Annotated in this window: 37 protein-coding genes and 1 pseudogene; 5 read left to right on the top strand and 33 right to left on the bottom strand. The window is 45.6% G+C overall.

The features are described 5' to 3' along the window. The 7 genes and pseudogenes from Q3O60_RS15755 to Q3O60_RS15785 form a co-directional block, all read right to left on the bottom strand. A pseudogene (locus Q3O60_RS15755) lies at positions 1 to 233 on the bottom strand (hypothetical protein); the annotation flags it as partial. Between the two features lie 145 nt (positions 234 to 378). After that, the gene (locus Q3O60_RS15760) at positions 379 to 717 is read right to left on the bottom strand and encodes an outer membrane lipoprotein-sorting protein (protein WP_305894928.1); all 339 of its coding nucleotides are present in this window, start codon (positions 715 to 717) and stop codon (positions 379 to 381) included. A gap of 564 nt (positions 718 to 1,281) precedes the next feature. After that, the gene (locus tag Q3O60_RS15765; RefSeq protein WP_305894892.1) at positions 1,282 to 1,728 is read right to left on the bottom strand and encodes a hypothetical protein; all 447 of its coding nucleotides are present in this window, start codon (positions 1,726 to 1,728) and stop codon (positions 1,282 to 1,284) included. A 462-nt stretch (positions 1,729 to 2,190) separates the two neighbouring features. Next, positions 2,191 to 2,853: a hypothetical protein gene (locus Q3O60_RS15770; RefSeq protein ID WP_305894893.1), complete on the bottom strand. Its 663-nt coding sequence runs from the start codon at positions 2,851 to 2,853 to the stop codon at positions 2,191 to 2,193. A 104-nt stretch (positions 2,854 to 2,957) separates the two neighbouring features. Continuing rightward, positions 2,958 to 3,686: a substrate-binding periplasmic protein gene (locus tag Q3O60_RS15775; RefSeq protein ID WP_305894894.1), complete on the bottom strand. Its 729-nt coding sequence runs from the start codon at positions 3,684 to 3,686 to the stop codon at positions 2,958 to 2,960. 286 nt (positions 3,687 to 3,972) lie between these two features. Continuing rightward, positions 3,973 to 4,629 carry a MarC family NAAT transporter gene (locus Q3O60_RS15780; protein WP_305894895.1) on the bottom strand — a complete coding sequence of 219 codons (657 nt, stop codon included), beginning with the start codon at positions 4,627 to 4,629 and terminating at the stop codon, positions 3,973 to 3,975. Positions 4,630 to 4,804: 175 nt separating this feature from the next. After that, entirely contained in the window at positions 4,805 to 6,112 is a 1,308-nt protein-coding gene (locus Q3O60_RS15785) for an ABC1 kinase family protein (protein ID WP_305894896.1), read from the bottom strand. A gap of 112 nt (positions 6,113 to 6,224) precedes the next feature. On the opposite strand from Q3O60_RS15785, the gene yghU reads away from it, so the two are divergent. The 4 genes from yghU to ggt all read left to right on the top strand — a co-directional run bounded on the left by yghU (position 6,225) and on the right by ggt (position 10,701). Beyond that, positions 6,225 to 7,082, top strand: coding sequence for a glutathione-dependent disulfide-bond oxidoreductase (gene yghU, locus Q3O60_RS15790; protein WP_305894897.1), 858 nt, complete (start codon positions 6,225 to 6,227; stop codon positions 7,080 to 7,082). A gap of 107 nt (positions 7,083 to 7,189) precedes the next feature. Next, a complete protein-coding gene (locus Q3O60_RS15795) occupies positions 7,190 to 7,801 on the top strand; it encodes a hypothetical protein (protein ID WP_305894898.1) in 612 nt (203 codons plus the stop codon). Positions 7,802 to 7,803: 2 nt separating this feature from the next. Continuing rightward, entirely contained in the window at positions 7,804 to 8,898 is a 1,095-nt protein-coding gene (locus Q3O60_RS15800) for a rhomboid family intramembrane serine protease (RefSeq protein WP_305894899.1), read from the top strand. A gap of 96 nt (positions 8,899 to 8,994) precedes the next feature. Continuing rightward, entirely contained in the window at positions 8,995 to 10,701 is a 1,707-nt protein-coding gene (ggt, locus tag Q3O60_RS15805) for a gamma-glutamyltransferase (protein WP_305894900.1), read from the top strand. Between the two features lie 96 nt (positions 10,702 to 10,797). Here the strand turns inward: ggt and Q3O60_RS15810 are convergent, their stop codons facing one another. The 26 genes from Q3O60_RS15810 to tagH form a co-directional block, all read right to left on the bottom strand. Continuing rightward, entirely contained in the window at positions 10,798 to 11,973 is a 1,176-nt protein-coding gene (locus tag Q3O60_RS15810; RefSeq protein ID WP_305894901.1) for a lipase family protein, read from the bottom strand. A gap of 15 nt (positions 11,974 to 11,988) precedes the next feature. Next, complete coding sequence (locus tag Q3O60_RS15815; RefSeq protein ID WP_305894902.1) at positions 11,989 to 12,537, bottom strand: DUF6795 domain-containing protein; 549 nt, start codon at positions 12,535 to 12,537, stop codon at positions 11,989 to 11,991. A 196-nt stretch (positions 12,538 to 12,733) separates the two neighbouring features. Further along, positions 12,734 to 13,048 (bottom strand): hypothetical protein, encoded by a 315-nt coding sequence (locus Q3O60_RS15820; protein ID WP_305894903.1) that lies wholly within the window; start codon positions 13,046 to 13,048, stop codon positions 12,734 to 12,736. A gap of 141 nt (positions 13,049 to 13,189) precedes the next feature. Next, on the bottom strand, positions 13,190 to 13,585 hold the full coding sequence (locus tag Q3O60_RS15825) for a VOC family protein (protein ID WP_305894904.1): 396 nt from the start codon (positions 13,583 to 13,585) through the stop codon (positions 13,190 to 13,192). A gap of 9 nt (positions 13,586 to 13,594) precedes the next feature. Then, a complete protein-coding gene (locus Q3O60_RS15830; protein ID WP_305894905.1) occupies positions 13,595 to 17,521 on the bottom strand; it encodes an RHS repeat-associated core domain-containing protein in 3,927 nt (1,308 codons plus the stop codon). An 18-nt stretch (positions 17,522 to 17,539) separates the two neighbouring features. Then, positions 17,540 to 18,427, bottom strand: a complete 888-nt coding sequence (locus tag Q3O60_RS15835) for a hypothetical protein (protein WP_305894906.1) — start codon at positions 18,425 to 18,427, stop codon at positions 17,540 to 17,542. A gap of 47 nt (positions 18,428 to 18,474) precedes the next feature. Continuing rightward, a complete protein-coding gene (locus Q3O60_RS15840; RefSeq protein ID WP_305894907.1) occupies positions 18,475 to 19,521 on the bottom strand; it encodes a hypothetical protein in 1,047 nt (348 codons plus the stop codon). Between the two features lie 9 nt (positions 19,522 to 19,530). Beyond that, entirely contained in the window at positions 19,531 to 19,821 is a 291-nt protein-coding gene (locus Q3O60_RS15845; protein ID WP_305894908.1) for a PAAR domain-containing protein, read from the bottom strand. A 34-nt stretch (positions 19,822 to 19,855) separates the two neighbouring features. Continuing rightward, a complete protein-coding gene (locus tag Q3O60_RS15850) occupies positions 19,856 to 21,694 on the bottom strand; it encodes a type VI secretion system Vgr family protein (RefSeq protein WP_305894909.1) in 1,839 nt (612 codons plus the stop codon). An 80-nt stretch (positions 21,695 to 21,774) separates the two neighbouring features. After that, positions 21,775 to 22,254: an Hcp family type VI secretion system effector gene (locus tag Q3O60_RS15855; RefSeq protein WP_305894910.1), complete on the bottom strand. Its 480-nt coding sequence runs from the start codon at positions 22,252 to 22,254 to the stop codon at positions 21,775 to 21,777. A gap of 229 nt (positions 22,255 to 22,483) precedes the next feature. After that, positions 22,484 to 25,093 carry a type VI secretion system ATPase TssH gene (gene tssH, locus Q3O60_RS15860; protein ID WP_305894911.1) on the bottom strand — a complete coding sequence of 870 codons (2,610 nt, stop codon included), beginning with the start codon at positions 25,091 to 25,093 and terminating at the stop codon, positions 22,484 to 22,486. Between the two features lie 11 nt (positions 25,094 to 25,104). Beyond that, on the bottom strand, positions 25,105 to 26,109 hold the full coding sequence (gene tssG / locus Q3O60_RS15865; RefSeq protein WP_305894912.1) for a type VI secretion system baseplate subunit TssG: 1,005 nt from the start codon (positions 26,107 to 26,109) through the stop codon (positions 25,105 to 25,107). Continuing rightward, the gene (gene tssF, locus Q3O60_RS15870) at positions 26,106 to 27,938 is read right to left on the bottom strand and encodes a type VI secretion system baseplate subunit TssF (protein ID WP_305894913.1); all 1,833 of its coding nucleotides are present in this window, start codon (positions 27,936 to 27,938) and stop codon (positions 26,106 to 26,108) included. The genes tssG and tssF overlap by 4 nt, the downstream gene beginning before the upstream one ends. Beyond that, positions 27,935 to 28,432, bottom strand: a complete 498-nt coding sequence (gene tssE, locus Q3O60_RS15875; RefSeq protein WP_305894914.1) for a type VI secretion system baseplate subunit TssE — start codon at positions 28,430 to 28,432, stop codon at positions 27,935 to 27,937. Before tssE ends, tssF begins: the two co-directional genes overlap by 4 nt. Before the next feature lie 8 nt (positions 28,433 to 28,440). Beyond that, complete coding sequence (locus Q3O60_RS15880; protein ID WP_305894915.1) at positions 28,441 to 29,241, bottom strand: type VI secretion system accessory protein TagJ; 801 nt, start codon at positions 29,239 to 29,241, stop codon at positions 28,441 to 28,443. Positions 29,242 to 29,250: 9 nt separating this feature from the next. After that, complete coding sequence (gene tssC, locus Q3O60_RS15885; protein ID WP_305894916.1) at positions 29,251 to 30,828, bottom strand: type VI secretion system contractile sheath large subunit; 1,578 nt, start codon at positions 30,826 to 30,828, stop codon at positions 29,251 to 29,253. A gap of 119 nt (positions 30,829 to 30,947) precedes the next feature. After that, the gene (tssC, locus tag Q3O60_RS15890; RefSeq protein WP_305894917.1) at positions 30,948 to 32,441 is read right to left on the bottom strand and encodes a type VI secretion system contractile sheath large subunit; all 1,494 of its coding nucleotides are present in this window, start codon (positions 32,439 to 32,441) and stop codon (positions 30,948 to 30,950) included. A 1-nt stretch (position 32,442) separates the two neighbouring features. After that, positions 32,443 to 32,946, bottom strand: a complete 504-nt coding sequence (gene tssB, locus Q3O60_RS15895) for a type VI secretion system contractile sheath small subunit (RefSeq protein WP_305894918.1) — start codon at positions 32,944 to 32,946, stop codon at positions 32,443 to 32,445. 49 nt (positions 32,947 to 32,995) lie between these two features. Next, a complete protein-coding gene (tssA, locus tag Q3O60_RS15900; protein ID WP_305894919.1) occupies positions 32,996 to 34,099 on the bottom strand; it encodes a type VI secretion system protein TssA in 1,104 nt (367 codons plus the stop codon). 72 nt (positions 34,100 to 34,171) lie between these two features. Next, on the bottom strand, positions 34,172 to 35,011 hold the full coding sequence (locus Q3O60_RS15905) for a PP2C family protein-serine/threonine phosphatase (protein ID WP_305894920.1): 840 nt from the start codon (positions 35,009 to 35,011) through the stop codon (positions 34,172 to 34,174). Further along, positions 34,966 to 35,700 (bottom strand): type VI secretion system-associated protein TagF, encoded by a 735-nt coding sequence (gene tagF / locus Q3O60_RS15910; protein WP_305894921.1) that lies wholly within the window; start codon positions 35,698 to 35,700, stop codon positions 34,966 to 34,968. The genes Q3O60_RS15905 and tagF overlap by 46 nt, the downstream gene beginning before the upstream one ends. Beyond that, positions 35,682 to 39,233, bottom strand: coding sequence for a type VI secretion system membrane subunit TssM (gene tssM, locus Q3O60_RS15915; protein WP_305894922.1), 3,552 nt, complete (start codon positions 39,231 to 39,233; stop codon positions 35,682 to 35,684). Before tssM ends, tagF begins: the two co-directional genes overlap by 19 nt. Before the next feature lie 20 nt (positions 39,234 to 39,253). Then, complete coding sequence (tssL, locus tag Q3O60_RS15920; protein WP_305894923.1) at positions 39,254 to 40,579, bottom strand: type VI secretion system protein TssL, long form; 1,326 nt, start codon at positions 40,577 to 40,579, stop codon at positions 39,254 to 39,256. A gap of 29 nt (positions 40,580 to 40,608) precedes the next feature. Continuing rightward, positions 40,609 to 41,937, bottom strand: coding sequence for a type VI secretion system baseplate subunit TssK (gene tssK / locus Q3O60_RS15925; RefSeq protein WP_305894924.1), 1,329 nt, complete (start codon positions 41,935 to 41,937; stop codon positions 40,609 to 40,611). A gap of 23 nt (positions 41,938 to 41,960) precedes the next feature. Beyond that, entirely contained in the window at positions 41,961 to 42,446 is a 486-nt protein-coding gene (gene tssJ, locus Q3O60_RS15930) for a type VI secretion system lipoprotein TssJ (RefSeq protein WP_305894925.1), read from the bottom strand. Between the two features lie 17 nt (positions 42,447 to 42,463). After that, positions 42,464 to 43,720 (bottom strand): type VI secretion system-associated FHA domain protein TagH, encoded by a 1,257-nt coding sequence (tagH, locus tag Q3O60_RS15935; protein WP_305894926.1) that lies wholly within the window; start codon positions 43,718 to 43,720, stop codon positions 42,464 to 42,466. Between the two features lie 724 nt (positions 43,721 to 44,444). Between tagH and Q3O60_RS15940 the strand changes: the two genes are divergently transcribed. Beyond that, the coding region (locus tag Q3O60_RS15940) for a serine/threonine-protein kinase (protein ID WP_305894927.1) at positions 44,445 to 46,492 on the top strand (2,048 nt) is incomplete at its 3' end.

Below are 46,492 nucleotides of genomic sequence, written 5' to 3' on the forward strand. Positions count from 1 at the left end.
GCTTCTCTGATGTTTATTCTTGTCTGTTCCAAGACACCATCAAAATATGCGTCTGATACAAAAGAAAACTGGGAGGCCTGAAGGTCATAATCAAACTGCACTTGTAGACGTAGATCACTGAGGGTTTTGTCTGTTCCAATAATAGGATCATTCGACAAGCGGACGCCTGAAGCCATTTCTAGAAATCCGCTCAGCTGATAAATGTCTTCACTTTCCTCTTCCCAATCAATCATTCCCCAATCATCTTCATATGGTTCAGGAAAAGGTTTGGAATATACCTCGCCATGAACACAAACAATGAATATGATTATACTCAGAACTCGCTGAAGCAAGCGCCTTTGCATGTCCTCTTTGTTAAACCGGCTCATTATCATAGCGTTAGTCTAGCCAACGTCTAGGGGGATTGCGTAAACTGCGCTCGCTGAATACGTCGTCATCAAGGCCAACGTTGTATTTTATGTTCCTAAACTCCATCAACGTATACCCACCGGTCTTGAGGTCTGAAACTTTGGAACGCACTACGGTAGGAAATCCTTGTACATCCTGAATTTCAACAGCCTCTACTCGTCGATAGTTGTCATCACTTTCCTTATAAAAGTTAATGAGAATGGGTAAAAAGCTTTTCTTATCAATCGTAACAGAATAGTAATCAAACTCTACAGTTGATTTGTCAAGAGGCACTCCTTTTAATACATAGTACTTTTTGTTTTCTTCGATTAATTGGCTGAACTACCGTTTAGGTCACTGATTTACGATATTATAATATAAGCCATTGATTAAAATGGCTAAATAAAACCTGCATCATAAACTCCCAGATGACGTTGACCATGATGATTGTTTATACGGGGCCATGCAGTAGTTAGACTTATTGGTTAACAGATAACTCGTACAGAAACGAAAAGCTATATGAACAGACATTCAGCTCGTGGAGTTGCTTAAAAGCTCATTTATACTAAATACATAGTATCCTATAATGTATATTATGTTAAATGAAGTATTTAAGTATTATTTAGCAAGTAAAACCCATCTTATAGCCCTGCGTTCAAAAACCTTTGAATCAAAGCCTTTTCCCCTGTTATCAAAATACGGAAAAATAGTCATTTCAACAATTTTTAAGAAGTGTGTAATTGTTCGTTTTAAATCACTCATGACAACAAAAAATCACACAAGAATGCTATTTTTTTAATCCAATTAGTGCCACCTACCGACATGCGAAGAGTATGGTGATCGCAGAACGAAATCGAAGCTACGATCTAATTTAAGTATCCGTTGATATGTTACCTAGTAAGTATTATGTTCTATGGCATAGAATACTCGGCGTAAATTAGAAACGATATTTCTATTCACTTCTAATAGAGCTATTCCTAACTCTTCAAAACAATAATCAATGAGGTTTTCACTAAAGCAGGTAATTGGACTTGTGATGATAATTGCCTCAGCTGCTCGACATTTCCTACGGTATTCATCAACAGCATCTGCATCGTGCCGACGTAGATAGGCAGTTTTATAGTGTCTCGCATCGATGACCACACTTCTTCCTCCTTGTCGCCTTTCGGCGACATGAAAATCTAACCTAAGATTCTTCCTCCCACCATTAGCATCAACATATGAGCGTGCTCTTTGTGCGGAAAGCCGCCAATTAGTTCCTGCGAGCGCTTGTTCGATGCAGCCTTCAAGAAACACTTCAAATTCTCGCCATGACATTTCATACCACTGTTCTTTATTCATACTTGTTCCTTTCGAAGGTATAAATTAAAACTTAGTCAAATACATATTGCAATGATATGTTTATAGCAACCAGCCTAAAAATAAACCAAATAAGAAAACAATAATCAAAATATTTTTTGAATAAACAAATTTAACTGGCTCTGTTTTTTCAGTATTACTTATTGGTGTATAAGGTGACATGCATTTTTCACAATACAGATAATGTTGTCCTTTTTCAGCTTGAAATAAAGTGAAGTTATCAATAGATAAATCTACCTCTGATCTACATTGGACACATTCACCATCAAGTCTTAATGATTTTGACATAAAATAAAATTAACTCATGTTTTCTTAGGTAAGATGACTGATTAAACGTCTGAATAATACATTCTATCTTGTACAATCAAATAGAATAGCCAAGCATTCTTTCATCATAAATATTTATAACATCTTATAAACCCCAGACAGGATATAATCCAGCTATCATTTATCCGGCGTATACACAAACCGTGTTCTAACATTCAGCTCTGGGTTAGCCACTTGCTCGCTTTCTTTAAGTTTCAACCAGACAAAGTGCAGCGTTTTATATTTTTGATAGCTGCCACCAACAAAAATGGTTAGTAGTATAGCTGTGCCAAAGGTTACTATCGCAAAAAGCGCCGTTACTAAGGATGGCTTGCCAATTAGTGGTAAAAGGCCTGAAAAGCCAATTAGGAACAGTACAATAGACGCCCAAAAAGAATAAATGATCTCTGACTTCTCAAACCCGCCAAGCTCAAACTGAATTTTATCGCCAGCGGGTATCAGGTTATTTGCTATGTGTTTTAACTGACGTTTTGATAGGAAATCTTGTTGGTAAAGTTTCATCAGCATTTTGCTCTTTTCTCGAGAGGTACGCATACCAGAGGCGAGCGTAAATGCTTCTTCTTCGATACGCTTTTCTACAAAACCAGAGATATCAGAACCTCCTACTACACTGTCTTTTAACAGCAATAAGCGCTTTAAATCGCGCTTTAAAAACATTTCTTCATGGGTGCTGATGATGCCGGTAAAAACCTTTAATAGTGCTGAAACTATTGATACGGCGATCAAAATAATGGCAATAAACCAATGTTTACTCAGTAGCTCTGGCAGTAGCTGTTCCAAAATCAATCCTTGAATGCCTGGTCACTAAAAGACCCTGTTCAACCATACTCAAGTCAGACTTTAGAGAGTTTCATTGCTGGGTGCAATGGCAGAATCATTATAAATCACTGATAAAACTGATACTTGCCCTCTGCCCTAATCTGCTCTAATGCCTCACGAAATGCTTGGTATCTATCGGCGTAGCGGCCGTTTTTGGAGATGGCGATATGGGCTTCAAAGTCAGCCTGCTTATCTTGAGGTGCCACTATTAAGCTTTGTTGATAACGCCCATTTCGGGAAATATGGAGCAAGGTAATGTGCTCAGGCCCAACGAATACATCGGTGGTACCATGGTATAAATCGGCCAGTGCATCATCAATGCTTGGAGCCAGTAACACTTGGTGCCCTGCCTTCAGAAGGCTTTCCTGAAAGCCTTCTGAATAGATGCCTGATTGAATGAGTGTGATACGAAGCTCTTGATTTTCAGCTGGTGTTCTATGCTTATTGATGAAATGACTTTCAGGCTTAGCGATATCATAAGGCAACAACCAATAACGGTTGTCTCGCTCTGGTGTGTACAACAAACCTGTTACTACATCGACCTCACCCCGCTCTAGCTGCAGTAAACAGCGTGATGTTGGTGTTGGTACGGTAAACTCGAGCTTGGTATTCAGTTTGGTGGCTACATCTTGCATCAGATCAACCATGGGCCCATAGGGATCTTTGCCATACTCATAGTATTTGCGTGGTGGCGTATGATCTAAGCACCAAATTAATGATGGCCGGCTAACCGCAAATGAACTGGCAGAAAAGAAAAGTAAAATGAAATATAACCATAAGGCTGAGTGCACCATCGCAGCGTTCTCCAATCAGCTGATGCATTTAATATAGCTGTACCTGAAAGCGCATACAATAACTGAATACATGTAAATTTTGTGACAATATCGATTTAGTATCGGTTTTTTGATATTTACATGGGGCATATGACCTTGATCAAAGCGAAGCTTCATCATCTATCTATACTAATGAGTATGTAATAAAAGGAGTATAGCGCTGCGTTTGCCGGAAGCAGCAGGCGCCAGAGCCATAACTTTGGGCTCTGGCATTTGAACGGCAGCTATTAGCCATCATGGAAAAGCCTCAGCTCTCTGAAACAGCTGACAAGCCTGCCTTAAATAGCTGCAATAGTTCTGGATCGGTAATGCCGTTGACAATAAATTGAATGGCGATACAAAACATCAGAAAACCCATGATTTTGGTCATGGCATGAGTGCCGTTGATGCCAAGAAACCGATGCAGTTGGCCTGACAGCCGTAAGGTGACTAATACAATTCCGGCGATACCGATAATGCCAATAAAGATGGCCAGACACTGCCACCAGCTGCTGGATAAGGTAGCGAGGCTGATGGTGACTGCAATGGAGCCAGGCCCACTTAAACTGGGCATCGCCAATGGAAAAAACGAAATATCATCTTTTTTTCGGGTTTCGCGCTTTTCATCTGGCGTCAGATCGACTGTATCTGGTGGGTAGAGCATACGAAAGGCCACCCGACCAATAAGAATACCGCCAGCAATTCGAACTCCGGGCAGTGAAATACCGAAAAAATTCATAATTAAACTGCCAGCTACCAGAAAGGTAGAGAGAATAGCAATCATATACAACACGCCACGAAGTGCTTGCTCGTTGCGAGTTTTTTGGTCGTAACCCTCTGTGATAGCTAAGAATAATGGTGCAGTACTAAAAGGATTGACGATGGGAAGCAATGCCGCAATCGTAATGAATATAAGCTCTATCATAAGTCTCCCTGACCATGCAGTATGATTTCGCCGGCTATAGCGATGACTCAACGTCAGCCTGCACGAATTCAAACTATAGTAGCTAACTTTCCCACCACTTGAAACTCTAAGGGTGCCCTACTTTCGGTGAGCTTGCGCCGGATCAATATCTGGCTGGTTTAGTTTAAAGTGAACATCAATCAAGATAGGCTTGCAACAGCGCTCGCACATTAACCCGGGCTTTTAAGCGGGCAGCCAGTAAGTAAAGACCACCAATTTTTCGATGCAAAAAAATAGCATCGGCCGGTGGTGTGTGCCAGTAGTTGTGCTGCAAGCTGAGCGCGGTGCCAGCTTCCCGAATGCGATTGGCGAGATCACTGTGTCCGAAATCGAATGGCTCACTATGCTGCAAAGGTTCACATGCCAACTGAACCAACTGCAGAATGCGCTCGCGCTGGCTGGCTGCTATGTCCTGACTGAAGAAACCGATATCGCGCATCGCCTGCTCCACTCCAGCCTCCTGGTTATTCAGTGCTGAACCAAATAGCAATCGATAGGCATCACTGAAGGCTTCACTGTAATCGCGGCAGGCCCCGAAATCCAGCAGTACCAATTGTTTGGTGCTGAGGTTGTAACGGTAGTTGGCAAAGTTAGGATCGGTCTGAACCAAGCGGAACTCGAACAGTTCTTTAAAAAACAGTTCAAATAACAGTACCATCACTTGATCGCGTAACGCCTGCGGTTCGGCTTGCAGCGACTCAACCGGTACCCCCTCTACGAAATCCATGACCAGTATGTTAGCGGTTGAAAGCTCTGTATTCGGTTGCGGTACCACGTAACGTGGATCATGTTGTAAATGGTGATAAAAGCGAGTCATGTAGTCGGCTTCTTGCAGATAATCAGCTTCGCGTTGCAGCTGGATCTTAGCTTCATCAAGCAAAGCGCCATAATCCATGCCTGCCGGTAATAAACCACTTATTTTCAGTAGCGAAGCGACATTATCCACATCGCTTTCAATGCTTTGCTTTACACCGGGGTACTGCACTTTCACCGCAAGTCGTTGACCTTTATCATGCTGAGCGCGATGTACTTGCCCTATCGATGCGGCGGCCATGGGTTTAAATTCAAAATCGGCAAAGTGACGTTGCCAGTCGTTACCAAGCTCAGTGCGAAGTACCGTAGCCAGTTGTTTGGGTAGCATTGGATTGGCATTATCGCGCAGCCGCGCTAGCAGCTCCGCCAGCTCGGCTGGGATCAGATCGCCCGCATCCATCGATAACAGTTGGCCCAATTTCATGGCGGCACCACGCATATGAGCTAGTTTATCAGTAACGCGTTTAATATTGGATGGGGTAAGTAACAGATCCAGCCGATTGCTTTTTTCGCCATTGGCCATGCGTCTGGCACCTTCTGCAAGCATACCTCCGGCCAATTTTCCTGCCAAGCCGGCTAAACTACTAAAGCGGGCAAGACGCCCGGATGGTACTTTACTGCTGGAAGCCATAGTGATCCTGTTTTACTATCAAAAGAGTACTAAACCGTTTATCTATGCATTTACGTGATGAAAACGCCTCTGGCTCAAAAGCCATTCATCATCAAGCTTTAATGAGTCATTAATGACCGATTACACGTTACCAAAAGTTTGGCAACACACCGCAAGTGGTGGCAAATTTGCCAGCATTAACCGCCCTACTGCGGGTGCCACGCACGATAAAGTATTGCCGATTGGTCAGCATCCAATCCAGTTGTATTCACTAGGCACCCCCAATGGCATTAAAGTGACTATTTTACTGGAAGAACTGTTGGCATTAGGCCATCAGGGGGCTGAGTACGACGCCTGGTTCATCGATATTGGCCAAGGCGATCAGTTTGGCAGTGGCTTTGTCGAGCTCAACCCCAACAGCAAGATCCCTGCGTTATGCGATCGCACTACAGCTGCCAAACCGGTACGGGTGTTTGAATCTGGGACCATGTTATTGTATCTGGCCGAAAAATTTCAGTGTTTTTTAGGGGAAAACCCAACCGAACGTACTGAAATCCTCAACTGGTTATTCTGGCAAATGGGCAGCGCGCCTTTTTTAGGTGGCGGCTTTGGTCACTTTTTTGCTTATGCACCAGAAAAATATGAATACCCGATCAATCGTTACGCGATGGAAGCCAAACGACAACTGGATGTGTTGGATAGACAACTTTCGCAGCATGAGTTCGTTGCTGGTAGTGACTACAGCATTGCCGATATGGCGATCTGGCCGTGGTACGGTGTCTTGGCATTAGGAGAATTGTACAATACAGATGAGCATAAAGCCGCTGAGTTTCTGGATACACAAAGCTATCAACATGTGCAGCGCTGGGCCCAACAAGTCAGCAAACGCCCAGCGGTGCAACGAGGCCGATTGGTAAACCGTAAATCTGATGATCACTCTACTTTGCCTGAGCGTCATAGTGCCGCAGATTTTGAGCGTATTGTCAGGTAGCGTCACTCCGTCTATTTGAATAAAAATCACAATATAGTTACAATAAATTTTGTGTGATAACAGCAGCTGCCAAACCTGCTGTTTTTTTATGCTTTTAAGGAACCATCATGACCACCAGGGACCCTTTAACCAACACCCAAAAAATGGCTTCAGACCACCAGTTGCGCTTACGCAAAAAGTTGAGTTTACAACAAGGTGAAGTATCGACGCTTAGTTTTTGGATCAGCCAAATCTTTATGATTATCGCTACGGTGCTCGGTGTCTACCTTGCCGGCCAGCAAGGCTTGGCTCAGGCCGTAAATTTTGAACAAATACAGAGTGATAAAAATAATTATTACTTACGTAAATCGCTGCAGTTTGAACTGGAGGATAACGTAAAACTGGTTCAGGCCTACATTGATGCGCTTGGGGATACCTGTTCACGCCCTGCGGCCCAGTGCTTTCAACTTGAACTGGAGCAGTTTATTTGGGAGAGCATGAAGTTTTCTACGGCTACTCTCGAAACACCGCCTGAGTTGCTGCACGAAGCCCGCTCGTTTTATCGCAAGGTGTTGAGTATTCATAACAATGTGATCCAAGAGGTTTATGGTCGTGCTTATGCTGCAGGTTTAATGCGGCAACAGACGGAGCATATGCAGCACGTTGTATTACCGATGTTTACGCAGGATTTATCTGAACTAAAACAGTTGTTGCGAGCGAATAAGGTCGAGGTTGAATAAGTATGGAAACTACCCTGTATTGTCCCCGCTGCCCACAGGTAGCACTGCAGCATATTGAGTTGCATGGTCAAGAGTTGGACCATTGCCCTAACTGCAATGGCATCTGGTTTGATGATGAAGAATTGACCGAAGCTATTCGGCACAAGCATGGTTTGAATGATAGCTATTGTATTCGTCAGGGATTTGCCGAACCACTGAAACAGCATCAATACCACTGCCACCGCTGCGATGTGCCGATGCAGCAGTTTCATTTATTAAAAGAGTATCTGGTCACTGTGGACTCGTGCCCTCAATGCAGCGGTACCTGGGTAGATGGTGATGATGTGAAGCAAACATTAGCGGCTCCAAAGCTGCAGGAGGCGCTTAGCATTCTGAATAAGAAAGTATGCAAAAAGAGTTGGCTATTTCAGTTTTTTACTCAGATGCCGAAGGAATACAACATTAAGCCGCACCGAACCCCTTGGGTGACTTGGACATTAATAGCACTTAACTGCCTGATTTATTTGCTGTATGGCTTTGATGATGCTGCTACGGACTGGGTATTTAGCCACTTTGCATTTATTTCCTCAGATATTTTACAAGGTCAAAGCCTATGGGGCTTTATTAGTTACCAGTTCTTACACGGAAGTTTATGGCACCTGTTCGGGAATATGTATTTCCTCTGGATCATTGGCGATAACCTGGAAGATGCACTTGGCCGCAGGCGATTTTTAGCTTTGTATCTGCTGTGCGGCATTGCAGCTGCTCTGATCGAGTTAACTGCCAGAGCCATCATCGGTCAGGAGTTGCTGATGGTTGGTGCTAGTGGTGCAGTCGCCGGTTTATTTGGCATGTATTTACTCTGGTTTCGCCATGCCAGCCTTACGTTCATGTTTGTTGTCTGGCAGAAAAAGCTATCTCCGACTTGGTATTTCGCGCTGTGGGTTGGGATCAATGTGTTCGGCTTGCTGCTTGACGACATGGGCGTAGCTTATTGGGCTCATTTGGGTGGTTTTGCCGCTGGCTTAGTGCTGGGCTACCTCTATCGGCAAAAAGTTTTGCAAAACAATCCATTGCTTTGTTTATTGCAACGGCCCGAGGCACGCATCATTCGCTAATATGTCATGTACCTGCTGAGCTTCGCCCAAAGTCGACTGGTGAAGCTAGCAGAAAGTGCGTATAAATGGGGTGACTACTTTTTTGAGGCAGAATAAATGTTAAAACATGCTTTGCTTGCCTGTGCTCTTGGCGTGGTTTTGCCCGTACTTGCATTAGAGTCAGTACCCACCGATGCGAATGGGCGCTCGACAGCCGCGGTAGCCAGCCCAGATCAGTATGGTGCTGAAACAGCTAAGCTTATTCTGCAGCAAGGCGGCAATGCGGTTGATGCTGCTATTGCCACCGCCTTTACTCTGGCAGTCACTTACCCTGAGGCCGGTAATATTGGCGGGGGTGGTTTTATGGTGATTTGGTTTGATGGCCAGCCCTACTTTCTCGATTACCGTGAAACAGCGCCTTTGGCCGCCAGCCGCGATATGTATCTCGATAGTGATCGGCAAGTGATCGACAACCTTAGTTTGCTGGGCCATCTCGCCTCTGGCGTACCCGGTACTGTGATGGGCATGTGGCAAGCGCATCAGCGTTTTGGCTCCCTCCCCTGGTCGGACTTACTGATGCCTGCAATTCATTATGCAGAGCAAGGCTTTGTTGTACCGGATAATCTGCAGCAATATGGCGGTAATGCGCTCGATCGTTATGAGGGGAAAACCAATTTCGCTGACTATTTTGCAGACATGACCGCGGGTAAGTTGTTTCCACAACCTGAGCTGGCCGCAACCTTGCATCGTATTGCCGAGCGAGGCGCCGAAGAGTTTTATCAGGGCGAAACCGCTGCATTGATCGTTGCTGAGATGCAACGTGGTGACGGTTTAATCGCATTGGATGATTTACGACAGTATCAGGCTTTATGGCGTGAACCACTGATATTTCCGTGGCTCGACTATCAATTAATCACGGTAGCGCCTCCAAGCTCTGGTGGCATTGCACTAAGCCAACTGCTTGCATTGAAACAGCTTCGGCGCACTGATTTTTCCGGTCAGCCAGTAAACTCGGCGCTTTATGTGCATTTAATGGCTGAGATCTCCAAACGGGTCTTTGCCGATCGGGCTGATTATTTGGGTGATCCAGCTTTTACCAAGGTGCCTCAACAGCAGTTATTAGCGGCAGATTATTTAAAGCATCGTGCCGATGAAATTAACCCGAAGGCGATATCGGCTACCGAGCAGATCAAACCGGGCTTGGAGTCACCACAGACGACGCACTTCTCTATCATCGATCATGAAGGTAATGCAGTATCGAATACCTATACCCTTAATTTGGACTTCGGCAGTGGTGTCGTAGTCACTGGTGCTGGGTTTTTGTTAAACAATGAAATGGATGACTTTTCTATTAAACCCGGCGTACCAAATGCCTTTGGTGTAGTGGGAGGTGATGCGAATGCCATTGAGCCAGGCAAACGAATGTTATCCTCAATGACTCCCAGTATTTTGGTGCGAGATGAAAAAGTCCGCCTGATCATTGGCACGCCAGGCGGGTCAACCATTTTTACTTCAATCTTTCAGGTGATCAACAACCTGTATGATTTTGATATGTCATTGACAGATGCAGTAGCGGCGCCACGCTTTCACCATCAATTGCTGCCAAAAAATCAAATTGCTATGGAGCCCTATCAACCACTCGACGACTCGGTGCAGCAGGCCCTAAACGATATGGGCTACCATTTGCTATTGCAGCGCTGGAATTTGGGAGATATTCAGGCGATCCAAATCAGTGAGCAAGGCGTTGAAGCGGTATCTGATCCGCGTGGACGCGGTAAAGCGCTGCTGATCAAAGCAAGCCAACACCAAGAGAAGCGTCCTTAACCAAGCCGTCACATGACAACATGAGCATGGCAAAACGATCATAGTAAAATAATAAAACAAAACAGCCGACTTGATGTCGGCTGTTTGCATTAAACCTTAGCTTAGATGATCGATAGCACTTCTTGCTGCCCGGTACAGAGCCCCTAAAGTTCGGTCAAATACCCAACGAATAAAGGAATACGAAAGATCTCGCACTGTGCTTACTGCTTGACGAGCAAACACCAGCATATGGCCCAACAAACCACGTGCTTGCTCTGCAAACTGTACAGAGGCAGCGGCAACTTCTTCCAGTGTTCTGGCAAGCAAATCATAAAATGTGAGCGTGGTACCAATACTGGCTTGTACCATAACCGCCGTTAATTTACCGGCATTTTGTAAAAGGGTTAAAAGCGCATTGCCTATCTTTTCGGCCCAATACGATGTAAATGAAGCCTGATGGCGTTGTTCGTAATCAAGAACGACAGGTGTAAATATCTCATTTGAACGCGCATTGAGTATGCCCCAGTCATCACTGTTGGCCGTGTTGGCGTAGCCCGGTGTATCGGTCACATGCATACCATGAGCCGAAGGATCGATACCCTGCCCATAATCCAGCCGGTATTCCAACCCATCTAAGGGAGCATGCTGAAAGGGCCATAGAGGTACCAGTGGTACCGGGTCGGCACCATGTGTACAACGGAAAATCTGATTGGCTCCAACACTACCAGTATGGTTCATCGCAAAGTTACGCAAACCAACCCGTGGCGCTCCAAAGGTGTATAAATTTACATTGCAACCGTAACGAGATTTAACCCAGTCAGCGGTTAGCGAAGCCAGAGCCCCGCCCAGGCTATGGCCAACACAATGCACTGTAGTTCGAGCTTGTACCAAAGGCGTTAGCGCTTCTTCAAACAAGGGCCGCATACTCTGAAAGGCTCGATTAAAACCAGCATGCACAGAAGAGCCGTTATCTGAGCCAGACAGGCCGACATTGCCATTGGTTAACCAATCGCGACCACTGGTCATTTTGGTGCCACGGATCGCCAGGGCTACATGATCGCGGTAGTAATCTTTGCCCTTCCCTATAATGGCAAAACCGGTACGACGGTTCATTAAGCGATCAAACCAAGTACCGGTAATACCAGTAACTGGGCCATCGGATAAATCAAAATCAAAAAAACGAGTACTGGCAGATTGGCGGCTAAAGCGGTAAATGCCGCGGGAGGTGGGCGAACGAATGTCATAAACCAAGCTGGCTAAATCAGAGGCAATTCTCGGCGTAATGGTTTGCATGGGATCAGTTCCTTGTTAGTACTCCGCTAAGGGAGCATCCAATTTACAAATACCGACGACACCCAACGGTAGTTGGGGATACTCTTCGTTATTCAGAACGTAGCGTTGTTCAGGATCAGCAAGCTCGCATTGCAAGGTAGCCAGAGCTTGTTGAAAAGTAGAATGTGGTTTCAAGCTGGGTGTAGAGCTGTACCACAGGACATAGTTTTTTTGTTGGTAATCGAGTGACAATACTTGGCGAACCGTGCTCTGATCGAACATGTTGCCAGGCAAGCGAGAACGGATGTTTTTTTCGGTGAAGAAAAAGCGCCCTTCTTTATCCGTCACCACACTATCGGTGTACGACTTATCGTAATCGAGTTCTCGATAGACCGTTACACCGGCCAGTGGCGTTCCGTTATGGGTAATAACACCACGCACCTCAGGACATAAATGAACATCGTATCGCTTTAACCATCCAAACATACCCGCATGCACCTGTGCTGAAAATAAAAACACTACACCAAGGCCGATCCAGCCCACACGTTGTAACCAAGTTCCTTGAAACAAAGCCATTGCTTTCATGTAAGTTCCAACAAAAAACAATACCCAATATTAACTTAATTAACCGTTAATGCAAATTAAAATGCGTTAATTTTAACCATTTTGATGCATTTGTTGAGTATGATTGCGAACAAAGGATTATCGGGAAATGTCTATCCGTACTAACTTGGAAAGTGATAGCGGCGTTATGCTCTGGCTTGGTGATTTTAATACTAGATTAGTGCTGCTTAGGACAACTTAACCTTAGATAAATCAAATACAGTAGATAAATAACTGCGCTGATAACAGGCAGTACATGCCAGTAGTAATAAAGTGCATCTGCACCATGCAGGTAAAACCATATCAGCATAAAGCCGGCAAATGCACTTAACCCAGGTAATGTTAACAAGGAAATGTTTATCACCTTGCTTTGCCGCTTAGTCAGTTTCACCTGCTTATGGATAATGGAAGCGGTAGCAAATACAAACATACCCAAAACCATTGCCAGCATGAACTGCCCTAAAAAACCGACAATAACCCAGCCTAGTGTCATACGTTCACTTAAAAGTGGTAGTTGTGTTCTAGTGAAAAACATTCGTGTCACTATCACTCTTCGAATTAGTAGCATCAACAGCTATCACTTTTTTGCCACCTGAGACACAATCAAACGAGGTGGAGTGAATAAATAAGAATACTAAAATCGTTTGTAGAAACCCCATTTTTGCGGATTAATATCACCAAAATGCTGGAGATTGTCACTTATCACTTCAAACACGTTTCCAAAGGGATCCCTCACCCGCATAAAATATCCACCAGGATATTCTGCGAAAAGGATTACATCCGCACCTTTATGCACAATACTGTCACAGTAAAAAATTAAATCATCTTTATAATAAAACCTAAATAAAGGAAATCGATCATTATTGCTTAACTCGATTTCATCCACCCGCTGAGCAAGTAATTTCATACCTGAATCTTCTGAAGGGACTATATAGCAATCTTCCTCTATGCCAAAACCAATAACTTTACTGTAAAAAAAATCAGCTTCATCGAGATTTGAAACTGGCAAAAGCACACAATTATAATCCATGTATATTACCTACAATATTTTTGATGGTGGCCGTCCACTTGGTTTAGCACTAGTTCTAGCGATATCTATATTTTTCTTATTAGCCTTAAGTACTTTCGCATTAATTTCTTTTAATGCGTCCTTCTCAGCAAGATAAAATGAGCTCCTATTCGACGATGAATCTTCTCCCAAGTCAATGAAAGTATAGTTATCTTTATGCATATCTTTTATCCACTCGACATTCCCGGCAACTGCTTTACGCTCCCACTCTGCAGATCCTAGTTGTTCACGATTAGCTCCCGATTTTTTCACGATTGATTTCCAATCTTTAGCTATCGTTCGAAACTCCATAGTCGGATATTTTTCCCTCATAAGTTCAGCATACAACTCTACTGCAGCTTGTCCCTCACCAATAAGCACATATTTATGTTCGTTTTCTTTTGCACAAAGACCAAGTGGGTCGATCCAGTTAATATGATTCGGTGCGTACTGATAGTGGTTGATGCCACCGAGCAGGCCGATTGGGTCCTGGCTGATAAAGCGGCCTGTGGTTGGATCGTAGTACCGGAAGTGATTGTAATGCAAGCCACTTTCTTGGTCGAAATACTGCCCCTGAAAACGAATGGGGTTGTCAATGTCGTTGACTGTAACGGTCGCTTTGCCAAACACGGAGTAACTGGCTTGCCAGACCACCTTGTTGTCACTGTCAGTAACGCTCAGCGGCGTGCCGAGTTGATCCAGCTGGTAGCTGTAGAGTTCACCACCCTTGAGTAAGAACAGTGGTTTGTGGCTGCCCGGCTCGGCAAGGTACCAACTGAATTCGCCGTTCTGGCATTCACCAATTAAGGTATCGCCATCCCACAGGTAGTCGATACGGCCCTGGCTGGTGATTTTTGCGCTGCGCCGACCCAGTGCATCGTATTCGTAGCGGCTCAGTTCGCCATCGTGGTTGAGCGATACCAGTTGATTGAAGCCGTTAAACTCTCGGCTTTGGCTGTGCTGCTTATGTTGAAGCACCGTTTGGTTACCGCAGGCATCGTACTGATACTTGTGGTCATGATAACGGACAAGGCGGTCGTTGTGCAGCTCGATACCATCGCCTGCCGGATTGCCAAAGCTATCCCATTGATGGGTTTCATTGTGACTACTGACTTGGCTGTGCTGCTTGGCAATCAGCTGGTCGATGTTGTTGTATTGGTAACGCGTATCACCTTCTTGATTGTCTTTTACCGCGACAACCTGATGCAGAGCGCTGTATTGGTACTGCCGCTCTCGCTGATGGTTCATCATGGCTTGTGTCGAGTTGCCCTGCCAGCGCTGCTCAGTTAAACGGCTGTGCACATCAAACTCTTGGTGCTGCTGCAAACCACTGGCATATTCGCGGTGCACTTCCCGGCCCGCTGCATCGAAGCTTCGCCACAATACCGGCTGCTGATTGATGGCAAGCTGGTTTAACTGGCCATTGGCATGGTAGTGATAATCGAGCCGGGTGCCATCAGGCAGAATGGTCTGGCTGCGTCTACCATGGCGGTACTGATGCTGTAAACGCCAATCGCCTTGCCAGTTTTCAGTCAGTTGCCCTGCTTTGTCGTAACGGAAACGCAGTTTGCGCTGGGCATTGTTGGCCCGAAGCATACGGCCGACTTTATCGTAATGAAAATGGTTGGTATCAATACGCTGCTGAACCTGAGCGGTTTGTTCGGTGATACGGCCACGGTTATCCCGCTTTACTTTGGTAAAACGTTCATTGCTATCGCGTTGGCTCGATACCTTGCCATCGGCATCATATTGGTAAAGTTGCTCCCTGCCATCGAACCCCTGCAAACGAACAGGTCGTTCGTGGCCATCGTAATCGAGTTGATAGCGGGCACCATCGCTTCGCATAATAGCGGTTAGATTACGCTCTTTATCGTACTCATAGTGTAAGCTGCTGCCATCAGCATAGCGAAGCTCTACCGGCTGGCTTAACCCTTCATAGCTCCATGCTGTACTGAGGCCTTCGGCATTGGTGCTTTTCAGTAAACGCCCGGCTGCATCGTATTGATACTGTTGCAGCTCTGCTTGATCAGGTGCATCTTGAGGGTATTGCTTTTGTGCCGTCAACTGACCTAGTGCATCACGGATGTACTCGGTAACAAGACCAGCCGCATTGATACTGCCATTAACGCGACCAAGGCGATCGTAACTGTAACGCGTAACGGATCCTGCCGTTTTTGTCGCCAGTAAATGCCCTTCATCATTCCAGATGAACTGCTGCAGGCTTTGATCTGGCTGACATATCTCAACCAGTTGATCTCTCTCGTTGTAGCGGTAACTTGTTTCAGTACCATCGGGGCGACGCTCCAACCGTAGCAAGCCTGCTGCGGTAAATTCACGCTGCCAAATCCCATCTTCAGCATCCACGATAGTGGTACGTTGTCCAAGCTCGTTGTATTCAAAACGAGTGATAGCTCCATCGGCTTCACAAATAGCGGCAAGTTGTCCTTGTCGGTTGTAGCGATACTCGGTTTGGACGCCGGAGGGAGAGACTTCACTTTGTTTTTGACCATGAATGGTCCAGCTGTAATGCCAGGTTGCGCCGTCAGGGGCGACTTTTTTAATCAGACGGTTTTGGGCGTTGTGCCAATACTCCCAACGCTGGCCGCGGCTATCGGTACTGATGGCCAGCCGCTGTTCATCGAGGTACTCAAAATGATAATCATAATAACCATCGTCGCCCCAGTTGCGCAGGCACCGCGCTGATGGGCCAGATGCATCCCATGAGAAGTAGTGCCTAAAGCCACTAGCGCGTTGCCGCTCTACCAGTAAATGCCCCTCATAGCGATAGTGTTCTTGCTGTTGCTGGCTATTAACAGCAGACTGCAGATCACCAGCTTCATCGTATTGATAGCGCGCTAAAGTAACGCCCAGAGGCTTTAAACCATCGGCTGTTTTCTCTACCGCCTCAATACGCTCAATCTGATGGTGGTTGCCATAATAAAACTCAATGCCTTTCTTGCTGGTATAATCAATTCGACTGAGCCGACCTTGTTTATCATAAAAGCATTGCAAGCTATGACCCAGGCTATTAAGCACCTTGTGCAGCACCCAGCGATCAGGCTGTCCTTGCAATGGAGCAAACTCCCAGTGTTGCTCTGAACGATAGACCACCAAGCTCCCTTTGCCATCATGATGCAGTGTCAGTGCTTCTGTCAGCTGATGGCAACTGCTGCCTGCTGCGATATCATCAAACTGTATATAACGGCCTTCTTCGTTGATGAGTACCAAGGATTTGGAATCATCATCATTGACACGACGCTCAATCATTTGATGAAAGGGCGTTCTCCAGCCATGCCCTAATCCCACCGCCTGATCACTTTGGCTCGAGCGATAGCAGCGCGCCCAATGCAGTGGTAAAGGGCCTTCGAGTGTAAAGTCGGTGAGCTCTAGAATTTCTTCACCGTTGCACATAGCAACAGGATCGCCGCAGGTTGCTTTGTCTTTGTTAGCTAGATCCGGACCACCTGTAGCATTGCTGCTTTGACTCTGATTGATGGCCATATTGGCTTCAGCAGATGTTGCCTTCCCTCCCGGAGAAGCAGGCGATGACTTTTTGCTGGAACTGCTACCAGAACCAGCAGCAAGACTATTTGATGTTTCGGGCCGGGTGACGTTGGGCACTTCATAAGCATGAAGTTTTTTATCGACCAGCGCTTGTGCAATAGTTTGCCGGATGGCATCAGCACGGCTTGCACTGATCCCTGACAATGCTGAATTTTGCTGGCCACCAAGCCAGCTATACAGCGTGAGTAAGCTATCAGATGTCGCTGCTTGCAGCCTGAAATTTTGTTTCAAGTAACTTTGGGCTTGCGCGAGGCTATCAAAATGAATGGCTTTGCCTATGCCTGGCGCTGGTGCCATGCACACCACAATTTGGCTGCCATGGATACCTTTAAGTTTAAGTTGTTTTTCTGACATGGAGGTAAGCGTCCTTTGCTATGTAGCCGTAGTTGATTGCCAATGGAACACGGCAGCTGAACGAAACCCAAGTTGCCCTTGTTCGCACTGCAGGGTCAAACCATAACGAGCTTGATTTTGATAGGCCAGATAGAGGTGAAGTAAACGGTACAAACCACCACTGCTCCCTAGCTCTCCCGTATGGTAGGCTAACAGTTCGTAATCGGTTTCAGCGGTTACCCACGGGTGCAATTGTCCACAAGCGGATAGCCAAGCGTCTGTCATTAGAGTGCTACCATTATCTGGCAAGTAAATGGTTGCTAGTGGCATGTCTAGCTGTTGAGCTATCTGTAGCAACAAAGCCTGTAAACCTGCGTCTTCCGCGGTGTCCTTTCGCGTCAATTCAGTTTCATTAAAGCGGCAACTTAACCCTGCTGGCTGTGCTGACCATTGCACAGCAACGGCGCCCTCAGTTACCCCCACTGGTCGATGATTTTCTGGTAGTGATTGCAACCTATCTGGCCACAACTGAAATTGTTGCAAAGGGCTATCAATGGCAATCATCCATGGCATTAGTGCCGGATCTTTTTGCCAACTATGCTGTACTGTTTTCAGGGCGAGCAAAGCCGAGCATGCACCATAGGGAAATGCCCGGCTGTCTTTATGGGCCAATAACTCGGGGTAAAGTGTTCTGATCTGCCGGGTAAAAGTTGATAAAAGTGATTCATCTTCCATCGCCTCCGGCAACAGTAAATAGACCGGTTGCTGCGCAATAGGTTTTTCGAGTGTTGCTAATAAGGCACTTAACAAGGCCACTAATTGCTCAACCAAAGATGCTGTCGCAGGAACTAATGGGTCGAGATCCATCGTTGAGCTATCATCCGACCATAGTTGTTGTGCCGGCACAGCTAGTTCTTTCAGGACCATTGCAGCATCTGTATGCGCAGCTTTCCCCAGCAAGGAGCGATAATTTATCAGGTTAAAGCAGTGTGCCATGCCCCACCCCATAAACCAGACTCATTTAACAATGGCAATGTTGAACATTGCAAGGAAGCCTTAATGGCTGCTAGTTGCCGCTGGATTTGATTTCCATGTTGCCATAGCTGCTGCAACTGATGCGGCGGTGTAATTGCCTGCGCCCATGTGGCACCAGAGCTCTGAAAAGCGTGTTTCATATAAGCAGGATCCGAGGCGGATAAGCCATCAGCAATCACGGAATCTGCGGCTAGTACGCCCAGCATAATGGTCAAACTTTCTGCCGCCGTCTCAGACCACTGCGGATCTTGGGCTAAATCGACCAGCAATGGCAGGTACTTTTGCTGGCCACACAGGGCCATCGCATACATCACCATGGTCAAATCCTGCTGTTTCGACAATAGGTTGATTAATGCTTGTTTCTGCTGAGGGATAGCCTGCATCATCAAAAAGCCCAGCTCGAGTAACCCTAACTGACCTTGCATAACAAGTGGCTCTGCCAGTGCTAAAGGGTCAATGTTGCTATCTTGCAAGCAAGCAATGTGGACGTCGGAAGACTGAGTAACCCCTTTATCTAGTGGCAGTGCTACTTTGGTTTGTTGACGAAAAGCGCTTAAAAACCATGCTGGTGCCTGAGCCAATGGCAGCTGCTCAAGCACGAATTGAAAGTGTTCAGGACTATGTTTAGCCAACGACCAGACAGCTTCAAAATCAGGAGCCGTATTAACATACTGAACGACTGACGCTGTAGCAGAAAATTGATGAAAATAGGCCTTCAGCTGCCATAAGTACGCCTGATGCGCAGGCGTAAAATCAAAGCTAAGCAATACTGGCAGAGCCTCTTTGGGGTGCAGTAACCAATGAAGCCATGGTGTATCTGGCGACTCCACTGGTTCGCGAGCTTGCTGCAAAATACGCAGGTGTGCAATCAACCGTTGATCAATATGCTGTAATTGCTGCAAACCAACATAGCGACTTCTACTCATCTGTTCACGCTGGAGTAGCAACAAGTTGGCTTGATCATGCAAAGGTGCTTTGATTAACATAATCCTTTGCTAACCGCCGATCAGTATGGTTGGGTTACCAACGATGATCTTTCCACCATGCGAGGTTGAATCACCCATTCTTGCGGCAGGTTTACCATTGATCAATACGCTGGATGATCCTTTTGAAATAGAATCCGGAGGCCCAACACAAATTAGTTTATCGCCAACCCGGGCTGCGGGGATATTGCCAAAGAGCACATTTGGAGAGCCCTGAACGACTGGGCCACCAACATGGGGAACCTTCGACGTTACCTTAGGGCAGACATGCATGGATCCGATGACCGCTGCAGGTTTTGACATATTCAGCCTCCTGGCATGACGGAGCAACCCAAGATCAGTTAAGACTAACCTTGGCTCCTTTGATGGTGATATTGACACCTTTAATATCGATACTACCGTCTGACTTCAATGAAATAGATGCCGCCCCTGTTTTCAGGGTGATGCTGTCACCCGCATTGATCACAAGTTTTTTGCCGACATCGAGTTTATCTGATTGACCAATGGAGCTGACTCGCTCTTTTTTTACATCTAAGCTGTCATTGGCTTTAACGACTGTGCTGCGATCATTATCGATAAGGTCTTTTTGATCATTCTCTACATGCATGGTGTAGTCATTTTCCACCTGCATGGTTAAATCTTTTTCAGCGTGAAGATAAAAGAGCTCTTCTCCTTTTTTATCTTCAAAGCGGAGCTCGTTGAAGTTGTCTGCTCCGCCCTTTTTGGTGGAACGACTTTTAATGCCACTTTGGGTTTTATCATCCGGCAAATTGTATGGCGGCATATGGTCTGAATTATAAACAGCCCCTGTAATAATGGGCTGGTCCGGATCGCCGTTGATAAACTCCACCAAGACTTCTTGATCACGCCGGGGAAAGAAAAAAGCGCCCCAATTCTTCCCCGCCCAATGTTGACTCACCCGAATGGCGCAAGAGCTTTCATGATCCTTGATGTCGCTACGATCCCAATGGAACTTAACGGTAACGCGTCCAAGCTCATCTACCGAGATCTCTTCATCGCCTTTGCAAGTTACCGTGGCGGTTTGAACCCCGCTGATTAAAGGTTTGTATGCGGTACCATAAGGGCGGTAAACCACTTTTTTCTGCACGCATTTAAAACTGTTGTAAATACTGCACTGGCCATCCATCGATGCACCAGATTGGTTGCTAACGGCTGCAATCAGCTCTACTTCCGTTATGACGTACTGTTTACCAACTTCTTTGTCGTCTTCGTGCTCGGTAATGGTGAATGTTTTTGCGGCAGCAAAATCACGGCAATTGCTGGTGCCTGCACGCACATCCATATCTTTCTGCATGCTTTCGAGACGAATGCTGGCAATATCTTGGGCTCGGTCTAATGACTCCGCCTCGGCGCCATAGTCAAATACTTCGTAATTGGCGTGTTGAGGCACGAGATTACCGTTCTGGTACTGACCCGTGGGCAATGACTTAGGCTTTTGCACATCGTAATGCCGTTGTACAAATTGCCCTGGCACCATACTTAATTGATTTTGCCAACTGAGAATGTGATCCTCAGCTAAGGAACCGGTATGAAATTTAACACTGGCATTTTTCTGGCAAGGCTTGTAGGCCGATGCTTTATCGGCGAGTACCAAAGTATGGCTGCTATCTGTGTGTTCAAAAAAGTAAAATAACCCTTCTTCTTCCATCAAACGAAGAAGAAAATTCAAATCGGATTCTTGGTATTGCACCTTAAAATCATAGTCTGGATAACCACCGGTGTAGGTAGTGGTATCGATATCAATATCGTGCTCACCAGCCAGCTCTTCGATGATACGAAGAACGTTTTTTTCCCGAAAAATACGGCTGTTGACGCGATGCTGCATAAACCAGCTAGCCGGTACAATCGTTAAACGATAATCCCGATAATCGTTGTCAGTTGCATCTTTATTCACACGGAGCCCTAAGGCTTGCATATCAGCAACTTTGCCATGTATATACCGCTGTTGCTCGGAACCAAGCTCCAGTCGTATCGTCACTTCTTTGCCAATCAAATCGTTGGCAGAAATCGTTTGGCCATTGGTGTAGACATCGGATGAAACTACGAACTGCTTAGAAATACCTTCCTTGAAAGAAAAACGCGTCAGATAAAGCACATCCTTACCAAGAGGAGTGATGATTTCAATGCTATTTTCTTCTTGGGTTGCCTTTTGCATCCGTTCGCCTCAACTCTATCGTATCGTGGGACCTGGTTTAAAAGCCCTAATACCATGATGATATCAGGGCTTTGGGCTACTTATAGTTTCTTACCTTTCGCACCGCTATAACCATAAACCAGAGGCGCAGTGATGTTGTTTTTGTCATCAGAAGGTTTCACTGTCATCATCAACTCGGTATAGCTGATCACGATAGTTTCGATAGGACGATCGCCAGAAACAGACATTTGATAGCTGCTGATCATTGCATCAGTCAGTTCTATTTTCATGATTTCTTCGATTTCATCGCCTTGCTTGGTGATGTGAAATACTGCTTTTTCACCTTTACCAATGGTCGCTTCCTTAAACAGATCCGGTGACGCAGAATCTTGCAGCTTGGTAATCACGATATCGTTTAAACGAGTAGAGCTCGCTTCACGATCCATTGAGGTACCAGTGAAAGAATTCACTTCGCGGTGTGAACCCCACTCCAGGCTCAACACAGTAATCATGTCTTTAAAAGCTTCAGCTGTAGCTTCACCTTTAATTCCCGCGTACTTCAGATACGTATTCGCTTGCATGCTATGCTCCTTATGCATATTAAGAAAAGTCCAACTGGACTTGGTTTTCTAACCGTTTAAGACAGTGGGTTAGGTGAATGAAGGCTATGTATTACTCAACACATAAAGCAACCATGCATTAACCTAATCAACCATTTCAAACCTACTACATTATAAATTTATAAATAAATTAGCTCAACACTTTAAATATATATTTTATTAATTTAATTATTGTAAATTTTAAGTTTATCTAATATTCAGCGTGACACTGAATCGCATCATCAGATATAACAATTTGAATTTTTGATGGTTTTTTCTCTTCGGCTAGCAGTTCTAAAACCATTACCGACAACTCTGGCAATAGCTTATTTTGTAATAGATTATGAATGGTACGAGCGCCCGCACCGGCATCTTGACACTGATCTGTAATGAAGCTAAGTAAATCATCGCCATAGCTCAGCTCAATTTGATGATGCTTGCTTAAGCGCTTTTCAATTCGGGTCAATTGCAATGTGGTGATATGTTGCAATTTGTCTGCGTCTAAGGGGAGATACGGAATAACGTTCAGGCGCCCCAGAAATGCAGGCTTGAAGTATTCTAACAAATCCACTTGCAGTGCTTTTGACAAGCCAGTAATAGATGGAGACGTTTCCGGATCTTCAAACAAACGCATGGTGGTATCTGTACCGACATTAGACGTCATAATGATGGTGGTGTTTTTAAAATCAATATCGCGCCCCTCCCCATCTTTTATTAAGCCCTTATCGAAGACCTGATAAAAAATATCCTGGACACCCGGGTGTGCTTTTTCCATTTCATCCAGCAGAATAACGCTGTAAGGTTTGCGGCGAACCGCTTCGGTGAGAACACCGCCTTCACCATAGCCAACATAACCCGGAGGAGAGCCAAGCAACATCGATACTTTGTGCTCTTCTTTGAACTCTGACATGTTGATTACAGTAAGATGATCCTCACTGCCATAGACTTGCTCGGCGAGGGCTAAAGCAGTCTCAGTTTTGCCAACACCACTTGGCCCCGTCAGTAAGAAAACGCCGTTAGGCTTTTTCTCATCAGCCAATTGAGCCCGTGAGGTTTGCACTGTTTTAGCGATCAGCTCAAGGGCATGATCTTGTCCTATAACGCGTTGTTGCATGACAGACCGTAAATTCAATACGGCTGAAATTTCATCATTTTGCATTTTACCCAGAGGGATCCCGGTCCAGTCAGACACCACTTGTGCCACTAACTGATCATCTACTTGCCAATGCACCATCGGCTGAGCAATCGCTTGATAGCGATGACGAAGCTCCTGCAGCTGTGCTTGCAACTCTGGTAATTCTGTACTTTCCGTTTGCTGATGAATGGCATGCATTAATGTTTTAGCCTGAGCAACCAGTTCTTTTTGCTGTTTCCATTCAGTCTGTGTGGCATCTAATTGCTGCTCGGCCTGTTCGATGTCCGCAAGCAATGCGTTTATGGTGGTTTCATCCCCCCCATGTAGCTTGTGCTCTCGCTCTACGATCTGAAGCTTAGCTTGAAGTTGCTCTACCCTACGCTGTTGATCTTCAAGCTGGCCAGGAATGGCATCCTGACTCATAGCCACACGCGCACAAGCCGTATCGAGTAAGGCTACCGCCTTGTCGGGAAGTTGCCGTCCATTGATATAACGGTGCGACAAATGCACGGCTGCAGCTAACGCGGCTTCAGATAAGTGAACACCATGATGTTGCTCCATAACGGGCAGTAAGCCCCGCAACATCGTGACCGCTTTTTCCGGCTCAGGTTCTTCAACCTTGACCACCTGAAAGCGACGGGTCAGAGCCGCATCTTTTTCAAAGTATTTCTTATATTCTGCCCAGGTTGTGGCTGCAATAGTGCGCAATTCGCCACGAGCCAGCGCCGGTTTAAGTAAGTTCGCAGCATCATTCTGGCCTGCCTGACCACCACTGCCAATCATGGTATGAGCTTCATCAATAAACAAGATCACAGGAACAGGCGACGCTTTAACCTCGGCAATGACATTTTTGAGACGATTTTCAAACTCGCCTTTCATGCCTGCACCGGCTTGTAATAGCGCCAAATCAAGTACTCTGAGTGAGACCGGTTTTAATTTATCTGGTACATCACCACTCGCTATACGAAGGGCTAATCCCTCGACCACAGCCGTTTTGCCCACACCGGCTTCACCAGTCAAAATTGGATTGTTTTGACGACGCCGAGTCAGAATGTCGATCATCTGCCGCACTTCATAGTCGCGTCCGATGATAGGATCAAGTTTGTTGGCTCTGGCCTGAGCTGTTAGATCCTGTGTAAATTGATCCAATGCTGGCGTTTTCCCCAGCCCACTGTCTGGGCTTGTTTGTACTGGTGCTGCACTACTTTGCTCAGTTGAGCGTTGCTGCAACTGTGGCCATGCCGATAAAAGTTGTGCTGTCTCTATACTTTCTAGCAGCGGTACTCGACGAAGCAATAAAGCGCCAAGACTTTCATCCTTTAATACACTGTACAGCAAATAAGCACTACGAATTTGTTGATCAGCAAACTCAATGGTGCAGTTGAGCCACGTTTGCCGCAATAAACCAAACACATTGGTTGAAATACTTGGCAAGCTATTATTGCCCGTTTTTAACTGCTCAAGCGCACGCTGTAATTGCTGACGAACTTGATCAACACTGATACTAAATGCTGAAAAAATTAAGGTGAGATCACCCGCATCTTGCTCTAGCAAGGCATCAAACCAATGCTCAATTTCTACTGAAAAATGGCTGCGCGACTGACAACGCGCTGTGGCAGCTTCAAGAGCCTGCCGGCAAGTTGGGTTCAGCTTTTCAACCAAACTTTTAAGGGACGTGTTAGACATAGTAATTTACCTTAGTGTTCACATTTACGTGCCAGCTTGAAGCTGACATGTGTCTTAAAATCATTTCTGGACTTTGCAGCCAACAGCACACCACCCATTCCAAGTTGACTTTTTCCCTGTAGATTGATGCCAGGTAGATCGGCAACCTTGGCATGCAATCGAACTCTGCATTGAATAGCAGGTTCGAGAAAGTCACTGAGCAGCTGTTGCATTCGAATATAACCGGGCTGACCAGGTAACAGTGACTGGATTACATCTGGTTTCGCTTGAATACTTAACTCAACAACAGAGCTGATATCCCAAACCTTACTGCCCAGTAAACTGGAATGACCGAGTTGAGCATACTGCCCTTGCGGTTGGCCTTTACCCGCAAAGCGACTTTGTTCTGTTTTTGATAAATGGATCCAGCGACCGGTGAGTGGCACCACATCAACTTCTGCTGACAATAGATGACTAAGCTGAAGGCTTAATTGTTGGGCACTACGAATATTCTTGGTATAAAAGCCACCATAAAATAAGCCAGAATTGCTTTGTTGCCCGGTAAGCTGCTGCATTACATAGCTGAATGTGTCCGAGTTGTCCTTTGTGCCTTGATAGTGACAAGCAAACCGATACTTTTCCCAAGCACGATAAAATAGTGAAATGAGTCGATGATTAAATAAATCAAAAAAATCACGCATCGTCGGATCTTTTTGCTTCAAACGTTCAATCACAAGCTCACTGTAGTGAATGGGCAATACGCCGCTTGGGCCCGTTAAACCGAAAAAGCTCACCATCATATTAAACGCCTTTACATCAGCATCTTTGTGCGGCTTTTCTTCAATGGCTGTAATTGCGCTCCCCGGAAAACCAAGGTTTTGCACCGATTTAAACCGAATCAATTCATCCCGGGGAAAACTATCGCGACCAACGCCATGCCAGTGCTTTTGCTCAGTGCTAAGCTGTTTTTCAATCGCATATACCGCCTGATAAAAGTCCATATCGGTCGGCTTTATAGTGGCTGGCCAAAGACTCATAGCAACACCTTGGTTCCGACACGAGCTGGCCATACATGATAGTTTTGCTCATGCTCTTTTAGCTTTACGGTTAAACGGGTGTAGGAGTTAATCGCGGCAAACTGGGCAAAAAAATAATCAAGTGCACAGGCGAAAAAATATACGTTACTGCCAGCATAAGCAGACTGCGTCATTTCAATCAGAATTTCACTGCCACTGCATACTGCAACTCGGCCAGCCTGACTAACACGTGCAGTACCGGGTACAATTTTCACCTTATAAATACCATCAATCAGTGATCTCGATTCCGGAGTGCAGCGAAAATCATACAAGCGCAATGTTTCTTTTAACCGCTCATCAGCATCATCTGAGGTAAAGTAGTTTAACGTCAGATGCTTCACCAGTTGCCAGCGACTGCTATCACCTAAAGCAGGCCGTACACTCATGGTAGGAGCCAATAGACACCGACTTTGTTTGATGACGTCGGCATGCTGCCGGATTTGAAAGCCGGGCTCACCACCACCGTAGGGTAAAAGGTTCGGCAGATTACGATTACTGCACTGCGCTGTAACTTGAACGACTTGGTCATCTCGTTGCACTTGGCCACCGGGACTTTTAAAGCTACGATCGACCAAAGCAAGAAAGACTTCAGTACCCGCTTCACTATGTCCGCCAGCCCAGTCAGCAAATTCCCGTCGGCTATGCCAGAACATGGTCTGTTGCTGAACATAGTCTGGGTGTCCTTGACTGTAATAAGGATTTACTGTGGTTTTCTGCCCATCTGAGTCAAGAATTTGTACCTGCTGAATGCGAATAACCTCGCAGATATCGGCATCAAGGTATTGTGGTGCAAGCCGATATTCGTATTGGGAAGGCTCTATGGTAATGGGCTCAAGTTTTTGTTCAAATAAGTTCACGACTGGTGTACAGCCAAGTATCAGACTGTCATGATTGATGTGTCGCTCTAGCTCAACATTCGCCCCTGATAAATACAGATAGATTACACATGCATTTGCTTTTTCAGGCCATGCTTGCTCCAAGCCGGATAACTCAATAAACAAGAACTTCTCTGGAAAGAGAAACTGTTCAACCAGCAAGCGATAACCACTGAAGCTACGATGACTGTAAGGAACCACTTTATCTTCGTCAGCAAAGCCGACTGACTTCAGCTGTTCAGGAGCAAGGTAATGGACATCATTTGGAGTGTCAGCTGCTGCGATACCAATGCTGATGAGCTGACGATTCAACAGTTCATACAAGCTATAAACGTGATGTCGTTGGCCATTTAGATAAAACCGAAGTCGATCAGCTCCAAGCTCTTTGATGGCGGTATTGTCAAACTCAGTGTTCAGCTGCAACTTCAACAAGGATTTAGCCGGTGTATTACACGGTGGCTGTGGCGCATTGAATGGACTGTTTTTGTACTCTGCACTCTGAACCGACATTGGCCAGACATCCGTTTCGTAACATGAGCGAAAGGTGCATGATTTCATGCCATCGACTTTAGTTTCAAACTCAGTGCCACGCTTCACAGTGATGCCTGAATCAGACAAATTCTGAGACGTTAACTGCACAACAGAAAACGACGGAATAGGCGCCTGATAATCTGGATACAGCTGCCCTAAAAGTGCATCAGTCAACTCAGGGAAACTATCATCCAGCTTTTGGCTGATCTGAGCCGTCAAAAGGGCAAAGGATTCAATTAAGCGAGAGACATGAGGATCCTCTACCTGATCATCACTCATGCGCAGACGCCCAGCGACCTTGGGGTATTTGTCGGCAAACTCAGCCCCCATCCGACGGATAAAGGTTAACTCCCGATTGTAATACTTCAATAAGTCTTCATTCATGCCGTAAGTTCCACAATTCTTAGGCCCAAATTCACAGGCTCGACTTCAGAGTCAAACAAAACATGCTCAGGTTCAGGATCTGCATGCAATAGCGCTTGGATCCGAAGACGAAGCACTCGCTCAACGTCATTTTTTGGCTCCAAAGGGATCACTTCTACATCGACAAAGCGAGGCTCAAAACGCCGGATCGCCTGCTCCACCGCTTTGCAGAGCTGCTCTCGCCCATTAAGAGAATCGACAACCATGACTGAAAAATCAGGTAAGCCATAACTCATCAAGCTCTGTTGCAATTCATCATAAGCTTCCGGCCACGTATTCCATGGGACCCGAGTGTTGAGTAAGTTCTGCAAATCCCGATGAACACTGGCTCGCAAGGCTTTCAAATCAAAGCCCCGCCGGACCCGTTTCGACTCTTTCTCCCCTGGTGCATCATCAATCAAGCGGTCGAGCAATGACTGTTGCAGCGGCTGTTTTTGGCGAATTTTTACCACCATGAGCTCGCTTAATGATCCATCACAGTCGTTAATTGCTGCCAGTCACGCAGTTGAGTCAAAGGCGCTGCCTGATCATTGACCAGCATCATTTTTTGACCTAAGCCGGTCACCAAGTAGTCACCATGCTCCTGCCAGCTGGTTTCTTTTCCGACTCGGCTTGCCTCAGATTTACTGTGGATATAACAAACAGGTAAAAATGCCTCTCCTTGAGGACCATCTGTAATGCAGATATGTACCCGGCGCCATGCCAGATCCACAATGGAAGTGACAGGTTGTAATTCTAGCGATTCAATTTTACTGAACTTAGTCAGGTAGAACTTGCCATCTGTGCCCAGGATTTCTAAGTAGCCACCAAGGCTGTCATCCAGATCACGCACTTCAGTAACGGTTTCACCATTCAGTTCAAACTGAGGCGCTTGACGCAAGGACTCAAGCTGTTGCGCTGCTGCTTGCGCGCCAGCCTGATCGTCTTCGCGCAAGGCAAGGTGCAATGCAAGTAAGCTTTCAAAACTAGCATCTGCTTCATGGAACAATGTTGCGGTCATGCCACCTTGATAAAAATCTAGCCGTGCGGTTTGCGCACGAATTAATTGCCGTAAATTCACAGCTCCGAGCAAACAATCAGGATGTTGACGAACCATCATATCTAACTGTTGATCAGCCTTTTCAAGCTCGCCAAGCACACAAAGCAGTTCTACATAAACAGAGCGTAAGTCGAGTGATAACGGGTCATCTTTTAGTAGAGACTCCAGGCGCTGCCTGGCTTCTTGCAGATTTCCTTGAGTAATGCTTTCCTTTACCTTTTTCATGCTTTCACCTTAACGTTTATTCGATTGTTGTGGAGACAGCTCAGCAACCAGCTTCACCGTGGTCAGCATCTGCTCCAATTGAAAATGGGGTTGTAAATGGATGATTGAGTAATACTTGCCCGGCTCACCGGGCTTTTCCCGAACCTGAATTTGTGCGTTCCGTAACGGATGACGAGCGCGAATCTCATTGGAAGCATCGTCCGTTGCCGTGGTGTACTGATACAACCACCGCTGTAAATCCTGTTCGCATTCTTTTGCTGTCTGATATCCACCAACTTTGTCACGGCCAATGACTTTGATGTAATGGGCAAAACGCGAGACGCAAAGAATGTGTTGCAACATGGAGGATAAACGCGCATTCACATCGGCCGTTGCGGTGTCATAACGCTTGGTTTTTTGTACAGATGAGTTGCTATAAAAAGCATAAATATCACTGTATGGCACAGCACATAGCGGAATAAAGCCATTGTCGGCTAACTCAGACTCAAAACGATGACCTATTTGCAAGTTCACGGAAGGCTGTGAGCGTTGACGGTGAAGATCAGTGTTGTAATTGCAGCGTGGCAGCTCGTTCACAACACCAAAATTGTAATGTCCCGGTTTCATGCCTCGAATTTGGGCGAACCAGCCAGACTCAGAGAACGCGCGTACCAACACCGCCGCTAAAGCATACCCTGCATTCCCCCATAAATAGTCCTGTTCCTGATCAGTCAGTTGCTCTTTGAAGCGGAACTGATCTGAGCGAGTGCCATTATCCAAATAAGGTGCACGCATCAAAACTTGCGGCATCACCAGCCCAAGAAAGCGAGTATCTTCCATCTCACGCAGTTGCTGCCATCGGATATACTCAGGCTGTTTAAATTGACTTGAAATATCGTGAACCTGGCCTAGCTCTGAGAAGTTATTAATACCAAAAAAGGCACTATCGACTGCAGAGATAAATGGTGCAAAGGCTGCAGCACTTACCTTAGCAATCTCTTTTAAAATATCCAGATCGTGATACATCTGACCCGGTCGAATGGTATGACTTAATTGATAATCACCAATCAACACACCAAACGGCTCACCGCCTGGCATATCGAACTCATTTTCGTAGATCAGTTTAAAAAACTCACTTTGATCAAAGTCGATGGCTCGATTCAAATCTCTACTGAGCTCATTCCAGTTCAGAGGCAATAACTTAACTTTGACTTTCTGTTCTCGATCATGCAATTCAGTCTGTTCAAGTAAGTATAAAATCCCACGCCAGCTTGCTTCGAGTTGCTGTAAGCTTGCATGGTGAAGGATGGCATTCACTTGAAGATTTAACAGGTGGTCTATGGAAGCAATGGCCGTACTGAAGCAGTGCAGCAGTTGCTGCACATTGGTTGGACGTTCAGCTTCTATATGGTCAGCCCAGTAACTTGCTGCAGCAACAGGATCATGTTCTCGCAGGAAGTATAAGAGCTTGCTTAAAGTTATCGACTGCTCAAAACGATGCTTGTTTTTCGTCGTTGGATCGGATGGGTCAGCGAAAATACCTTCATCCACAAAAAACAACGAAGCGTATGCACCGTTATCCGCAGCTTGTTCAGCAGAAGATAGCATACAGCACCTTAATGGCTAACAAGCGACACTGGCAAAAGACCATGGCCATTGAAATTCCTTTTTCTTCACAAAGCAACGTTAAGTAGGAGCCTCACGGAAAGGCCCCTACTTGATGACACTTAGTTACCCATTTCTGGGATTTTAGCCACTAAACGAAGTGACGTGCTTAGCTCCTCCAGTTGGAGCCATGGACGTAACCAAGCAACAGCGTTATAGGCACCAGGCTGTCCGGGGATTTCTCTTACCTGGACTTTCGCATCCGCAAGTGGATACTTAGCGCGTACATCTTGGCCACTGCCTTCAGAAGCGTTGACGTAATTCAAGATCCAACGGTTTAACCACACCTCAACATCGTCAGCTTCCATAAAGCTACCAATCTTGTCACGAGCCAAAACCTTCAAATAGTGAGCAAAACGAGACGTTGCCATTAGGTAAGGCAGGCGTGCTGAAATTGCCGCATTGGCTGTTGCTTCAGGACTGCTGTATTTTTTTGGTTTCTGCGCTGATTGAGCGCCAAAAAATACGGCATAATCGGTATTTTTATAGTGACAAAGAGGCAGGAAGCCTAATTTACCTAGCTCTGCTTCGCGGCGATCGGTAATACCAATCTCAGTCGGGCACTTTAAATCCGGGTCGCCATCGTCGCTCATGAAAACGTGAGTTGGTAACCCTTCCACCTTACCACCCCCCTCAGCACCACGAATCGCCGTACAGAAACCATATTTAGCGAAGGCTTGTGTTAAACGCGAGCCGAGTACATAGGATGCATTCATCCAGCAATACTTATCATGATCCGTTGTCTTAGCGACGCCCTTCACCGGATCCACCTCAAACTCCTCGTAGCCAAACTCATCAATTGGACTTGTTGCTGCACCGTAAGGTAAGCGTGCTAATGCCCGAGGCATTGTTAGCGTGACGAAACGAGAATCTTCACTTTCACGGAATGAACGCCATTTGGTGTATTCCAGAGATTCGAAGATTTTTTCCAGATCGCGCGGTTTAGAGAGTTCTGTCCAAGAGTCAAAACCAAAAAGCGCAGGCGATGCACTGCTCAGGAAAGGACAGAAGCCAGCAGCAGCGACATTGGACATATAAGTGAGCGTTTCAACATCTTCTGGATGGTTGGTAAATTCATAATCACCAATCAGTGCTCCATAAGGCTCGCCACCGGGCGTACCAAACTCAGACTCATAGACTTTCTTAAAGGTTTGGCTTTGATCAAACTCAACGGCTTTACTTAAATCTTTGTACAACTCGCGCTTATTGATGCTGATCATGCGGATCTTTAACGACGCACTGGTTTCCGAATTTTGTACCAGATGGTGCAGACCCCGCCAGCTTCCTTCAAGCTTTTGAAAATCCTCACAGTGCATAATGGCTGACAGCTGCGAGGAGATGAGTTGGTCAATCCGCTTGATCGCTTCGTTAAAAGTAACCGTCAGATTTTTATTCCAACTGACGGTTCCTTTAACAGCCTCTTCTGCCAAGGTGCGAAGTAGCTCTTCTGCACGAGAAGAGTCGGTTTGTTTGGTCGCACCAATCGCCTGCTCCAGTAGAGAGACAGCCGGTTGCTCGGTTGTTTCATGTGGCTGAGCCAGAGTTTCCGTACTCATATTATTTCTCCTCTGCTGGCGCTAGTTCGTTGGCCAACTGCTGCAAGTCGCTCTCGTTATTCAGGACTTTCTCCAGAATATTTTCGAGCTCTTCCGAGCGGTCAATCTTGGTCATCAAATCACGAAGCTTGTTTCGTGTGGCCATTAGCCGTTCAAGTGGCTCAACCTGGTTAACAATTGCAGCAGGCTCAAAGTCATTAATGGACTTGAACTGCAAATCGACCTGGAACTCGGAGCCATCACCGGTCAATTTATTATCGACTTTGAATGACAACTTAGGATTCATTCGCTTTAATACATCGTCGAAATTATCACGGTCTATCTGAACAAAACGCCGATCTTTCAATGGCTTTAATGCTTCAGTATTATGACCGGCAAAATCGCCCATCACGCCTACCACAAAAGGAAGTTCTTTTTGAACAACAGCTCCCTCAGTTTCGACATCATAGGTGATATGCACCCGAGGCTTGCGCACTCGGGATAATTTACTATGAATGCTTTCCATCTCTTATCTCCTTTGCTGTATAAACGTGTCAGGTAACGCTGTAAAAAGATTAATTACCTGAGTCTTTATTAATTCCGGTTAGCCGAAAAAATTGATTACGACTGGTGGTATCGTCAATAAGCTCTTGTAAGAGCTCGGGTAAAGCTAAGCCACTCCAATGAATGATCTGCTCTAAGGCATAAGACATTGGAGAGTGAGGCTCCGTTTTACGAAAAAAGTTAGCGGCTTCCTGTAAGGATTGAATCACTTGCTGGCGTGTTTGAACCTGTCTGGCTAGTGGGGCTGTCTCACCATTCCCTGCCTCAGCTTCCTCAGTACTTTCACGGTCAATTTCCTCGTGCTCGGCGTGGTAAGCGGCTAATTTATCTTTGGTCAGATAATGCACCGTATCCTTGCACTGGTGCATCGCTTTAAGAATGGCGCTGGTTGGCTGAGGCACTCCGCCCATCGCTTGATCCATGGCTTGTGAAAGCGTGCCAAAAGCAGCGATAGCCTGCTCAATGTCACTCAGAAGGCCAATAAAATGCTCTGTCGGAGCTTCAGAAACTGCCTGAACAATGGTTTCTAAGCTCACTGAGTGTTCAGACTGATGCTTTTTCGAATCGTCTTTCCGCGATTGTTCGCTGGCTCGAATATATTGCCACGTCGCAATCCCCTGTTCGGATCCGCTAGTCACCAAAGGAATGCTTAATATTGGGGAGATTAAGGCTCCATCGCCTTCATAACCATTCAATCCAATCAGAGGTGCAATACGGGTCTCCAAACCATCTTCATCTGGCTGTGGATACAAATCATCCCAAAAGCGTTCAATCAATACACGGGCACAATCAAATGCAACGGTTAAACCAGCAAAACCAGAGGTTCTGCACAGTGCTTCAATCAGCCAGGCTGCATACTCAAGATCTTTTGTGTCATTCGAAAGTGCTTGATGGATATCTTCAGCCAGTTGCATCCACTCGCTAAGCATCGGCGCCGATTCTTCATCACTCATCAGCGCAGAGCGCTCCGCGTCACGCAACGATCGTCGCTTGTCTTTTAATTGATAATACTGAGATTCCGGTGATACATCTGAACGTGGATCACTCCCACAACGAGCATCGGTACGGATCTCGCGGGCAATGGATTCAGAATGTATAAAATCACAATCAATCATTAAAATTCACAATGAGGTGGTTAATAGATACAAATATACTCTAGGACGGCCCAATTTAAAATATCTAATTAACTAAAATTTACTTTTAAATGATATTGGGATTGTTTTTATACATGAATCGCTAATAAAGTGTTCAGTTGAACAGCTTTCACTTAATTCATTAACTTTTACCAAAATGCATGTAACATTATCTCTTGCGCCTGCTACTAATGTCATATGGATCAGTGCCCTGTTGGCTGCTTCTATATCACTGTGATTCAGGTAACCTTCTATCTCGTGGTCGGGAATTTCCTTGTTGAGGCCATCCGTACAGAGTAAGAAAATATCCCCGGTTCGGATATCACCACTTAAACTGGCAACCTCAACAGAGCCTTCAACGCCGACCGCTCGAGTGATTACATTGGCGAGCTCGTGCGATTCTGCCTGCTCTGCAGATATCAGACCTTGCTCAACCATATCGTTAACCTGACTATGATCTCGTGTTATTTGTTGTAACTTACCGGCTCGCAACAAATATAAGCGACTATCGCCCAGCCAAAAAACGTGATATTGCTCGCGGCAAAATAGCAACACAACGACGGTAGACCCACCGACGTCTCCTTGTGCATTTTGTTGACAATAGGCCACCACTTTTTCATTCGCTAGCTCTAAAGCGGTTTTAATGATTGCTGGCTCCAGCGATTTGGCATTCATGACCTGTTCGCGAATGGTATCTACCACTAATTGGCTGGCCACATCACCTGCGGCATGACCGCCCATCCCATCAGCTACCACCCAAACTTTGTAGTCAGGCAATAGCAAGCAAGCATCTTCGTTGAGTTGTCTGACTAGTCCTTTATGACTTTGCCCATGCGATATGACTGACATCATTGCTCCTGTTCCCTCGCTGCATGCAGCGGCTTCAACAGCCAACCACGCTCATCCCACTGACCATCGAGCATGGATGCGTACTGGCTGATCAGAGGTAACCCTTTTGAAATAAGGCAAACAGCATCAATATGCTCTGATCCTTCGGTCCACCATAAGCAGTACTGACCAAACTGCTGTCTTAATAAGCTGTGCAGTAATGCGTTGTTATCCATGGTTAAAGCACCATGCAGTAACCAGTTCTGAACTTTTTGTTCAGCATGACCAAGGTGCCCGGCAGGTACTTGGCTATTTGGCAATGAAAACGTGAATTGTTGCAATTCAGTGCGCCAACTCTGAATACTAAAATCATCATCCAAAGTGCGTAAGATAAAGTCTTCAAACTCCTGACACCATTGTGGCTGGGACCGGCATGTAATGGGGTTCTGTACAGCCGGCTTCGCCATAATCAATGGGTAATGGCGCCCTACTTTGTCGATACTAGGGATCATGGTACCGATCATAGCTTCGGGTCCACAGCTGCCTTCAGATAAGGCAAAGTGCCAAACGGGGCTTGTCAGGTAATAGTCCAGCCACTGAGTGCCAAGTTGCTCTTTACTAACGGCCAAAGCTGCGCGCATCCACTCATTCCAGCAGTCATTAAACTCAATGGCTAAACCTTCATGAAGAAAATCACCTAATACGGGCACTTTGCCACAAAAACCGGCGCCCTCTTTTACAAATTGGCTGGACAATTGAATCCCTCCAAATCACTATTCCAAAATGGATTGTTAACTGAGTCAGGTAAAATCTGAATTTGCGCTTGATTACTCTGCTCTGATACATACAGCAACCCATCTTGTTTTGTTTCTGAGCGAAGTCTGGTTTGCTCATCAAGGAAACGAAACCAAGACCATTCCCCTTCAATTTTTCTACTCGTGGGTAAGCCTGAATTGGCAGGAGTAAATACCAGCCTGGTTTGCTGGCGACTCCGATCACCAGGCCAGACAAAATGCTGTGCTCTAGTTGGCCCATGCCGATAGGACAGCGTCTGACCATCAACCTCCAGTAATAAATGCGTAATATGCTGATCCAAAAAGACGGGACGTAAATTAAATCCGACACTCAAATTCTGACTACCATCTTCAAAAAAGGCCTGACGGATCCGGTGTGCTCGTTGAAAAGTACGCAAAACAGCTGGGTTGATGCCTATATCTTGCTTAAAGGTCCACTCTCGGCGCTGCATATTGACAAAGGGGCGAAGGTATTCGTCAAAGAACGTCTCTAAAATGCCGCCATATCCAAAAAATCTCTCAAAATCTCTCACCTTAATTTCATTTGAGCTAGTGCGATTGATTGGGTAACGGTTTGCAATTAAGCGGTTAAACTCGTTCAGCACGGTTCCTCGCCAGGCTTCATTGATATGCTGTTTACTGCCATCAGCAATCAATACCGAACTTCCTGAATAAATCTGAGATACCCAATCGCTGAACGGTGCTGGAATATCTTCTCGCAACCTACGTAGGGTTAGGTTCATCTGGTTACTGTCGCGATTTTGCAAACGATTCATGTACGCTTGGCGTGCCATATTGCCCGGCTGATAGAGTTGTTCAAGGAACTCATGATTGGATCGTATGACATTGGCCATATGATCAAAGTGCTCCGCCTCGATAGAAAGCAGTGAGCGAAACGCTGATTCAACCTCTTGCCCAGGCCGGTTTCTATTCAGATTTGGCAGCTCGTCAGGCAACAACCGACTCATACGATTGTGTTGTGATGAAAACTGAGTACGAGCAACGCGGCCGGCAACGTCAGCCGCCATTTGCATTTCTTCTGAATCGGGCAACTCGGTTAACTGGACCTGACTCTGGATAGCCTTGATAATTCTTTGGATAGGTTCTTCGTGTCCACTCAGTGTTCGTGTGACGAATAAACCATGCTCTAAAGTATCAAAGGGAACAATGCTAATATCCTGAATTAGCGCCTGCCAATAGTGAATGTAATCCTGATAATACTTTTGGTTTACCATCGTCGTGAGTGCACTATCCACTTGCTTAGCATCAATGGTTTCATCTTCACCATAGACCCAGCTATCTTCCATCAGCTGGCGTATAATTCGATTCTTCTCAGTATTAAACAGGCCATGATAGCCTTGATAGGTAAATAAGCCCGGAATGCCTTCTTGTAATGATGCTCCGCTCTTTCTGGACACTACACGCAAGCTCTCAGAGCCTAATACATCCGCCAAAGAAAAATCGGGTATATGGCTTTGCAATAATTCAGTTTTAATACGTTGATAAGCTCTCTCTGCCAGAGGAACATTCATTAAATCATCCCGAACCTGACTCACTAGTTTGGCATCATAGGTTAAGCCGCTGATCCCACCTTTGAGATACGCTTTAAGATGTAGCGTCAGATTGTGACGTAAATCTGCATGCAGTTCAGACGCCAATTTACGCCCCAGATACAGTTCAAACCATTCTTGAATGTGTTCTGCTTCGAAGTGATCTGGCTTGAATAGCATTAAATAACTGCGTAATGTCTCATACAGATAATCTCTATGGCGCGCGTTGGTTTGCATCTCTTCAGACAATGCCATAGTGAGGAAGGGGCCAAAGTCAGCAATTAAGGCTTTTTGATAGGCACTCCGCGCAGAATGCCCAAGCTTATTGCCTTGGTACAACCCTAAATCACGAGGGCCATTTTCCGGCAAGTTACCATCGAAACCAGCAGGTAAAGCTCTGAGTACTTGCAGGCGCTCATTGAGTGAATAAAGATCATCAGGAGCACTTTGCAGGGAAGCACTGCTGGTTTGATAATGTGTGACTGCAGCTGTAATTTGATCGATCAGCCCGACATTCCACTGATAACTTCTTACCCATAATGTTGACAATACTACGGCACCGATAGCGGTCATGGCTAAAGCACCGTGGCGTAGCCATCTGACTTTCGTATGGTGACGTAAGTTAACCGATGCCAACTCTCGCTCAGGTACGATGATGCTTTCGAATAACCTTTTAATAAAAAAGCCCTTACCTTCACCGGTTAATTGGCGCTTCGGTAACTCAGCCAACTGCAGGTTATGGCTCAGTTGTTGGCTAATTTGATCAATGGGTATCCCCTGTTGCGTAGCACTCACAACATAGATCCCACGCAGCATGATGGGCTTTTCGAATGGGTTTGGTGAGAAAATTTCTTTTAAAAATTCATCAGCAGCACTTTGCGCACTGCGTAATTGACGAGGAAACTCAAAAATTGCGTTCCGATTCTCGATAGTATGCTCGTATTGTAAACGGCTAAATAAGCGCATTTGCAAGCGCTTGAGCATGGTGTGAAACTCTTTATTAAATAGACCGATCTCTCCTTTATCGTCGGTAGCTTGATCAGGATGAAAGGTCATGCCCCATACCTGCTCAGTTTCCTCGGCTGATAAGTCATCAAAAAACTCAGAGAAACCTGCAATTAGATCGGCTTTCGTTAACAGCACGTAAACAGGGAACGTCATACCAAGCTGGTTTTGCAACTCCTGAATCCGCTGCTTGATAGCTCTGGCGTGCAGGTTTCGCTCGGTTCTGGTTTGTTTGAGTAGCTCAGCCAGACTAGCAAAAACGATCACACCATTGATGGGACGTTTGGGGCGGTACTTTCTAAGCAAGCCAAGAAATCCTTTCCAGGCACCGGCATCTTGCTGATTGTGGCTGTCTTGAGTGGTATATCGGCCTGCCGTATCAATAAATACAGCTTTATTGGTAAACCACCAATCACACTGACGAGTGCCGCCAATACCTTCAATTGAATCGATGCCCATTTGTTCGCGCAGCGGAAACTCTAGCCCAGAATTGTGTAACGTGGTTGTTTTTCCAGAACCCGGTGGCCCAATTAACATATACCAAGGTAAGTGATAGGTATCTTTGTTTTGACCAAAGCTGGCATGTTTTAAGATTTCCAATGCCTTGTGTATGCGCTCCCGAAGCACTTCAATATCATGCTGAGCCACACTATTTTGCTGTTCACCTAACTCATTATTGAGTAACTCTTCCACCGCTTGATGATGTGTTTTACGCTCTCGAATACGACTGATGTAATACCAGGCGCCCCATATTATAACCATCATTAAAAGGGTAATGATTCTAGCGCTAGCCGATGCCAGAGGCTCATATCCGGCTATTGCAATCATGGGACCGCCAAACCATATTAATAAGGCTACAGCGATCAAGCCCAATAATTTCATTAGCCAGCCCGTTCGGATGATACGCACCAGTGTTTGCCAAAACCTATGTAAACGCATTATGAGGCTTCCTTTCCTGATCAGTTTGGTAATAAGTCAATTTCAACCCGGCGATTACGCGCCCGATTTTCTGCGGTGTCATTGGGTACCAATGGATCGACATCTCCCCGACCCTCCGGCCATAAGCGCCCTCGTAAATCAGCCCCTGCCGCCAATGCATCAGCCATTGAGTTGGCTCTGGCCAGTGATAAGTGCCAATTGGAAGGATAGCGGCTGGAAAAAATGGGCAGATCATCGGTATAGCCGTTGACCAATATTCGGCCGTCAGCCCCTTCTAATGAACGGGCGATTTTATGCACAACAGGCAAGAAGCCTTCAGTGATGCTGGTGCTGCCTGATGAAAACAGCTGATCATTGCCCACCCGAATGGTGACCCTGTCCGGCAGCTCAATAATTTCGATAAGATTTCTATTTATTTCTGTTTGAAGTAATTGTGATAATCGCCGGGTCTCTTGCGTTACAGCACTGTTGGTCGCAGTAATCACATCGGATTGCTCTGGTAATTGAACGAGGGCCACTAACTCCCTATTGACGTGATCTGAGCGCTCATTAATTAAATAGCTGAGATACAGATAGCCACATAACAGCAAAGCCGCAACCACTGAACAAATAACCCACAATGGAAAGCTCTCATGGCTGCGATCCACTACAAGCACTGAAGATTGCCAATCAGGAGCAAGTTCACGAGGCGGCTCACCTCGTTCAGATTTTATGGCTTTATAAACTCGATCTTTAATGGCATTCAGCTGCTCATACCCTTGCTCTGCAATCCGCATCTTGCCAACAAAACCAAATGACAAGCAGAGATACATCAGCTCAATCAATTGAATATGAGTTTTTGGATCCATCAAGGCATTATCGAGCAGTGTAAAAAAATAGGCCCCACCGAAGGTTTCCTGATAGAAATTTGACAGCAGGCTAAACGACGCCCAATCACTGTCACTTCCCCAGTTGGTATTTAAAACAGATTCATCAATAAAAGAACACAAGCAGTAACGAGCATTTCTTATTTCATCAGCACCAATACCCCGAAGTTTCAAACGTTGCTCGTATTGCTGAATCAGCTCAATACAATGCCCCTTCAAGCCCATGACATCAGGGTGTGAGGCTGTACTTCGAATAGGCCCGATCAATGAGAATAAGTCACCAGCTTCCTCAATCAATGGGTTATCGCTGATTAATAAAGAAGGCTGTCGCTGCGCAGTCGCTTGCTGAGAAGGTGTTGCAGCTGCTAACCTTGTTTTGTCTTTATTCGGTTCTGAAGGTGGTTCAGCATGAAACTCTGCAGCTTGCTTCGCTGGTTTTCGTCCACCTGGCCGGGGCTTAAGAACTGTTTGGTCCGTCATAGAATACCTTCCTGTTGCCACTCGTCTGGCTACGACTTAATTGCCCAAAGCTCAACATTAAGCCCTGGATAATTTCCTGAAATATGAAGTGCAAGCCCACCACTGCTGGCAAGCTTCTCCCAATAAATGCTGTTCTTTTCTAATTGAAAGTAGTGATATCCAGCCTGATAAGGAACTTGTCGCGGCGCCACAGGTAAACCTGTTATGGCTATGCCAGGTAGCTGGTTATTCACCAATTCACGGATATGCTCTACCGGCCCAATTTTAATGCGCGAAGGTAAGTGTTTACGCAGATCTTCAGTAGGGACATCGGCTGAGATAGCAACGATAAATTGAGCACTATCCAACACGCCCTTATCGGCCAGTGTTGAAACCATAATGCCGAACTTACCCATTTTAAGTGGCAATGCTTGTGCGGTTTGCTCTAATACAACGCTCAGTGTTTGATTGAGAATGACCAGTAAATTCCCAAAAACACTGGTAAGGTCTTGATGCTGATATGGCGGGAACGACTGAGCCCGTTTTTCTTTAGTGGTAAAGGTTGCAAGTTCGCCAGCCAAAGCAATGATAGTGGTGTATAACGTCTCAGGGTGAGTCGTCATGTTTTGCTGTAAATGCCTTAATACAGGTTCATAGCGGTTAAGCATTTGCAGCATCAAAAAGTCAGCAATCGAGTTGGCGGTGCCCTGCCCTTTACCAATGCGAAGAGCCAAGGCATCAGCGCGCTGCTTCAGCATACCCAATACTTCTTCAATAAAGTGACTAAGTACCGGGTTGTGGTGGATATTAAGCATGGGTGGAATGTACTTAGCATCGAGCTTAATTTCACCCTCATCTGAAACTTCTTTGATTTTGGCCAGAGGAATACTAATGAAGCCACCTCGCTCTTGGCTTTCACGCTTTAAAAAGCATCGAGCTTTTGCCAGTTGAATGGTTTCGACTGATAAATCAGGTTGAGTTGAATCGATTATCTCGGCATCATGGAAGGCAAAGCGGGTAATATCCGAGCTATCCATTTCAGCGATGTTATGCCCAGATGGCTTATCCATAGCAACGCATAAATACACTACTTCATCGCGAGATGTTTTGGGGACTTCAATAGGATCAGGTACCGGATCGACGAGAGGGAGTTCAAGCAAATAACCATCAGGAAGAATAGCATTCAGATTACTCAATGCAAACTGACCAAACCGCAGCTTACTTTCATCCACCTCTACACTTGAAATACCCCAGCCAAGTGGCATTAAAAACTCACAGGCTCTTTGCAAGCGATGATTCAAAAAACGTTCTTGTTGCTGAAAATGTTGAGGCCTTAGAAAAATACCTTCCAGCCACGCCACTCGATTTAACTGACTCATTGGTTCATCCTGTACTGTGAAGTTTAACGTTGACGTTTGGTGGTATCGTGCTCACGGATGTAAACAGCCAATGATTCGAGAAATACATATCGGTCGTCATATCCGGTAGGCTTTACATCCACCACTGCACGCCAGCGCGCATTCTCAATATCACGGTAAGCAACAATAACGCCAACGGCCTTAGTCGCGGGGTGGAGCTCCATTCTCGACTCGCTAGATTGGCCAGGCTCGAATACGAATTCATCTTTTTTTAATAAGTCGGTTCGAAGCACAGCAGATGGGTCGTCATACAGAGCAAAAAAATCCTGATTCTCAAAAACAGTTTTAGAAGCAAGCTCATACACCTTTACGATCACAGGTGAAGGTCGCTCGTTTTGATCAGGGTTCAAATCATGAGCTACTCGAAAGTGCAGTGTTGTTGAAGGCGGAAAAGTAGAGTACATGACCTGACATGACGCTAAAAAAAGCGATGCAATAAGCACAGCTATACCATAACCTAATACTTTCATAACGGGCCCTTAGTCTTTTATTCGTCGGATTTGATGGAATGCTCATAAGCGTCAATGAAATCTTCACTGAAGCCTCGTTTCGAGTTCTTTTTAACTTGCTCAGTTAACTCTTTGTGGTACAGCTCGTACATCGCCCAATATCTGGATTTCACATGAAGTGGACTCAACTTATCAAATACCCCACTTCCTACATCCTTGGTGCGGATAGACACAGGAGATAATCGCTCCAATAATGCTTGTGCTGAAGCACTGCTTGCCGCAACCAAGGCGCTTTCGTGCTTGGTAATATCTTGAAATGCGGATTGCACAGATTGCTTAGGCTTTAAGAAACCCGTGTTATTGTTTTCGAATAAGGTATGAAACACATCCTGGAAACTGGCAGAAAATTTCAATGGATTATTTTCGCGAGCTTGAAAGGTAGTTTGGTTGACCCGCAGGGTGTTCTTGATTTGAGAGCGAGCTCTCATCATGACCATCAACCCATCTAAAGAGGCTCTTAATGCTTCGCCAAGTTGCTGCCAGCTCTGCTCGGATTGGTCAAGCATAGCTATTTGTTCAGCAGTTAACTCTAAGCCTTGCATGAAGGCCCTAACTTTCCTTTCATCCGATATGGTCAAGGAGGATGTTGAAGACGTATTTAGTTCGGTATCAGTCTGTTGCAAGGGTACGCCCACAGTACCAAAAACAGCATTGCTCTCTTGTTTTGTGACATCCTGCGGCAGCTCTTCCGACCAATCGTCAGGAATAAGTGGCTGAATATGAAAAAAATCGTCCAACTGTGAATCAAAATCTTGTGAAGAAGGCGCTGAGCTATGATCAAGCAAGTCATGGGTCAGAACACCTGATAAGTTTGCATTTGATTGCTGAGAAGTCATGGCTGATTCTGTCACTGCAGCGAGTTCAGCTTCTTCTACTACCACCTGGCTTGTCACGCTGGCCTGCATTTGCTGTAAATCAATACGGCTCACCTGTAACTCATAATCCCCAAGTAGCAGGGTATCTTTTTCTTTGAGATAACGGCGATTTCCTTTACCAACTAAGTCGGAGGGACTGTTAACAAATAACCCATTGGTTGACCGATCTTCTATGTAAAAGCCGGTGTTATCAAAGCCAATCAGTGCATGGGTGCCTGATACAATTCGTTCAGGATCTGCCAGCTGCCAACTGGCTTCATCAGAACGACCTATCGTTCCCCCTTCTGCATCAAATCTCATCACTGATTGTAAACGGGGTGATAGGCGGTGGTAGCTAACCACGGAAAGTTCAAGCCACATTCTGATTACCTCTTCCTTAAATGATCAGCCCTCCAATAGGAAGGGACGCGAGCTCTAGTTATGTTAAAAATCTGAGGGATTATAACTTTCGAGAGAGTGATGGTCAACTTGAATGTTAACCTTCAATTAATTTAATGGCCAATAAATTAGCAATACATGCATTAACACTTAAGTGAACAACGTATTGGCCGAGCCGTCCTTTATCTTGAATAACCGCAATCCACCATCCGTGACAACTGACGCCAATTTACTTAACATTTGAGCGGGAGAAGGAGCAATCCCATGCTGTCCATCCACTTGTGCATACCGGTACAAATTTCGCCATATCTCGACTCGTGTGGCCGCAGGCTCAATCTGATGCAGAAAATACTCAACATGAATCCGGCTATTCAATAGCGGAAGTTCACAGTCTCCGAGGTCATGGCAAGTAAGGAGATCATGACTGAATAAGTATAAATTACCCCATATATCATGAACATAGACTCCATGATATGCAGATGTTAATTGAGTATCTTCCATAAAACTCTCCTTAAGATTCAGTGAGAATGATCGCAGTCTGGCTTATAAACTATAGAGTATTAACAATCACTTTATTGCCTTCCTCGCCATACTAACAAAATTACTTTAAAGTGAACAATTGATTGAAGGTGAATAATTAAGTAAAATTTATGGTTCATATGGTTTCAGGGCTTGAAAAGTTCATGACAAGGAATAGAGCATCACAATGACCAGTAAAAAATCAACCGATCATAATATGACTGAGAATGCTGATCTTATACCCGCATTTGAAGCCACTTCACCGACACAGCAAGATGAGAACCTTCAGGCTGAAGCTGATAACCGCACACGTCTGCACTCTACCGCCTCGGCTTCACTGAGCTCGGAACAGCCAACACAGCTGATTCAAGGAACGCTTTTGCAAAAACGTTACTTGATTGAAAGCTTGTTAGGAACTGGTGGGATTAGCCACATTTACCGAGCTCGTGATACGTTTTTAGAGCAAGCCGGTATTGCAGAGCCTTATGTCGCCATCAAAGTCTTGCAAAAACAGTTTGTTAACCAGCCTGAAGCATTGCAGCTTTTATTGCAAGAAGCTCGCAAGACACAGCAATTGGCTCATCCTAATATTATCCGCTTGTTCGATGTAAGCTCCGAGGGAGATACCTACTTTTTAGTGATGGAGTATTTGGATGGAGAAACGCTTGAGCAAGTCATCAATCGTTATAAACCGAAAGGCTTACCTCTGAAATCAGCAATGAAACTGCTTGAGCAAATTGCTGCAGGTTTAGAATATGCGCATCAGCAAGGGATTGTGCACGCAGATCTTAAACCAGCAAATATCATGCTGGATAGCAAAGGCCATGTAAAATTGCTCGATTTTGGCGTTGCGCAAAAGCTACAACAAAACGTAGATATCTATGCTGCAGAAAACCTGTCTCAGTCCACACCTGTCAATGGCTATACACCAGCTTATGCCAGCATGGAGCTCCTCAAAGGGGAAGTTCCTACTCCAGCAGATGATGTGTATTCGTTTGCCTGCTTAACCTATGAGCTTTTAACCAGTAAGCACCCTTTTGATCGCACGCCTGCTGATAAGGCACAACAAGAAGGCAAAAAGGCAAAGAAGCCTGCTCACCTCAGTCCATTGCAGTGGATTGCATTGCGCCAGGCACTGGCGTTCGAGAGCAACAAGCGTTTAACTTCTGTCGGGCAACTCACTCGACGGCTTGAACGATCGACATTTCCATTGTTACTCGGCGCCATCGCAAGCGTTGCTGCTTTATCAGGCATGCTCTATGTATACCAAGACAATCAAGCAACCCTGCATGATTTACAAAGCGATCTTAGTACTTACCAGCAAAAGTTGGATTACCAATACTCACTATTGCAACTTTCGCCTGAAGATGTATTGCAAGAGCTTGAAAAGCTAACGGATCAGAATCCTATTATACCTTCCGGATTACTCACCTATCACTCGACTGAACTGTTAAATTATTTTGAGCAGAGCATCGATGCATTGTTCAGTGAGCGAACTGAGCGCTACCCAAACTATCGGGCCATTGAGCGTTTGACGGATCAAGCCAGCCAGCTTTACCCAGATTCACATCAGTTGGCGAGTGTACGTAACCGGGTTGCACGCAGTAAACAAAGCTCTATTGAGATACTTCAAAATCAATTAACCACACTATTATTAGCGCAAAAGTATCAAAATGATGGCGATAGGAATAACCCATTTCAAGTGCTTGCCGATTTAAGGCGCATTGAACCAGACTTTCAACCACTGCCAAGTGAAGATGCTGTCGAAATTTTCTTAGACGAATTTGGACAAGCCATGGCAAGCCATAATGCGCCGCGATTGCAGGAATTAGTCGCCATTGGCCAAGCTGTTTTTTATGCCAGCGAGCCAGCACAGCCAGCCCTTGAGCAAGGAGTTCAAATGCAAGCTGCAATTGATGCAATGGCAGCCTATCAAGATGCAATGGAACAAGGAGTGAATACAGAATTCCCCTACACCGCTGCAGAAGTGTTTTATTTACATAGCTTCAACGAAATGTCAGCTCAACTCGAGCAAAGTGCAAGAGCATCTGAAGTCGATGCCGTCTATGAGCAATGGCAACAATTTGAAGACGTGTTGCCCAATGATTTTGAGCTAAGTGTTCGTTTGCGAAAGCAGTTAGCAGATAAATACCTGGCACTATCAGGCGAGCTATTAAAAACACACCAGGTACGTAATGCCGAGAGGTTAATGCGACGAGCTAATGAGCTTATGGT

The organism is Alkalimonas collagenimarina (assembly GCF_030717845.1).
Taxonomy (GTDB): Bacteria; Pseudomonadota; Gammaproteobacteria; order Enterobacterales; family Alteromonadaceae; genus Alkalimonas; species Alkalimonas collagenimarina.

Coding starts and splice junctions, on each gene's coding strand:
- tssE (WP_305894914.1), bottom strand. CDS start 28,432: ATGGTGGTAAAAATTCGCCAAAAACAGCCGCTGCAACAGTCATTGCTC.
- Q3O60_RS15850 (WP_305894909.1), bottom strand. CDS start 21,694: ATGCAAAAGGCAACCCAAGAAGAAAATAGCATTGAAATCATCACTCCT.
- tssC (WP_305894916.1), bottom strand. CDS start 30,828: ATGCTATCTTCTGCTGAACAAGCTGCGGATAACGGTGCATACGCTTCG.
- tssF (WP_305894913.1), bottom strand. CDS start 27,938: ATGAATGAAGACTTATTGAAGTATTACAATCGGGAGTTAACCTTTATC.
- tssL (WP_305894923.1), bottom strand. CDS start 40,579: ATGACGGACCAAACAGTTCTTAAGCCCCGGCCAGGTGGACGAAAACCA.
- Q3O60_RS15785 (WP_305894896.1), bottom strand. CDS start 6,112: ATGGCTTCCAGCAGTAAAGTACCATCCGGGCGTCTTGCCCGCTTTAGT.
- Q3O60_RS15815 (WP_305894902.1), bottom strand. CDS start 12,537: ATGAAAGCAATGGCTTTGTTTCAAGGAACTTGGTTACAACGTGTGGGC.
- yghU (WP_305894897.1), top strand. CDS start 6,225: ATGACCGATTACACGTTACCAAAAGTTTGGCAACACACCGCAAGTGGT.
- Q3O60_RS15825 (WP_305894904.1), bottom strand. CDS start 13,585: ATGGATTATAATTGTGTGCTTTTGCCAGTTTCAAATCTCGATGAAGCT.
- tssC (WP_305894917.1), bottom strand. CDS start 32,441: ATGAGTACGGAAACTCTGGCTCAGCCACATGAAACAACCGAGCAACCG.
- tagH (WP_305894926.1), bottom strand. CDS start 43,720: ATGTGGCTTGAACTTTCCGTGGTTAGCTACCACCGCCTATCACCCCGT.
- Q3O60_RS15855 (WP_305894910.1), bottom strand. CDS start 22,254: ATGCAAGCGAATACGTATCTGAAGTACGCGGGAATTAAAGGTGAAGCT.
- Q3O60_RS15845 (WP_305894908.1), bottom strand. CDS start 19,821: ATGTCAAAACCTGCAGCGGTCATCGGATCCATGCATGTCTGCCCTAAG.
- Q3O60_RS15820 (WP_305894903.1), bottom strand. CDS start 13,048: ATGACACTAGGCTGGGTTATTGTCGGTTTTTTAGGGCAGTTCATGCTG.
- Q3O60_RS15810 (WP_305894901.1), bottom strand. CDS start 11,973: ATGCAAACCATTACGCCGAGAATTGCCTCTGATTTAGCCAGCTTGGTT.
- tssH (WP_305894911.1), bottom strand. CDS start 25,093: ATGTCTAACACGTCCCTTAAAAGTTTGGTTGAAAAGCTGAACCCAACT.
- Q3O60_RS15795 (WP_305894898.1), top strand. CDS start 7,190: ATGACCACCAGGGACCCTTTAACCAACACCCAAAAAATGGCTTCAGAC.
- Q3O60_RS15840 (WP_305894907.1), bottom strand. CDS start 19,521: ATGTTAATCAAAGCACCTTTGCATGATCAAGCCAACTTGTTGCTACTC.
- Q3O60_RS15765 (WP_305894892.1), bottom strand. CDS start 1,728: ATGAATAAAGAACAGTGGTATGAAATGTCATGGCGAGAATTTGAAGTG.
- ggt (WP_305894900.1), top strand. CDS start 8,995: ATGTTAAAACATGCTTTGCTTGCCTGTGCTCTTGGCGTGGTTTTGCCC.
- tssJ (WP_305894925.1), bottom strand. CDS start 42,446: ATGAAAGTATTAGGTTATGGTATAGCTGTGCTTATTGCATCGCTTTTT.
- Q3O60_RS15775 (WP_305894894.1), bottom strand. CDS start 3,686: ATGGTGCACTCAGCCTTATGGTTATATTTCATTTTACTTTTCTTTTCT.
- Q3O60_RS15835 (WP_305894906.1), bottom strand. CDS start 18,427: ATGGTCCTGAAAGAACTAGCTGTGCCGGCACAACAACTATGGTCGGAT.
- tssM (WP_305894922.1), bottom strand. CDS start 39,233: ATGCGTTTACATAGGTTTTGGCAAACACTGGTGCGTATCATCCGAACG.
- Q3O60_RS15780 (WP_305894895.1), bottom strand. CDS start 4,629: ATGATAGAGCTTATATTCATTACGATTGCGGCATTGCTTCCCATCGTC.
- Q3O60_RS15800 (WP_305894899.1), top strand. CDS start 7,804: ATGGAAACTACCCTGTATTGTCCCCGCTGCCCACAGGTAGCACTGCAG.
- Q3O60_RS15830 (WP_305894905.1), bottom strand. CDS start 17,521: ATGTCAGAAAAACAACTTAAACTTAAAGGTATCCATGGCAGCCAAATT.
- Q3O60_RS15880 (WP_305894915.1), bottom strand. CDS start 29,241: ATGAAAAAGGTAAAGGAAAGCATTACTCAAGGAAATCTGCAAGAAGCC.
- tssB (WP_305894918.1), bottom strand. CDS start 32,946: ATGGAAAGCATTCATAGTAAATTATCCCGAGTGCGCAAGCCTCGGGTG.
- tssG (WP_305894912.1), bottom strand. CDS start 26,109: ATGAGTCTTTGGCCAGCCACTATAAAGCCGACCGATATGGACTTTTAT.
- tssK (WP_305894924.1), bottom strand. CDS start 41,937: ATGAGTCAGTTAAATCGAGTGGCGTGGCTGGAAGGTATTTTTCTAAGG.
- tssA (WP_305894919.1), bottom strand. CDS start 34,099: ATGATTGATTGTGATTTTATACATTCTGAATCCATTGCCCGCGAGATC.